This window comes from Pseudoalteromonas neustonica (assembly GCF_001653135.1).
GTDB lineage: Bacteria > Pseudomonadota > Gammaproteobacteria > Enterobacterales > Alteromonadaceae > Pseudoalteromonas > Pseudoalteromonas neustonica.
This window is the reverse complement of record NZ_BDDS01000003.1, coordinates 57,672-115,342: the sequence shown is the minus strand read 5'-3', so window position 1 is coordinate 115,342 and position 57,671 is coordinate 57,672. Positions and strand designations below refer to the sequence as shown.

The 57,671-nt window shown below is 39.9% G+C and carries 51 protein-coding genes (2 of these 51 cut by a window edge); 32 read left to right on the top strand and 19 right to left on the bottom strand.

All coding sequences use genetic code 11. The features are described 5' to 3' along the window. A protein-coding gene (locus tag A7967_RS06340; RefSeq protein ID WP_064435538.1) for a substrate-binding periplasmic protein crosses the window boundary here: on the bottom strand, positions 1 to 801 show its 5' portion. The gene continues 18 nt to the left of window position 1, outside the view; 801 of the gene's 819 nt are visible here — the first part of the coding sequence; it begins with the start codon at positions 799 to 801; its stop codon lies off the left edge, out of view. A gap of 190 nt (positions 802 to 991) precedes the next feature. Between A7967_RS06340 and A7967_RS06335 the strand changes: the two genes are divergently transcribed. Further along, the gene (locus A7967_RS06335; protein ID WP_064435537.1) at positions 992 to 2,125 is read left to right on the top strand and encodes a DUF1570 domain-containing protein; all 1,134 of its coding nucleotides are present in this window, start codon (positions 992 to 994) and stop codon (positions 2,123 to 2,125) included. 35 nt (positions 2,126 to 2,160) lie between these two features. Here the strand turns inward: A7967_RS06335 and A7967_RS06330 are convergent, their stop codons facing one another. From A7967_RS06330 to A7967_RS06320, 3 genes are all read right to left on the bottom strand, one after another. Further along, positions 2,161 to 2,529 (bottom strand): response regulator, encoded by a 369-nt coding sequence (locus A7967_RS06330; RefSeq protein WP_064435536.1) that lies wholly within the window; start codon positions 2,527 to 2,529, stop codon positions 2,161 to 2,163. 150 nt (positions 2,530 to 2,679) lie between these two features. Next, positions 2,680 to 3,216 (bottom strand): DUF6942 family protein, encoded by a 537-nt coding sequence (locus A7967_RS06325; protein WP_064435535.1) that lies wholly within the window; start codon positions 3,214 to 3,216, stop codon positions 2,680 to 2,682. Then, positions 3,216 to 3,665 carry a YaiI/YqxD family protein gene (locus tag A7967_RS06320; protein ID WP_054204026.1) on the bottom strand — a complete coding sequence of 150 codons (450 nt, stop codon included), beginning with the start codon at positions 3,663 to 3,665 and terminating at the stop codon, positions 3,216 to 3,218. Before A7967_RS06320 ends, A7967_RS06325 begins: the two co-directional genes overlap by 1 nt. A 120-nt stretch (positions 3,666 to 3,785) precedes the next feature. On the opposite strand from A7967_RS06320, the gene A7967_RS06315 reads away from it, so the two are divergent. Continuing rightward, positions 3,786 to 4,319 (top strand): lipocalin family protein, encoded by a 534-nt coding sequence (locus tag A7967_RS06315; protein WP_064435534.1) that lies wholly within the window; start codon positions 3,786 to 3,788, stop codon positions 4,317 to 4,319. Between the two features lie 64 nt (positions 4,320 to 4,383). On the opposite strand, the gene A7967_RS06310 is transcribed toward A7967_RS06315, so the two are convergent. Continuing rightward, positions 4,384 to 5,082 carry an NUDIX hydrolase gene (locus tag A7967_RS06310; protein ID WP_064435533.1) on the bottom strand — a complete coding sequence of 233 codons (699 nt, stop codon included), beginning with the start codon at positions 5,080 to 5,082 and terminating at the stop codon, positions 4,384 to 4,386. 250 nt (positions 5,083 to 5,332) lie between these two features. Between A7967_RS06310 and prs the strand changes: the two genes are divergently transcribed. From prs to A7967_RS06290, 4 genes are all read left to right on the top strand, one after another. Next, positions 5,333 to 6,187, top strand: a complete 855-nt coding sequence (prs, locus tag A7967_RS06305) for a ribose-phosphate diphosphokinase (RefSeq protein ID WP_064435532.1) — start codon at positions 5,333 to 5,335, stop codon at positions 6,185 to 6,187. 10 nt (positions 6,188 to 6,197) lie between these two features. Further along, entirely contained in the window at positions 6,198 to 7,793 is a 1,596-nt protein-coding gene (locus tag A7967_RS06300) for a nicotinate phosphoribosyltransferase (RefSeq protein ID WP_064435531.1), read from the top strand. A gap of 202 nt (positions 7,794 to 7,995) precedes the next feature. Further along, on the top strand, positions 7,996 to 9,870 hold the full coding sequence (locus A7967_RS06295; protein WP_064435530.1) for an alkaline phosphatase PhoX: 1,875 nt from the start codon (positions 7,996 to 7,998) through the stop codon (positions 9,868 to 9,870). A 59-nt stretch (positions 9,871 to 9,929) separates the two neighbouring features. Further along, the gene (locus A7967_RS06290; protein WP_064435529.1) at positions 9,930 to 11,582 is read left to right on the top strand and encodes an Aq_1262 family (lipo)protein; all 1,653 of its coding nucleotides are present in this window, start codon (positions 9,930 to 9,932) and stop codon (positions 11,580 to 11,582) included. A gap of 74 nt (positions 11,583 to 11,656) precedes the next feature. Here A7967_RS06290 and A7967_RS06285 read toward each other — a convergent pair whose 3' ends face one another. Genes A7967_RS06285 through A7967_RS06275 form a run of 3 tightly spaced genes read right to left on the bottom strand, consistent with a single transcriptional unit; the run spans position 11,657 to position 13,940 of the window. Then, complete coding sequence (locus A7967_RS06285; RefSeq protein WP_064435528.1) at positions 11,657 to 11,992, bottom strand: DUF3325 domain-containing protein; 336 nt, start codon at positions 11,990 to 11,992, stop codon at positions 11,657 to 11,659. After that, the gene (locus tag A7967_RS06280) at positions 11,989 to 13,599 is read right to left on the bottom strand and encodes a PepSY-associated TM helix domain-containing protein (RefSeq protein WP_054204034.1); all 1,611 of its coding nucleotides are present in this window, start codon (positions 13,597 to 13,599) and stop codon (positions 11,989 to 11,991) included. The genes A7967_RS06285 and A7967_RS06280 overlap by 4 nt, the downstream gene beginning before the upstream one ends. Continuing rightward, on the bottom strand, positions 13,596 to 13,940 hold the full coding sequence (locus A7967_RS06275; RefSeq protein WP_054204035.1) for a hypothetical protein: 345 nt from the start codon (positions 13,938 to 13,940) through the stop codon (positions 13,596 to 13,598). The genes A7967_RS06280 and A7967_RS06275 overlap by 4 nt, the downstream gene beginning before the upstream one ends. Before the next feature lie 377 nt (positions 13,941 to 14,317). On the opposite strand from A7967_RS06275, the gene A7967_RS06270 reads away from it, so the two are divergent. The 4 genes from A7967_RS06270 to A7967_RS06255 all read left to right on the top strand — a co-directional run bounded on the left by A7967_RS06270 (position 14,318) and on the right by A7967_RS06255 (position 16,589). Next, the gene (locus A7967_RS06270) at positions 14,318 to 14,674 is read left to right on the top strand and encodes a VOC family protein (RefSeq protein WP_054204036.1); all 357 of its coding nucleotides are present in this window, start codon (positions 14,318 to 14,320) and stop codon (positions 14,672 to 14,674) included. 201 nt (positions 14,675 to 14,875) lie between these two features. Continuing rightward, positions 14,876 to 15,250, top strand: coding sequence for a VOC family protein (locus A7967_RS06265; RefSeq protein WP_064435584.1), 375 nt, complete (start codon positions 14,876 to 14,878; stop codon positions 15,248 to 15,250). Further along, the gene (locus tag A7967_RS06260; RefSeq protein WP_054204038.1) at positions 15,240 to 15,830 is read left to right on the top strand and encodes a uracil-DNA glycosylase family protein; all 591 of its coding nucleotides are present in this window, start codon (positions 15,240 to 15,242) and stop codon (positions 15,828 to 15,830) included. The genes A7967_RS06265 and A7967_RS06260 overlap by 11 nt, the downstream gene beginning before the upstream one ends. Positions 15,831 to 15,833: 3 nt before the next feature. Next, entirely contained in the window at positions 15,834 to 16,589 is a 756-nt protein-coding gene (locus A7967_RS06255) for a phytanoyl-CoA dioxygenase family protein (RefSeq protein WP_082355577.1), read from the top strand. An 8-nt stretch (positions 16,590 to 16,597) separates the two neighbouring features. On the opposite strand, the gene A7967_RS06250 is transcribed toward A7967_RS06255, so the two are convergent. After that, positions 16,598 to 20,659, bottom strand: coding sequence for a DEAD/DEAH box helicase (locus A7967_RS06250; RefSeq protein ID WP_064435527.1), 4,062 nt, complete (start codon positions 20,657 to 20,659; stop codon positions 16,598 to 16,600). 105 nt (positions 20,660 to 20,764) lie between these two features. After that, the gene (locus A7967_RS06245; protein WP_054452387.1) at positions 20,765 to 21,331 is read right to left on the bottom strand and encodes a hypothetical protein; all 567 of its coding nucleotides are present in this window, start codon (positions 21,329 to 21,331) and stop codon (positions 20,765 to 20,767) included. Between the two features lie 113 nt (positions 21,332 to 21,444). On the opposite strand from A7967_RS06245, the gene arfB reads away from it, so the two are divergent. Then, the gene (gene arfB / locus A7967_RS06240) at positions 21,445 to 21,858 is read left to right on the top strand and encodes an alternative ribosome rescue aminoacyl-tRNA hydrolase ArfB (RefSeq protein ID WP_054204042.1); all 414 of its coding nucleotides are present in this window, start codon (positions 21,445 to 21,447) and stop codon (positions 21,856 to 21,858) included. On the opposite strand, the gene hemH is transcribed toward arfB, so the two are convergent. Together hemH and nosR are read right to left on the bottom strand one after the other, a co-directional pair. Continuing rightward, positions 21,853 to 22,872 carry a ferrochelatase gene (hemH, locus tag A7967_RS06235; protein ID WP_054452385.1) on the bottom strand — a complete coding sequence of 340 codons (1,020 nt, stop codon included), beginning with the start codon at positions 22,870 to 22,872 and terminating at the stop codon, positions 21,853 to 21,855. The genes arfB and hemH overlap by 6 nt on opposite strands. Positions 22,873 to 22,959: 87 nt before the next feature. Then, positions 22,960 to 24,282 carry a response regulator c-di-GMP phosphodiesterase, NosR family gene (nosR, locus tag A7967_RS06230; protein WP_054452383.1) on the bottom strand — a complete coding sequence of 441 codons (1,323 nt, stop codon included), beginning with the start codon at positions 24,280 to 24,282 and terminating at the stop codon, positions 22,960 to 22,962. A 99-nt stretch (positions 24,283 to 24,381) separates the two neighbouring features. Here nosR and A7967_RS06225 point away from each other — a divergent pair, with 99 nt between their 5' ends. The 11 genes from A7967_RS06225 (at position 24,382) to A7967_RS06175 (ending at position 40,692) form a co-directional block, all read left to right on the top strand. After that, the gene (locus A7967_RS06225) at positions 24,382 to 25,515 is read left to right on the top strand and encodes an HDOD domain-containing protein (protein WP_054452381.1); all 1,134 of its coding nucleotides are present in this window, start codon (positions 24,382 to 24,384) and stop codon (positions 25,513 to 25,515) included. After that, positions 25,512 to 26,060: a heme NO-binding domain-containing protein gene (locus A7967_RS06220; RefSeq protein ID WP_054204046.1), complete on the top strand. Its 549-nt coding sequence runs from the start codon at positions 25,512 to 25,514 to the stop codon at positions 26,058 to 26,060. Before A7967_RS06225 ends, A7967_RS06220 begins: the two co-directional genes overlap by 4 nt. Beyond that, positions 26,061 to 27,017, top strand: a complete 957-nt coding sequence (locus tag A7967_RS06215; RefSeq protein WP_054204047.1) for a sensor histidine kinase — start codon at positions 26,061 to 26,063, stop codon at positions 27,015 to 27,017. It abuts the gene before it with no gap. 58 nt (positions 27,018 to 27,075) lie between these two features. Beyond that, the gene (locus tag A7967_RS06210) at positions 27,076 to 27,726 is read left to right on the top strand and encodes a UPF0149 family protein (protein WP_054452379.1); all 651 of its coding nucleotides are present in this window, start codon (positions 27,076 to 27,078) and stop codon (positions 27,724 to 27,726) included. Between the two features lie 302 nt (positions 27,727 to 28,028). Further along, positions 28,029 to 30,566 (top strand): TonB-dependent receptor plug domain-containing protein, encoded by a 2,538-nt coding sequence (locus A7967_RS06205; protein WP_064435583.1) that lies wholly within the window; start codon positions 28,029 to 28,031, stop codon positions 30,564 to 30,566. 165 nt (positions 30,567 to 30,731) lie between these two features. Continuing rightward, the gene (gene azu, locus A7967_RS06200; protein WP_054452374.1) at positions 30,732 to 31,172 is read left to right on the top strand and encodes an azurin; all 441 of its coding nucleotides are present in this window, start codon (positions 30,732 to 30,734) and stop codon (positions 31,170 to 31,172) included. Between the two features lie 390 nt (positions 31,173 to 31,562). After that, complete coding sequence (gene arfA, locus A7967_RS06195) at positions 31,563 to 31,763, top strand: alternative ribosome rescue factor ArfA (protein ID WP_054204051.1); 201 nt, start codon at positions 31,563 to 31,565, stop codon at positions 31,761 to 31,763. 448 nt (positions 31,764 to 32,211) lie between these two features. After that, entirely contained in the window at positions 32,212 to 35,391 is a 3,180-nt protein-coding gene (locus A7967_RS06190) for a glycosyl hydrolase family 18 protein (RefSeq protein WP_064435582.1), read from the top strand. 68 nt (positions 35,392 to 35,459) lie between these two features. Then, positions 35,460 to 37,073, top strand: a complete 1,614-nt coding sequence (locus A7967_RS06185) for a lytic polysaccharide monooxygenase (protein ID WP_054204052.1) — start codon at positions 35,460 to 35,462, stop codon at positions 37,071 to 37,073. A 66-nt stretch (positions 37,074 to 37,139) separates the two neighbouring features. Then, positions 37,140 to 39,779, top strand: a complete 2,640-nt coding sequence (locus tag A7967_RS06180; protein WP_054204053.1) for a glycosyl hydrolase family 18 protein — start codon at positions 37,140 to 37,142, stop codon at positions 39,777 to 39,779. Between the two features lie 130 nt (positions 39,780 to 39,909). Further along, positions 39,910 to 40,692: a substrate-binding periplasmic protein gene (locus tag A7967_RS06175; RefSeq protein ID WP_082916319.1), complete on the top strand. Its 783-nt coding sequence runs from the start codon at positions 39,910 to 39,912 to the stop codon at positions 40,690 to 40,692. On the opposite strand, the gene A7967_RS06170 is transcribed toward A7967_RS06175, so the two are convergent. Continuing rightward, positions 40,684 to 42,189 (bottom strand): phospholipase effector Tle1 domain-containing protein, encoded by a 1,506-nt coding sequence (locus tag A7967_RS06170; protein ID WP_064435526.1) that lies wholly within the window; start codon positions 42,187 to 42,189, stop codon positions 40,684 to 40,686. The genes A7967_RS06175 and A7967_RS06170 overlap by 9 nt on opposite strands. 279 nt (positions 42,190 to 42,468) lie before the next feature. Continuing rightward, positions 42,469 to 43,773, bottom strand: a complete 1,305-nt coding sequence (locus tag A7967_RS06165; protein ID WP_054204056.1) for an NAD(P)/FAD-dependent oxidoreductase — start codon at positions 43,771 to 43,773, stop codon at positions 42,469 to 42,471. 210 nt (positions 43,774 to 43,983) lie between these two features. Between A7967_RS06165 and A7967_RS06160 the strand changes: the two genes are divergently transcribed. The 3 genes from A7967_RS06160 (at position 43,984) to A7967_RS06150 (ending at position 46,789) form a co-directional block, all read left to right on the top strand. Continuing rightward, the gene (locus A7967_RS06160; protein ID WP_054204057.1) at positions 43,984 to 45,921 is read left to right on the top strand and encodes a RecQ family ATP-dependent DNA helicase; all 1,938 of its coding nucleotides are present in this window, start codon (positions 43,984 to 43,986) and stop codon (positions 45,919 to 45,921) included. A gap of 47 nt (positions 45,922 to 45,968) precedes the next feature. Beyond that, on the top strand, positions 45,969 to 46,286 hold the full coding sequence (locus A7967_RS06155) for a YkgJ family cysteine cluster protein (RefSeq protein ID WP_054204058.1): 318 nt from the start codon (positions 45,969 to 45,971) through the stop codon (positions 46,284 to 46,286). A 110-nt stretch (positions 46,287 to 46,396) separates the two neighbouring features. Then, positions 46,397 to 46,789 (top strand): VanZ family protein, encoded by a 393-nt coding sequence (locus A7967_RS06150; RefSeq protein WP_064435525.1) that lies wholly within the window; start codon positions 46,397 to 46,399, stop codon positions 46,787 to 46,789. 56 nt (positions 46,790 to 46,845) lie between these two features. On the opposite strand, the gene A7967_RS06145 is transcribed toward A7967_RS06150, so the two are convergent. Both A7967_RS06145 and curA read right to left on the bottom strand, forming a co-directional pair. Further along, on the bottom strand, positions 46,846 to 47,463 hold the full coding sequence (locus tag A7967_RS06145; protein WP_064435524.1) for a glutathione S-transferase family protein: 618 nt from the start codon (positions 47,461 to 47,463) through the stop codon (positions 46,846 to 46,848). A gap of 44 nt (positions 47,464 to 47,507) precedes the next feature. Further along, positions 47,508 to 48,539 carry an NADPH-dependent curcumin/dihydrocurcumin reductase gene (gene curA / locus A7967_RS06140; protein ID WP_064435523.1) on the bottom strand — a complete coding sequence of 344 codons (1,032 nt, stop codon included), beginning with the start codon at positions 48,537 to 48,539 and terminating at the stop codon, positions 47,508 to 47,510. A gap of 100 nt (positions 48,540 to 48,639) precedes the next feature. Here curA and A7967_RS22970 point away from each other — a divergent pair, with 100 nt between their 5' ends. From A7967_RS22970 to A7967_RS06130, 3 genes are read left to right on the top strand one after another with little or no spacing between them, the layout of a single operon-like run. Next, on the top strand, positions 48,640 to 48,786 hold the full coding sequence (locus A7967_RS22970) for a hypothetical protein (protein WP_157756404.1): 147 nt from the start codon (positions 48,640 to 48,642) through the stop codon (positions 48,784 to 48,786). A gap of 22 nt (positions 48,787 to 48,808) precedes the next feature. Further along, positions 48,809 to 49,222, top strand: coding sequence for a hypothetical protein (locus tag A7967_RS06135; protein ID WP_064435522.1), 414 nt, complete (start codon positions 48,809 to 48,811; stop codon positions 49,220 to 49,222). Between the two features lie 7 nt (positions 49,223 to 49,229). Then, complete coding sequence (locus A7967_RS06130; RefSeq protein ID WP_054452360.1) at positions 49,230 to 50,069, top strand: SMP-30/gluconolactonase/LRE family protein; 840 nt, start codon at positions 49,230 to 49,232, stop codon at positions 50,067 to 50,069. A 346-nt stretch (positions 50,070 to 50,415) separates the two neighbouring features. On the opposite strand, the gene A7967_RS06125 is transcribed toward A7967_RS06130, so the two are convergent. Beyond that, positions 50,416 to 53,133, bottom strand: a complete 2,718-nt coding sequence (locus A7967_RS06125) for a TonB-dependent receptor domain-containing protein (protein WP_439951179.1) — start codon at positions 53,131 to 53,133, stop codon at positions 50,416 to 50,418. Between the two features lie 315 nt (positions 53,134 to 53,448). Between A7967_RS06125 and A7967_RS06120 the strand changes: the two genes are divergently transcribed. Beyond that, positions 53,449 to 54,654: an anhydro-N-acetylmuramic acid kinase gene (locus tag A7967_RS06120; protein WP_054204064.1), complete on the top strand. Its 1,206-nt coding sequence runs from the start codon at positions 53,449 to 53,451 to the stop codon at positions 54,652 to 54,654. On the opposite strand, the gene A7967_RS06115 is transcribed toward A7967_RS06120, so the two are convergent. Together A7967_RS06115 and A7967_RS06110 are read right to left on the bottom strand one after the other, a co-directional pair. Then, complete coding sequence (locus A7967_RS06115) at positions 54,651 to 55,139, bottom strand: hypothetical protein (protein WP_054452354.1); 489 nt, start codon at positions 55,137 to 55,139, stop codon at positions 54,651 to 54,653. The genes A7967_RS06120 and A7967_RS06115 overlap by 4 nt on opposite strands. 288 nt (positions 55,140 to 55,427) lie before the next feature. Beyond that, complete coding sequence (locus A7967_RS06110) at positions 55,428 to 56,117, bottom strand: hypothetical protein (RefSeq protein WP_054204066.1); 690 nt, start codon at positions 56,115 to 56,117, stop codon at positions 55,428 to 55,430. Between the two features lie 239 nt (positions 56,118 to 56,356). Between A7967_RS06110 and A7967_RS06105 the strand changes: the two genes are divergently transcribed. The 3 genes from A7967_RS06105 to A7967_RS06095 all read left to right on the top strand — a co-directional run. Next, complete coding sequence (locus tag A7967_RS06105; RefSeq protein WP_064435520.1) at positions 56,357 to 56,827, top strand: TlpA family protein disulfide reductase; 471 nt, start codon at positions 56,357 to 56,359, stop codon at positions 56,825 to 56,827. 8 nt (positions 56,828 to 56,835) lie between these two features. Further along, positions 56,836 to 57,300: a mechanosensitive ion channel family protein gene (locus A7967_RS06100; protein WP_054204068.1), complete on the top strand. Its 465-nt coding sequence runs from the start codon at positions 56,836 to 56,838 to the stop codon at positions 57,298 to 57,300. A 109-nt stretch (positions 57,301 to 57,409) separates the two neighbouring features. Next, a protein-coding gene (locus tag A7967_RS06095; protein WP_082379007.1) for a DUF4202 domain-containing protein crosses the window boundary here: on the top strand, positions 57,410 to 57,671 show its beginning. 332 nt of this gene lie beyond the right edge of the window; the window shows 262 of its 594 coding nt (coding positions 1–262); the start codon lies at positions 57,410 to 57,412; the stop codon falls past the right edge of the window.

Here is a 57,671-nt window from a genome sequence, read left to right as displayed (position 1 = left end):
GCCTTTGCCTAAGCCTTCAAAATAAGCTTGATAACGCCCCGTTTGTTTAAACTGTAATAAATGATGATTAAATATGGCTAATAGCTCTTTGCTATAAACGGAGTTCTTTGGGAATAATAAAAAGCTTTTATTTATTAATAATGGTTTAGGGTGATGACTAATAACATTAGCAAGCTCAGGTAGTTGGTTGTTGAGTGCATAGTAGCCAACACTTTGTTCTTCAGCAAAGGCATCGATTCGGCCCATGGCTAAACGGCGAAAGTTTTGCTCTGTACTGCCAACGCGTGACATTTCAAAAAGCTCTTTTTCTAGTGCGTTATCAAACTCAGTGCCGTAGCTATAGCCAAGCCCGCCACCAAGTAAAAGGCCTTTTAAATCAGCTATATTTTTCCAGTCAAAATGGTGTTGTTTTTGGTAAAAAAACACAAATTTTTCACTGAGTACAGGCTCGCTATATAAATAAATTTTCGTTCTTGCTTCACTTAACATCCATACCGCGGTTGCCGCATACTTACCATTTACAGTATCGTGATACGCCCGTGACCAAGGTAAAAATGTAAAACTAACTTTAATGCCTGCTTGGGCAAAAATATCACTGATCAAATGAGCAACAACACCTTGATGAGGAAGTGATTCGCTCATAAAGGGCGGCCACTCACCAGCGCTTAGCTCTAATGTGGTTAGATCTGAATTCAAATTAGGGTTTAATACGGCCGGATCAGCGTTAGCGTTGTAGCTTATAAACAGCAGTAGCAACAGGGAAGTTGAGTATATATTGCGTATAAATTTAGTTGTAAACATACTGCCTTCCTTGTTGATTATTTACCCGCTTAAGATACTACCGCAGTGATTAAACAAAAGCGAATAGTAATCAAATGGGAGTGTGATAAGTTTGAAAGCGTCTGTTGTTATTTGAGTGTCAATCTCCTATATTTACTTTTAATTTAAAATATCAGTTAGTTACGCAGAGTAATTAGCTCAAGGATTGAGTGTGTTTAAAACCAAGCTACGGAATGTTTTGCTGTTTATTGTCATGTTAATTGCATCGGCTTTACTGGCCCAGTATTTATCAGGTCGGCAATTGAGTTATAAAGGGTTGGTAGGCAGTGCAAATGAATTATACGTTGATTTAGTGACGTACATTTATCATGACGATACAGTTAAAAACGCTCAGACGAACGAAGTTGTTGTTAATCCCATCTCTCTTCAAATACTTAAACAACATCATAGGCCGCAAATTGATACAACCCGCTGTGTTGATGTATCACTCGGTGAGGTTAAATATACCCAACAAGGCGATATTTATAGCTGGACAGATAGTGAGGGTATTGCACATTTTAGTGATAAAAAACCAAGTCTTAACGCAACGCCTTACAATACAGGTTTTGTAGATACCCTCGATTACTTTGAGCTGACTTTAAGTACACCTAATTTACCAGCGTCATTTAAGCAAGCATTACGGGTTAAGCTCAATGCTGTGTTTAAAGTATATGGCCAAATTATCGGTGTTGATTCGCTGAGGAAAGTAAAATTAGATCTTAGGGTTTTAGCCACACAAACTGACTATGAAAATGCGGTAAGGCGACGTGGTGGAGATCCAACCAATACGCAGGGTATTTATTTTAATTCCAGTAACACGGCTTTTATAAATTATAACAACGAGCAAAGTGCAATGCGCACGGCAGTGCATGAAGCGGTGCATGCGATTAATAAAGCCGTATTAGGAAGTACGCCCCGCTGGTTAGATGAAGGGTTGGCTGAGTATTTTGAGCATACAAACAATACCATGCAAACTGTCAGCGTAGAGCCAAGCACTACATGGCTAAAAAACCACACATTATCGACAAGCATATTGACGTTAAATGAGTTATTAAACCAACAGGATAATTGGCAGCGAGGTGAGAGTACAAAACTTTATGCCAGTAGTTGGGCTGGCGTTTACTTTTTAATGGATTCTAAACAAGGTAAAGGTTTTTTAAAGAGTATTATGCTAGAACAGCAAAAATCACCCTGTGTGCAATTAACGCCGTTGCAGTTGCAAAGTGCATTGGCTGCGCATTTTCCTGATCTTAATAATGATTATATGCAATGGTTAAAAATCCCTTTTAGGGCGCATCATTTTTAGGGCTGTCAGTGATATAAGCTATAAAAATTAAAGAGCTAAACAAGCTCAGCAATTTTTTTTAATTGTTTGGCTAAAATATTTAAACTAAAGGGCTTAATAATAAAGCCAGATACTTTGGCTGCAATAATTTCTTTTATTTCGCTGGCATTGTCTTCGCAGGTGACCATTAGCACAGGGGTGTTTTGTAGTTGCTGATCATCACGAATGCGATTTAGTAAGCTTTTGCCATCCATTTTTGGCATGTGCAAATCGGTTATTACTAAATCAAAATCGTGTTGATGCAATAATTGTAAAGCCTGTACGCCATCCGTTGCTTCAATTAAATCTTTAAACTCCAGTTTTCGCAGCATGTTGATTAAAACATGGCGCATTAGTGGCATATCATCTACTACAAGTATTTTCATAACCGTTAAAGCCTCCGTGGCAAGTACTATACCCAAGCTGCCTCAAAACTAATTTAACAATAGAGCCGCTATTATTTGCAATCAATGCTTTGTTTTTAATTTCAACTGAAATAGGCTGCTTGAGGTGACTTGACTATAAAAGCTTTAAGGTTAGTTAATAAATTGAATACTCGCTACTAATTCACTTAGTCGGGCTATTTTTATATTGCTTAATTGGCGGTAATCAAAGTAGGGGCAAACAATAACCTTGTTTGTTTTGTCTATGGCAAATTCGTCATCAAGCCAATCGAGTTGCGCAGTTAATTGCCCTTGATTGATCAGTGTTTTAGCATACGTGCGCCCGGCAATAATATGCAAAGTATTATTGCTCGTTAATATAGGTGGGCTAAATAGTAGCGCTGTATGGCTATTTTTTTGCAGCAGCTGTGTATCACGGTAGTGTTGCCAAGTGGGGGCTAATTTAGCAAAGTGATAATATTCACTAGGCAATGCAAACAGTACTTTAGCGTAAACATTAAATACCTTGCGCCAACCGTTGCCACAGGCTTGATTTATTGTATCTATTTGCCCATCTATCATTGCTTGTAACGAGTTAATTTCACTGTACTGCGGCATGTTAGGAATATTGGCAATATACACTGCGACGTTAAAGGATTGAGCGCCAAAACCAATAGGTTGCTGATGCATTATTTATTTTGCGCGAGTATGCGGTCAAGGTTATTGGCAAAGTTTTGTCTATCACTTTGGCTCAATGGAGGCGGGCCACCATTCATTTCAACACCACTTGAGCGCATGGTATCCATAAAGTCACGTACATTTAACAACGAGCGAATATTTTCAGTGGTATACAACTCACCGCGAGGGTTAAGAGCTTGGCCGCCGTTATCAATTACTTCTGAGGCCAGCGGAATATCACCGGTGATCACTAAATCGTTTGCTTCAATACGTTTTACAATTTCGTCATCGGCTACGTCAAAACCAGACGATACTTGCACACGGCTAATATATTTTGAAGGCGGAATGCGCATTGCATGATTGGCGACTAGAATTGTCTGTGTGTGTGTACGTTCAGCGGCGCGAAATAAAATCTCTTTGATCACCACAGGGCAAGCATCTGCATCAACCCATATCTTCATTATTAGCTCGAATAGTTAGTAAAAAAATGATCCTAACCTAAGCTTTTTATAACAACCAGTGTTTAGTGAACTTTTTTGATGTTTGTTGCGTATTAAGAAAAAATTATAGAAGGATTTGATATGAAAAATGCAATTTTTGTTGTGCTTATACTCATTTTTACCAGTGCGTTGATTGGTTGCACAGGTATGCCAGATAAAGTTAACCCCGTAAGCCCATTTTCAGTTGAGCGATATCAAGGAAAGTGGTACGAAATTGCCCGATTAGATCATTCGTTCGAGCGTGGCTTGCAAAATGTCACCGCTGATTACTCTTTGAACAATGACGGGAGCATAAAAGTTTTAAACCGTGGGTTTGATCAAGGAGAACAAGCATGGAGTGATGCTGAGGGCAAAGCTAAATTTGTAGACGATAAAAATACAGGGCATTTAAAAGTGTCGTTTTTTGGCCCTTTTTATAGCTCTTATGTGGTGTTTGGGCTTGATCAAAAAAATTATAATTACGCTTATGTGTCTGGTTACAATAATGAATATTTATGGTTACTGTCGCGTACACCAATAATTACGAATGAACGCAAAGTAGATTTTATTAATGCTGCAAAAACACGTGGCTTTGATACTGATTCGTTAATTTGGGTAACACAAACACCTTTGTAGCTGCTGTAAAGGAGCTTTACAGCTTAATATGTCAGGCCATCGCTAGATGGCCTGACATATTAAGCTATGCGCTCAGGTTTCGTTCAAAATTAACAATATCAACCCCTGACTTTAGCGTGTACAAATGTGCTAAACGACCACCAGAACTTACTTTTTCATCACTCTTTTCTACAATATTTGTTGATTCAAGTCGTCTTATTAAACTTTTACGCTGAATTGTTTTTCCTAGGATTATTTCGATAACAGACTTTAACTGCCCTACGGTAAAATATTCTGGCAAACAATATATTGGCACCATTGAATACAGCGTTTTTTGTTGCAGCCGCTGTTTGGCATGTTCAATAAGGTGTTTATGATCAAAGGCAATAGATAAATCTTGAATAGTGTTGATGTCTACCCACTGTACATCATCAATAGATTTTATGTGAGTACTGACATTTTGTGCAGCAATAAGTGCAAAATATACCAATGTAACACTGAAACCTCTTGGATCACGGTGCGCGCCAGAGAAGGTTTGCAATTGTTCTAAGTAAGGTGGCTCTACATTGGTTTTCTCTTTTAATTTGCGCAGCGCGGTGATGTCTGTCGTGCTATCTGAGTCAATATCCACGAACCCGCCAGGCAGTCCCCAACTTCCTTCAAAAGGTGAATTTGCGCGTTTGACTAAAAGTACTTTTAAAGCACCATCGGTGATCGTAAAAAGCACACTGTCTACGGTAAAAAGTGGATGTTTGTATTCATTAATATTGTAAAAGTCAGTCATTTAATTAGTGTCAGATAAACTTAATGTCTTAACGACACGTTAAAGCAGTTTTACATTTATATCAATATTTAAGCAAATCAAGGTTACTTATATTCGTTGGGTAACGTTATTATAAACGGCTAAGAATGGTTCGTTTTGCTCAGGTATACAATATAGTGTCCTTTTGACACAAAGTGCTTGAGTTATTGATTAACCTTTGCTAAATTGAATTGTGTCCTAGGGACATTAATTGTAAATAAGGAAGAATGAAATGGAAATATTTAGTCATACCAGTACGGGCCATAAAACGTTACTCAATTTTGATTACTTTACATTTTCTGGTGGTGAAGAACATATTCGATTTAATGCCAGTGATTTTGCAGAGACTACAAAAATCGAAGTATTTGAACGCCTGACTGATTCATCAAAATTAATACGATTAATGCTCGCTGTTGATGCATTAAAGCGATTAACGTACGGTGCTATACCTATTGAATTAACGATTCCATATTTTCCATACGCACGACAAGATCGTGTATGCGTTGAGGGAGAAGCACTTGGCGCTGCGGTAATGGCTCAGTTTATTAACAATATGGGTTTATTAAAAGTGACCATATGGGATGCGCACAGTGATGTTTCACCCGCGCTAATTAACAATGTTGTCAATGTACCGCAAATAGCATTACTTGCCCGTTGTGAGGAGTTGAGTACGCGTTTAGCGAAAGGTGAGTTAACGTTGATTTCACCCGATGCTGGCGCGAGTAAAAAAACCTTAAAAATAGCTGAAACATTTAACAGTGAGCTGGACGTTATTCAAGCGCAAAAGGTCAGAGATTTAAAAACAGGCAACATCATCGAAACGCAAATCTTGGGTGATGTGAAAGGTAAAAGTGTGCTGATAGCGGATGATATTTGCGATGGGGGCCGTACGTTTATTGAACTTGCAAAAGTATTAAAAAGCCAAGGGGCCGCAGAAATATCATTATTTATAACGCATGGTATTTTTTCTAAGGGGTTGGCGGTGTTTGAAGGGCTGATAGATGCTATTTACACTACGGATTCATTTAGGCCTGTTAACGAGTTTAAGCCAAGTACCGCTATAAAATTACAAATAATTGAAATGTAAGGAAACGATAATGACTATTACCGCAGCAAGTATGCAAAAAGACGTTTATAAAGAGTTTCATAGCCGCGCTTATCACCCTGATGTATCTCAGGTGTACGCTAATTTTACATCACGAAGTGGCAAGTTAAGCAATGTCGAAAATAACAATAAAGTAGCGTTTGTAGGTCTACAATATTTTATAAAAAGTTATTTAGAACAAGAATGGGGCGCATTTTTTAGTGCAGATAAAGCCTCGGCTGTTGGCGAGCATAAGCGTATTTTAAGCGCGATGCTTGGGTACGTGGTCGATGTTAAATACCTCGAAGATTTGCATGATTTAGGCTACTTACCGCTAAGAATAAAGGCATTGCCAGAGGGAACACTCGTGCCTTATTTAGTCCCTTCGATCACCATTGTGAATACAAAAGAAGGCTTTCAGTGGTTAACCAATATGATTGAAACAGTATTAAGCTGCGAAAATTGGCCTATCCAAACGAGCGCCACAACATCCGTTGCATATTTGAAGGTCTTTAAAGAATTTGCACTTAAAACAGGGTTGCCTTTAGAGTTTGTGCCTTTTCAAGGTCATGATTTTAGTTTTAGAGGGATGTTTGGTAAACATGCGGCTGCAATGAGTGGTTTTGGTCATTTGGCATCTGGCTTGGTTGGTACAGATACAATTACGGCAGTCCTTTTTGCTGAAAAATATTATGGCGCTAATGTAGATAAGGAATTGGTTGGTTGCTCTGTGGATGCAACTGAGCACTCAGTAACATGTTCTTGGATTATGGAAGGTGAGATTGAGCTTTTTAAGTATTTAATGAAAGAACAATCGCCAACGGGTGTGTTAAGTGTTGTATCTGATACATGGGATTTTTGGACTTTAGTAACGGATTATTTACCCCAGTTAAAAAATGAGATAATGGCGCGAGATGGTACGTTAGTTATTCGTCCGGACTCTGGGGATCCTGTTAAAATTTTAACGGGTTATAAAGTGTCTCCTGTTGCTGATCATGCTGCACTTTTTGAAACTCAGCAAGAAGCAGAGCAACAGGTACTTCAACAAGGCTACGAAGCGTACTGCTTTAATGGTCAGTACTTTGGTTTTGAAGGCGAGCGCACAATCACGCTGATGGCTTGCGAAATCAAAGGGTTAATTGAATGCTTGTGGGATATTTTTGGCGGCACAATGACAGATAAAGGCTTTAAGTTGCTTGATGAACATATTGGCGCGATTTATGGTGATGCAATTACCTTAGTTCGCCAACGCGAAATTTTACAACGTTTGCTTAATAAAGGGTTTGCCTCAAAGGTGGTATTGGGGATTGGCTCTTACAGTTATCAATATGTGACACGTGATACACACGGATCAGCTGTCAAAGCAACGAGTGTGGTTAAAAATGGCGAGCGAGTAGCGATTTTTAAAGATCCTAAAACGGATAGTAAGAAAAAATCAGCAAAAGGCTTATTAAAGGTTGAGCGTGTTGACGGAGAGTTAGTGCTCTTTGATGATGTAACACAAGCTGAAGAAGCAACGGGCTTATTGGAAGTGGTTTTTGAGGACGGTAAACTTATTAAAGAAGTAAGCTTGGCGACAATCAGAGCCACGATAGATAATCAAATTTAATCCCCTTCATGTTAAAGCTCAGAAGCATATTATAATGCTTCTGGGTGACACCGCCTCTTATTTTATATGATCTTATCGCTTTAATACCCTCCTAAATCATTGACTCTAAATAATAATATATCTGTAAGGCAATTGTCATAGTTACACCTCAGACTATGCTGCGCGTTAACCTAACAATAAAATATTTTTACTGGAGTTTATAATGAAGCGTGTAGCATTTTCTTTAATCGCTGGAGCCGTCACTTTAGCATTAACAGCCTGTAATGGTGATGATGGTAAGCAAGGCGTAGCCGGAGCACAAGGTTCAGTTGGTCAAAATGGCGTTGATGGAACGAATGGTCAAAATGGCGTTGATGGTAGTAACGGCCAAAATGGCGCTGATGGTGCATCAGGTCAAAATGGTGGCAGTGGCTTAACACGCTTGGCAACTGTGCCTGCCGGTGCTGAGGTAACGGGTATATTTTTAAGTGATGGTGGTGATTTGTTCTTCAACGTTCAGCATCCATCAGATACCAATACAGCGCAAGATTCAATTAATGGTAAAGTAATTAATCGCGGTACTGTTGGTGTGTTGCGCGGTGTTAATTTTAATAACTTACCTCGTAATGTTGTGAACTCGCCGGTTCCTGAAAGTGAGTTTGAACGCCAAACGGTTGTTGCAGCTTTGGGCGAATACCAAATACTGGGTCAAACAGGCGATACATTTGCTGATTTAGGCGAGAAAGGTTTAGCGGGTGGTTTAGGTGTTCATTATAGTATTAGCACAAATGAACATATTCTAGATAATGATAACCCTGACTTTAATGGCTTTATTGCTTCAGGTGATAACGAAGGTTATTTATTTACTAACTGGGAGTCCTACCCAGGTGGTGTAAGTCGTTTAAAAATGACTAAAAATACCGAAGGCGCATGGTCAGTGACAGATGCGATGATGATTAATTTTGATGGTGTAAAAGGCACGGCGGCTAACTGCTTTGGCTCGGTATCACCTTGGGGCACACCGTTAACATCTGAAGAGTGGATAGTGCGTTCAACGGTTGATTCAACAACAGATGCATCATGGAATGATCCGGCAAATACCAGCACAGACAACCTTGAAGCGCTAGTAGCCCCCGATTTCCCTAATCCTTACCGCTATGGCTACATTGCTGAAATTCAAAACCCAATGACAGATACACCAGATGTTGTTAAACATTACACGATTGGTCGTTATGAGCATGAAAACTCAGTCGTTATGCCAGACAAGCGCACTGTGTATTCATCACAAGATGATACCGGTGGTGTGTTGTTTAAGTTTATTGCTGATCAACCAGAAGATTTATCGTCGGGTACTTTATACGGTGCCAAACTAACTCAAGATGCAGGCTTAAGCGAACCAACGGTTACTGGCTTTGATGTTGATTGGGTTGAAATTGCAAGTGGTACAAATGCAAACATCGAAACGTGGATCAGTGAGTACGATGGTATTGATACCAGCGATTATGTTGCAGGTAAAACCAGTTACATGACACTGGCTGACGTACAAGCATGGGCAGATGGTAAAGCAACATACCCTACAGAAGCCGAAGGCGGTAGCCCGGTTACAGCGGGTAAAGCTATGGATGATCGCGCTGCATTTTTAGAGTCACGTCAAGCGGCCAAAATGAAAGGTGCAACAGCTGAATGGCGCAAGCTTGAAGGTATTAGCATCAATCACGACCGTGTTCTTGAAGCAATTACTGGCCAAGATATGATTGCAGATGAAGTGGTTACTAATGCGTATATGTACATAGGTATTGCAGATTTAGATAACACGATGATTGATGACGAAGGTGATATTCAGTTATCACGTAGAGTTAAAGATTGTGGCGGTGTTTACCGTGCTCATATCGATACAAGCTACAGCTTAACGCGTATTGAACCTGTTGTGATGGGCGGTACTTACCGTTCAAGCTTAAACGGTGCAGAGCGCTGTGATGTTGAGCAATTATCGCAGCCAGATAACGTTATTGTTATGCGCGATGGCCGTATCATTATCGGTGAAGATGGTTTCCAAGAGAACAATACTTTATGGATGTATGATCCTAAAACTAAGTAATATTTAGGGCAAGCAATACGCTTGCCCATTTTTTTGCAAAAAAAATCAGAGTCATAAAAATGAAGTATTTTATTCCCTTATTCCTGTTAGTTAACTTTGCACTAATAGGTGGCTGCTTTGATTCGGCCACAAAAAGTCTAGTAAGCGAAGATATTGAGCTGTTAGTAGAGTCTCCCCCTTACAAGGTTGGGGATGATATTCCTGCACTTGCCTATATGCAACATGATGAAGAATACAATCCTGAATCAGTTATTCCGCCGCAATGTTATACAAAAACAGAGGGCACAAATAACCCGTGTTATGCGTGTCATCAAACCGATAAGAAAAACAAAAATAGACCTAATGCCATGAACGATGGCCACTTACAGGGAGTGTATGAATTCTCTGATTTAGGGCTTAAAAATCATTGGAAAAATTTATTTATCGATCGCACTGCGCTGATTGACCAAATTTCAGATGATCAAATTAGCAGCTGGGTAAACCAAGATAATTACAGCCACTTTATTAAAAAGCTCAAAGCGAATCCAGATTGGCAAGGCGAAGTTGCTGAAGTGAAGAATCTAGCTTACCCGGCACAGGCATTTGATGCACAGGGTTTTGCAAAAGATGGCAGCCATTGGGTCGCGTTCAATTATAAGCCTTTTCCAAGTACGTTTTGGCCAACAAATGGTTCTACGGGGGATGTGATGATCCGCTTAGGTGATAATTTCCGTCAGCTTGAAGGGCAGTACAATCAAGATGTTTACATTGCTAACTTAAGCTTGGTTGAAATGGCCGTAAAAGATTTAGATAAAATTACAACGCCCGATATATCGGAACAAAAAATCGGCCAAGATTTAGATGGTGATGGCAAACTCAGTGCTGTTATTAGCCAAATAACTAAGCAAGCAAATTATGTGGGTGATGCGAAAAACACCCAGTTAAGCTATCAGTTATACCCGCAAGATACTGAGTTTTTGCACACTGTGCGCTACATTGGCGTAGATGAGAATGGAGAAATCTATAATGCACCTCGTATGAAAGAAGTGCGTTATATGAAAAAGCATGCGTTTAAATCTAAGCAGCTTTTAGCATCATCTTATTACAGTGAGGCAAAAGAAAAACACTTTGAAAACTTACCGCAAACACGATACCTCGGTGATGAAGGGATCAACAACATGTTTGGTTGGACTATCAATGGTTACATTGAAGATAGTGAGGGTGATCTTAGGCCGCAACATAAACAAGAATTGGCTTTTTGTAATGGGTGTCATAAAACGGTGGGCTCAACATATGACCAAAGTTTTTCATTCCCACGTAAGGTAGAAGGCCGGGAAGGCTGGGGTTACATTGACTTACGAGCAATGCAAGATGTGCCAAATAAAGGCGAACAACAAGGTGAGTTTTTAACGTATTTTGAACGTGTTGGCGGGGGAGATGAGTTTCGTCAAAATCAAGAAATGCTAATGCGTTGGTTTAATCAAGATGGTACGGTTAATAAACAAAAAGTGCGCAGTGCTAAGAACTTGTATGAATTAATTACGCCATCTAAAGCGCGTGCTCAGCAATTAAATAAAGCGTATTTAACCATTGTAAAAGAGCAAAGTTATTTATTTGGTCGAGATGCAACGTTGATCAAAGCTAAAAATGTGCTTGAGGTTGTTGATGAGTCACAAGCTCCGCTGCAAGAAGAAAAGCGGTATGTATGGGATATGCAGTTAGAGTGGAATTAACCTTAAAAGGCAAGCTTCATGAGCTTGCCTTTTTTATTACATTTTATTTGAGATCACATTTTTACTAACTTGGACTAAAAAACACTTAAAAATAGCCCGCTAAGCATTAATACCGTGATATTTACTGCACTCATTATTTTTACCCATGATGCCTTGAAACTATAAAAAATCATTAAAATTAAAAGGCTTAGCGCCATATACCCACAAAAAAGCAAAGCACCATAGCCGTTATTTTGAGCGACACTGAGCACTAAACTTAGTAAAATACTGATCCAAGCGGCGATGATAAAGCGCTGACTTTGCTTTTTTGTTGGGCGATTTTTAAACACATCGCGGTAATGGTTAAATTTTGCTAATGCAAAACAGTTAAATGCCAGTAAACAGAGGCTAAATTGCAGTAATTCGTTCATGCTTTTTGCTCCTCAAGCTGTTTTTTAGGTGAACGGCTTGAACGTTTTACTGGTGCTGTTTTACTTGTTGCAGTACGTAATTTTTTGACCTGAACAATAAATAAAGCTGCGCATACTAAACAGATCAAATCAAAGCTAAACAATGCCCATTGGCCGTTGATTAGATAGCTAATTAGGTTACCTTCGGTTGTTATAGCGTTAATGAGTGGCACACTAAAGCAGGCTGCGCAGTTGAGCCATGCTAATTGAATCCATTGGCGCTTACCACGTTTAAACAATGCAAATAATGCCACAGCTAACCAGGCTAGAAAAAAGGCCAAAATCTCTTTGTCTGCACGCTCAGCTGTTGTAATAGGAAGTAATCTATTAGCGATAAAAAAAGCGCATGTCGCCAGTGGTAAGCCCATTAAGGTGGCTAGGTTTAGCCCTTCTACCAACTTTAAGCCAAATGAGGCTGTTTGTTGTTTTTTCATTCGTTCACGAATACGTTTAGCCCACATAATACAGCCGCTGGCAATCATGACGCAGCCAGCAATACCACATAAAAAGTATAGCCAGCGCAGTAATGGGTTTGCTAAGCGACCCGTATGTAGGGCAGTCATTGAGTCGAAGACTGTTTCACTGGCGCTGAACTCTTGATTAGTTTTCGCTATTAAGCTGCCATCAACACCATTAAAAAGCATCGTGGGGCTTTGATCTTGAACCAGTGAACCAGTGTTTGCTCTTACAGTGATAGTTGCAGACGCTTTATTTGGGTCACGAATTGTTACTTGTGTTAAATCAGCATCTGGCCAGTTGGTATAAACTTGATCTAATACATGTTCAATAGGGGCTAACGATGCTTTTTCAGGGTTGCTTTTAGTGCGAACATTGGTTGGCTGTACATCATCAAATAAGCCACGAACACCATTATCATACGCTGTCATCGCAGGGTAGGGAAATAACATAAATATCAGCGTGATCAGACCTGTATAAGTTATCATAATATGAAATGGCAAGGCTAAAACCGACGATACATTATGCCCGTCAAGCCAGCTTCGGCTGCCTTTATTACTACGAAAACTAAACATATCTTTAAATATGCGCTTATGAATAACGACACCAGATATTAATGCAACCAGCATAAATAAACTGGCTAAGCATACAATCCAGCGTGCGGTACGTGTATCGAGGTAATGCAAGTCAAAATGTAGGCGGTAAAAGAAATTTCCTCCTTGAGTTTCTCTTGGTTGATCAACATCTTGGCCTGTTACTGGGTTTATATAATGGTCTTGCCAGCCACCAAAGCGTTTACCTTCTGGGCGTGGTTTTTCGTAAGCATAATTAAGCTGCGGCTCTCGTTCTGAAGGTAAATAAACCCCCCAACGGTTAGAGTCAGGCGCCGTGTTTTTAAGATAATCGTAGCCGGCAACGATTTGTTCTCGTTGTATTTGTATGCGATTTGACGGCGTGGCTATTTGGTGTAATGCAGGTTGGTTCCAAAGCGTTACTTCATCACGGAAGAAGCTAATAGTGCCTGCAAAAAAGATTAAATAAAGCAGCCAACAGACCAATAATCCGACCCAAGTATGCATCCAGGTCATTGAACGGAAAAAACTCTCTTTCATAGCCAGTCCTTAAGTATTGCAATACACAATGCACACGCAGTAGTTGTTAGTAAAATAGTGATCCAAATTCTTTTGAGAGACTTAATAGCAAATACCCAAATAAATACACAGCTGTATACCAAAATAGTTAACGAGATACTCAGCAACACGGCATCAGATTTTTTTAGCGGTAAAATGATACTCAATAATGAAGTAAATACAGCCGTAAAAACGTAGCCACCTAAAATGGCAGCCAAAAAGCGAGAGAAAACAGCAAAACGGTATTTATGCGTTTGATAAAATTGACTTAACTTAGCCCGTTCCATGAGTGGTTGGCTATTTTCTATAGGTTGAGTATGCATAGATAGTCCCTTAAAACCCCTGCAAAGGGAGTGAATAAAAGGCTATTATATATTTTAGGTTCTGAAAAGATAGTGATTCGTATTTAAATATTCAAATACGAATGTTTTATGATTGATTTATAGGCGGTCGTTCGAAAGGAGGGTTACCTGATTATAGCTGGGTTTTATTATAATCTTAAAAGCTAACCCGTTATACTTAGTAAAATAGTGATCCATACCCAAACCACCTAAAGATGCAGACTTCATCTTGAGGTGGTTTGGGTATGCAAGCTGGTGATGACTGTTTTTAATAGAAAAGTTCGCAAATTTTTCAACTGCTTGTATGCTTAATTAAGCAAGATGAATGATTGTTATAGGCATTATTAAAAGGAGACGTTATGGCAGTACATGAACAACTTAATTATGTTGAATTTGCAGCAAATGATTTACAGGCAACAAAAGCATTTTTTAGTCAGGTATTTGACTGGCAATTTACTGATTATGGCCCTGAATATACGGCTTTTAGCGCAGATAAAGCAGGCCTTGATGGTGGTTTTTATAAAGCACCGCTTAACGCATTAACAGCAAATGGTTCAGCTCTGCTGGTATTTTATAGCGCTGATATCCAGCAAACACTGGCAAAGGTAGAGCAACACGGTGGATTAGTGATTAAGCCGCTATTTGATTTTCCAGGTGGCTGTCGGTTTCATTTTACAGAGCCTAGCGGTAATGAATTTGCGGTGTGGTCAGAGTAAAGTGCATATACCTAAGTCACCTCAAAATGTCAGCGTCGTTGGAATTAAAAGCGATTTAGGCAAGGATTAATTGCAAACACTGTTTACTCCTTTATAAAAATTAATAACGCAGTATAAATTGCTTTAAAATCAGCTAAATTCTGCACCTAGAGGTGACTTGGATATAGATCATTATTTTACTAACTAAAGGAAATGATTATAGTGGCAAATTTAGCCTGCGAAGAGATTAAAGCATTCGTCCCAGCAAAGGATTTTATAGTTAGCAACCATTTTTATAAAGACATGGGGTTTGAAATTGCATGGGAAAGCCCTGAAATGACTTACTTTTATCATGGTGATTGCAGTTTTTTATTACAAAATTTTTATAATGCGGAGCATGCTAATAATTTTATGATGCATCTATTGGTACAGGATGTATATGCATGGCATGCACAGCTTAAAAGCGCTGGTTTGATAGAAAAATATGACGTTAAGATGAGCGAACCACGCTTACAGGTATGGAATATGATTGATTTTGTGCTCTACGATCCAAGTGGTGTGTTATGGCGAATTAGTCAAAATAATAATGAAAGCTGATTTGTTACTGAACCAAGTTAGTAAATGTGTGATCTGTGAACCTGAGCTCCCTTTAGGTGCGCGTCCTGTGGTGCAGTTTAATCCGCTAGCGCGAATATTAATTGCAGGGCAAGCGCCGGGAATTAAAGTACACCAAAGTGGTGTGCCGTTTGATGATGCCAGCGGCCAGCGATTACGTCAATGGCTAGGCTTATCTGAAGCGGTATTTTATGACGCGTCTAAAATTGCGATTTTACCCATGGGGTTTTGTTACCCAGGTAAAGGTAAGTCGGGCGATTTACCGCCACGTAAAGAGTGCGCGCCAGCTTGGCGTGAACAACTTTTAAGGGCGCTGCCAAATATTAAGCTTACAATTGTACTGGGAAAGCATGCGCAAACGTATCACTTACCAGAGACTAAGTATTTACCGCTTACTGAGTTGGTAAAATCGTGGCGTGACTATTGGCCATCTACTTTACCGTTACCACATCCCAGCCCGCGTAATAATATTTGGTTGAGTAAAAACCCATGGTTTGAACAAGACGTTCTGCCGCATTTAGCACAACGAGTAGCCACTATATTAGAGTGTCAGGGTGATTAAGTGATGATAAATACGCAATTTGAGCAACATGGCTTTTTTCATGTGAAAAAGTTTTATACAGAAGGTGAACTTGCACAAGTGCGGGAAGTAATCCATTGTTTTCATGAACAATGGATTAAAGATAATCATAATTTTTATCACACCAAAGCTGTTAATAGCGCTTACTTAACTGCCAATACGTACTTAAATGATGCGCAGCGTTTGGTGTTATTTAAGTTTATAGCAAGGCATAAACTGATGGCACAAGTTGACTCCGTGCTTAATACTTCGGCATTTATGAATACTCAGCTATTTTTTAATCCTGTTAACCCTGAGCAGGAAAATTATTGGCATCGGGATATGCAGTACCATTTAGACTTAGAAGAGCAACAAGCAGCACTAGGCGGGCCTGAAGTTATACATTGTCGTGTGGCACTAGAAGATGAGCCTGGTATTGAACTTGTGCCAGGGACTCATAGGCGCTGGGATACGCCGACTGAGTTAGCTAAACGTTTGGCTACTGAGCATAATAACCCAAGCGATGATTTAGACAGTGGGCACGTAATAGAAATGCGGGCTGGCGACTTATTAATTTTTTCGGCGAATATGATTCACCGCGGCCTATACGGAAAAGATAGGCTCGCATTAGATATTTTATTTGGTGAACCACAGCCCGATGTGCTGCATTTTGTGCAAGATATTTGCCTGCCGACACCGCCAATGCTTGAGGCATTAGAAGACGGCAGTGCATTTTTGGTTACTTTAGCGCACCAAGAGTAACCATCACATCACAGCTCAGTATTACTTAATAACGCCAGTAGTTGATCTTTAGACATTTGCCCAGCATCACCGGTGCCAGAAAGTACTTTATCGGCAAGGGCTTGTTTATGTTCATGCAATTTCAAGATTTTCTCTTCAATGGTGTTTTGCGCAATTAATCTGTAGACCGTCACTGGGCGCGTTTGCCCCAAGCGGTGTGCTCTATCTGAGGCTTGTTGTTCAACCGCGGGGTTCCACCAAGGGTCTAAATGCAACACATAATCTGCGGCTGTTAAATTCAGTCCTGTGCCACCGGCTTTAAGGCTAATTAAAAACAGCGGTGCGTCGCCGGCTTGAAATTTATCAACTTGTTGTTTGCGTTTATTGCTGCTCATACTGCCATCGAGGTAGCAATAGTTTATGCCTCTTTTTTGCAATCGCTGCTCTACCAGTTTTAAAACATCCACAAATTGACTAAAGATAAGCGCTTGGTGATTGTTCTGTAGTAGTTCCTCAATAATCGCTTCTGCGGTGTCGAGTTTACTCGAAGGCAGCTTACTGTTTGCAAGTAATAATTGCGGTGCAATACACGCGCGGCGTAGTTTAGTAAGTGATGCCAAAATTGTAATATATTGGCTGTCTTCCTGGTTTGCTTGCTCTAATGCATTTAAGCGGGTTGCTTCGTATAAGGCTTGTTCTTTCTCACTCAGCGCAAATGTAAGGTTGATCTCGGTTTTTTCAGGTAATTCAGTGAGCACCGTTTGTTTTGTTCTGCGCAGAATAAAGGGTGATACCAAGGTTTTGAGAGTATCAGCTTGTTGTTGGTTTTTATCTGCGTTGCCAAAGCGTTTTTTAAATACTGGTAGTGTGTGTAAAAAGCCGGGCATTAAAAAGTTAAATAAGCTCCACAGTTCGCCTAAATGATTTTCGATAGGCGTGCCAGACAACGCGATTTTAAAATGGCCATTTAATGCAAACGCGGCTTTGGCTCGCAAGCTGAGTGGATTTTTAATTGCTTGTGCTTCATCAAACACTATATTTGCAAATTCATGTGTTGCCAGTTGTTCACCAATTAGCGGTAATAGCCCGTAACTTACCACCACGATATCACCTGCTGCGGCGTTTGCGAGTACCTGCTCACATGTGCTGGCATTATCTATGGTTTTTATATTGAGTGCTGGTGCAAAACGTTCTGCTTCAACACGCCAGTTATGACACACTGATTTAGGTGCTACAACTAAGCTTGCGCCAAGGCTGCTACGCATTTGTAATACGGTAAGCGTTTGTAAGGTCTTTCCTAGTCCCATGTCATCAGCTAAACACGCATTTAGGCCCCAATTAGCCAATTGCATTAGCCAGTTTACTCCCACTACTTGATAATCACGCAGAATGTTTACAAGGTGAACGGGGTGGATTGGTTCTATTGTGTGATTGAATTTAGCTAATCGTGTTTGCCAACTCTCACCAAAAGTAACATCACCTAAATCAGCGACGCTTTGATACAGTGGCAGAGCGCGTGCATTAGCGATACGAAGTTGGTCATCAGGGGCATTTTTATCGTCAATTTGCATGCCTTCAAGGCGGTTTAATAAGTTAGTTAAACGTTGATCCAATAAAAGTGAGTTATCTTCATCAAGCTTAATAATACTGCCTCTACGCGGGGCTTTGAGTAGTGTTTGCAATGCGTAAACATCGCCACTTGGTAATGAAACATTACCACTGAGGCTCAACCAATCATTATCATCATTTAAGTTAAGTGATAAATGCTGACTTTTAGCCACTTTCATGCCTTGCGTGTTTTCGTCCCAGCTTAATGTGAGGGCGTTGTCTTTTTGTGCATTTTCAAGTATTTCGATTGCTTGGCTTATATCGGGTGGCACAAAGAATTGATGATGATCGCTGTGCTGTTGATATTCTTTATTGATAAAAACACCGCTCAATGCTTTAAGTAGCTTTTTAAATGCGCGTTTTTCTGCTTTCAGGTCACGTTTAATTACAATGCTGTTGTTTTGCGTGTCGTCGTTGTGTGCCAAGGTTGTTGCGCCTTGTGCGGGGGCAAGCCAAGGGCCGTCGAGACCAAATGGCATGACATAAAAATTAACGTCAATTCCCATCATCGTTAGTTTTATCACTGCACTGAAATCACATAGCCCTTGGCGAACATTATTCACTTGTGCAAACTCTGTACGTTGGCTACTGATATGGTGATCTGCGGCTAATGCAGTAAGCGCTGCATTGAGTTGAGGGAGTTTTTCTTGTGTTAAATTATTTGGTTGCTCACAAAGTAGCGCATCAAGTTTACGTTGTTTTTCATCAAAAATAAAAACTTGATAGCAATTAGAGTGACTATGGATGAGTATAAAGTCATCATTTTCGTCGATGATCTCTGGTTGTAAAATTAACCGATAGCATTCGTTTTTATCTTGAGCAATCTCAATAATAAATTCACCTTTGATAAGCGAAAGCGGCTCGCCGTGGTGATCTTCTAAACCTACAAATCCAACTAATGCCTGTAAAACGGCGCCAGTGGCTTGTATTTCTTTATAGCCAAATCCTGCATGGTTGTAGATAACTTGAATTAAACTGCGATCAGCTTCTGATAGCGCAGGCAGGTATTGCGCGTTATCAAGATCGTGAACATTAACTTTGCGCCCTTTAGTCCATTCGTCTTTATTATTAAGTTGTTGCACTTTGGGTTGAATAATCGGCAAATCTAAATGTGTTAAGTCGAGTTGCCAAACAACTCGCTGGTTTTGTTTTGGTGGCTCAATTTGACTCACTTCATCCAACCAGCGTTGCCACTGAGGCACACGTTTAAAGTGTTGAAGTAGGCCTTGATCAGGCAGTGGCGTGTCGTCACGTAACCAATTAGCGAGTGTTAAGCATTGCTCGCCTAGCCAGTGTGATTGCTGCTGGGCGTAACTGACAAGTTTTGTAAGTAGCGCAGTGTTGCCTCTTAGCTCGTTTATTTGTTCGTCTTTACTGTGTTTAACGAGCGCAAGTAATAAACTAAAAAGTGCCGGTAACGCGTTTGGGTTAGCTAATAAATACTCAAGTGTGCTGCTAATGCGATAATCTTTAAAGTGCACTATTGGGTCACTGTCGAGTAAGTAATCACTTGCTTGACTGATATAGCTAAGTTCGCCGAAGTGCTTGTGATACCACTTTTTAATTGTGAGTAACTGTTTAAGATCGGTTGCAGTACCGCTGGCAAATAAGCAGGTCATATACAGTAAACCGGTGATCTCCCCTGGATAGACACCTTTACCGTGTTGTTTTCTAAAAACAGTGAGTGCACTTTTATATTGAGCTATTGTTACATCTAATTGATTGCCATTAATTGCATTGATATTTGGCTCAATAAAGGTGGCTAAAAGTTGATCTGATTTATCAATGAGTAATTCATCATAATCGTTTTTTTGCAGTAAAACGGCCATGCTTTCATTCAGATAAACACGCTGCTTTCGCTCACACGCTAACGTAGGATTTGAAAGCAATGACGGCCAGCTCTGACTTTCATGTAAATTAAAAAATTGACCACGAATAAAATGCACTAAGCAAGCCTGTTGCCACTGCTCTGGAAGCACTTCCCACAACTGTTTACTAAATCGAGATTGGCCTAATAAGTTCACAAAGTGAGGGTCTAAGTCTCGCTCAATATTAATTAAAGCGGTTTTTCTGTTGTTATTTTTATCATCAAAATAATGCAGGAGTACCACTAAAAAATTTAATGCTTTGTCTTGTTGATAGTAATTTTGGCATGCTTCAACAAGAAAAGGACGTATCAGTGTTGGTTGCTGCTTGAGAATATTCACACAGATGTATGCGACCGCATTGATCGATATTTTATAATGCGGGCCGTAGGGGAGTTTCCATATAAGTTCTTGCTGTTCTAATTGCTTAGCGTATTTAGCGACTTGCGCGTTTGAAAAAGAATAGCCTTTTTTAACATGGCTAAAAAGGCGCTGCGAGAATTGTTGAATTGAGTTTTGGTAACCATATGATGATGCGGCTAATAATACAGCGAGCAAGACACATAATTGTTTTTGTTCATCTTCGGTTTGAACGCGAGGCAAGTTAGTCAAAGACATAAAATAACTAAAGTAATTAAAACAATACAATGAGTATAAAGATCACACTATAACAAGCAATAAAAAAGCGACTTAATGCCGCTTTTTTATTGTATTTTATAGTTTTTATTGCACCATAGAAAACAGCTTTTGTAGCTGTGGCATGTATTGCTTTACTAAGTTTAAATTGCTGTCACTTACTACAGGGGCTTCTGCTTGTGTTTGCGCTGCATTAGCAGAATGACCCATTGTACCCATCATTGCGCTTGCACCTTTATCTTTCGTGCTACTCATTGACTGTAAGCCACCCATTAGCTGGTTTACTTTAGCTTTATTCTCAGGAGATAAATCGCCTTTGATATTTTCTAAGTAGGCCATTGATACCTCTGAACCGACAGATACAAGTTGTTCAGGTGTAAAACCGTATTCGTTAGTAACGGCAGCAAAGTCTTTATAAAGATCGTTGTCTTTGATCATACCTAGTGCACTTAATGCCAGCGCACTCGTGCCGCCTTCGGAGCCACCGAGCATACTCCCAAAGTCCATGCTTTGCAGTGAGTCTTGGTTTTGTGACCAGTCCACTACAGCAGGGAGTGCTTTCATGTAGCTTTGTAATTCATTTTCAGTAATATCTTTAGCAAAACTTGAGAAGCTGATTGCTAATAAACTAAGTGAGATAAGTATGTTTTTCATAGGGTGGTCTCTTTTTTATATGGCTATTTGGATTAAAGTCTAAAAATCAGTATCGCGCTATTTAAAATTCTAATAATGATATACTGTATTTTTACCAAAACGAGCTGAACGTCATGTTAATTATTTCGAATACCGTAACAATCGATGAGTGGGAGCTTGAGTTGACAGCTATTCGCTCTCAAGGTGCGGGGGGTCAGAATGTTAATAAAGTGGCTAGCGCCATTCATCTACGTTTTGATATTAAGCGCTCGAAGTTACCTGAATTTTACAAAGAGCGTTTACTTGCTCTAAATGATAGTCGCGTTACAAAAGATGGCGTTATTGTGCTCAAGGCGCAAAGTCATCGCACACAAGAATTAAACAGGGAAGATGCATTAAAACGTTTAAAACAGTTAATAGTATCGGCTACCAAGGTAGAACGAGCAAGAAGAGCAACAAAACCAACACGAAATTCGCAGCGCAGGCGTATGGATAAAAAAACCAAACACGGCAACACCAAAGCGCTGCGCGGCAGTGTAAAATTATAAATTAGGTTTGAGTACTTCGAATAATGCTTCGATATGATCATCGCGGTCATTTAATGCGGCAATATAACGGTATTTTTCGCCGCCAGCATGCTCAAAAATCTCACGGTTTTCGCCTTCAATTTCTTCAAGAGTTTCTAGGCAATCTGCACTAAAAGCTGGGCTGATAATTGCTATATCTTTGATACCTTGTTCAGGAAAACCCTCAAGTGTGGCGTCGGTATAGGGTTTAAGCCATTCAGCTTTACCAAAGCGGCTTTGAAAAGTAGAAATAACATTATCTTTATCAAGCCCGAGTTTTTCGACCACTAAACGCGTGGTTTGTAGGCATAAGCAATGGTATGGGTCGCCATTATCTAAAAATTGTTTTGGCATGCCATGGTATGAAAATACGAGCTTTTGCGGCATACCATGAGCTTGTAAGTCTTCACTTATACTGTTAGCTAAAGATTCAATATACGTACTGTTTTTGTGATAGCCATTAATAAAGTGTAGCTCTGGCACCCAGCGCCACTTACGTAGTACATTTGAGACAGCATCAAATGTGGACCCTGTAGTAGGGCTTGAGTATTGTGGGTACAAAGGCAAAATAACAATACGCGTCAAGCCTTTCTCTCTTAGTTGTTCAAGGCCCGCTTCAATTGATGGGTTACCATAGCGCATTGCCATCACTACTTCAGTATTAGTATATCCTTGGGCTTTGATATAAGCGTCAAGTTTATCGCGTTGCAAGCGTGTAATGTGCGTTAAAGGTGAACCATTTTCAGTCCAAATACTTTCGTATAGTTTAGCTGAACGCTTTGGTCTAATACGTAAAATAATACCATGTAGTATTATCATCCACACGATACGTGGAATTTCTACTATCCGAGGGTCTGATAAAAACTCTCTTAAATATATCCGTAGTGCTTTAGCTGTCGGTGCATCAGGGCTGCCTAAGTTAGTAAGCAGAATACCTGTTTTTTGATTAAAACGACTATCATGGGGATTATCGGTTACGGCTGAAAATCGCGACACGCAAAGCTCCTTGTTGAGCAAATAAAATTGTGAATGGGTACTTTAATGGGTATTGTAACGAACCCACGGTGATTTGTGATCACTTTCTCACGTAGATTTGATCATGATCCTAAAAGGGCTCGGTTTTTTAGATTCGAGTTGCTGTAGTTTTTCGATTGATTTGATACTAAATACATGGCCTTTTGGTAATAACATAATACCTGCATGGCTATGTATAGCATGGCCGAGAATCATGTTTTGTTTTAGTGCTTGAGCATTAATTATTTGCATCGAGCCGACTTGCGACTGTTGTTTGAAATTAGCGATTCCTGATGCATCTAACGCTTTAACTAATTTGGGATGATAGAAATTACCGCTATACATTTTTACTGTATCTAATGCATGTTGATGACGCTGTTCTGCTGTCGCATTACTTTGCTCATAGGCTTCCCAATAATCACGCGCCAGTGCTAATATTAATGCACTTAATGGAATATCATTACCGCGTAATCCTTTTGGTAATCCGTTACCTTTAAAGCGTTCGTACTGATGATAGATTGCATCAGACACATCATGTAGATGTGTGGCAGGCATTAACATTAACTGTGCTGTACTTGGGTGAGTATAAAAAATTTTACGTTGTTGTTCGGTTAGTTGATGGACCGGTTTTTTATATAGCTCAGGATCCATAGCAAGTAAGCCAATTTGCGCTAAATATCCTGCCATAGAGGCCATTTCTACGTTTTTATCAGGAAGTTGTAGCTGTTTAGCAATCAAGGTACAGGTATTAGCAATATTTTGTGCTTTATTACTATCTAAATAGGGGTTGGCATTAATAAAATTATAAAGTAACTCAACAGTCGATCTGTGTTCATTTATTTCGTGGGCATTGGCGGTTTCTAACTGCTTTAATACTTGTTTGATTTGTTTTGTACGTTTTTCGACTCTTTGCTCTAAAGAGTTATTGAGTTCTTTAAGTGCGGTATTGTGTTTATTTACTTGCTCTTGTAGTAGCTTGTTTTGCTTTTTGAGTTGGTATTTTTCAATGCTTCCAACAATACTTCTAAGTAGCAGGTCATTTTGCCATGGCTTTTGTATATAGCCATGAATCTGCCCTTGATTAACGGCGGCTAGAGTGGTTTCTATATCGGCATAGCCAGTTAACAAGATGCGTTGAGTGTCAGGTGCAAGTTTTTGTGCTTGTTCTAAAAACTCCGCGCCAGTCATTTTTGGCATACGCATGTCGCAGATAATTACGTCAAACTCATATTGCGTTAATAGCTTTAATGCATTATCTGGTGAGTCACACGTGATGGCTGAAAGTTGATTATTCTTTGCCAGTCTTGATAATGAGCGTAAGACAATCTCATCATCATCAACACATAGCACTTGAACTGTTTGTAATTCATTTTTTTTTGATAGTTGATCCACTTAATGCCTCATTGCATTCTTTTCTGTAAGCATAGTTGGTTGATGTGGGTTTTTCTAATATAAACATACGATAGAAATTAATTGTGCTAATTTTAAGTAATGGCAAGATTATTTGAGATAGGTATGCAAATAGCTATTCATGTGCTGATTATTGACGATGAGCCTTTAATCTTGAGGGCCCTAACAAAAGCGCTTGTAAGAGCAGGATCGCACATTGTTGTGACTGCCTTAACTGATGCTGATAAATGTATCGAGATAATTAATACTCAAAGTATAGAAATTGTTTTATGTGGAGTAGGGATGAGTAGTCGTGTCACTCAAGAAACACTTATCTGTTTTCAGCAGCATAGTCCTGCAACAATTCGCTGCATATTAAAAGGTACTAGCTTTGATGACTTACCATGGCAAGCTGATGAAATGGCACATTTTTGTTTGGCAAAACCTTTCACTTATACGCAGCTGCGTCATGTTATGCAATGCACGCAACGTTTGCTTAATTTAGCAATAGCACCAGAGCTAAAAAATTTGTTAGGGAAAATGAAAGGGCTGCCAGTAATACGCCAACAAGTTATACAAATCACGAATGCACTTTTGCAAAAACCAGTTAATTTTGAAGTACTCATAGGGTTAATTTCACATGAACCACTTTTAAGTAGTAAGCTGATTCAAGCAGCTAATTCAGCTTTATTAGGCTTTGCAAGTGAAACAACCAATTTGCAGCAAGCTTTAATACGTGTGGGTACAAGTTTATGTAGGGCACTTGTGGTAAACAGTGAGGTACAGAGTCATTATCAAAAAATACTATCAAATAAGCTGCTAGCGACTATTTCAGATCATGCATTTGCACGAGCAACGCAAGCCAAAGTATTTGCAAAAAAAGCGCATCTTTCCTCTCAATCACAAGATATTGTTTTTCTTTTAGGTTTATTAAGCGGTGTTGGCTCTATGGCGCTTTATGTATTAGTAAAAGAATTGAATGAAGGTGAGCAGACGTTGCTCTCTGAAGAGCTTATATCTGTATACATATTAAATTTGTGGGGTTTTTCAGAGCAAATTACCCAGGCAATGTTGCTGCCAAAAACGTTATCCCAAATAACGGATCCCATAATAGCAATACATTTTTTAGCGCGAGAAGTGGTTCAAACACCTGAATTTGAATTAACAGAAGGTGATATTCAGGCGCTAGAAAATCTCGATTTAGTTGTTTTAATACAGGAGTTAGTAACTATATGAAAGGTGTTATTTTTCAGTCGCTTGAAGGGTTGGTGTTAACTCATAGAGACATGGCTTGTTGGAATCAATTACTCGCTAAAAATGCACCGAAAGATCGTGCCTATGTATCAGTTAATAATTACCCTGATCAAGAACTAAATGCTCTGGTCAGTGATATTTGTATTGAGTTACAACTTAGCAGGGCTAAGGTGTTGAATCAATTTGGTCGCTATTTGTTTAATTATTTTATGAAGCATTATAGTGTTGTTGTAGGTCATTATTCGCATTTTGAAGCACTAATATTAAATATTGATAGTGTTATTCATAAAGAGGTGAGCAAGCTTTATCAAAATACAAATTTACCTACTATGGATTGTATGATGGTCTGTCCTGGGCATATCGTGATGCATTACCAATCACCACGGCAATTATGTTTTTTGGCTGAAGGATTAATTTATGGCGCTGGTGAGTATTTTTTAATGGATGTAACGATTGAGCATGAGCAATGTTTACTTCGAGAGGATGAACGCTGCACTTTGAATATTTATTACCAGCCGGCTAAATAAATGACAATGGATATAGACTATAAACAAGCTTATCTACGTGAACAGTCAGCACGCTTGCAAGCGGAGCAACTGATTGAAGATAAAAGCCGTGTATTGTTTGCATTAAATGAAGAGTTAGAAAAGAAAGTAGCTGCTTTGGAGCATCAGCAAGCACTGCTTGTTCATGCGGAAAAAATGGCCACTTTAGGGACATTATCTGCGGGTGTTGCCCATGAAATCAATAACCCTTTAGCCTATGCGATGAGTAATTTAGAAAGCCTTCAGTACATTAACCAGTCAGTGTTTAAGTTACTTGAGCTAAGCCAAAAGTTGGCTCAGGGAGAGGTGAGTGAGCGAGAGTTTCGAGAATTCCTAGTAAAGATGAATGAAATACATGCTTTTGACGTTATTAATCAAGATATTGTCGAGCTGATTGATGATAGTGTTGAAGGTTTGCGAAGGATAAATCAAATTGTCCGCAATTTACTTAATTTTGCACGCCCGTCAGATAATGAAAAAATTCTAGTAGATATGACCGATGGTGTAAATAATGCGCTTAAATTATTAAAGAGTCAGCTCAAGGGGGTTGAGGTGATAACTAAATTTCAGCCAATCCCGTTAACGTATTGCAACTTATCAGCTATTAATCAAATAGTTGTTAATTTACTGATTAATGCGAAACATGCATGCGAAAATTTAATGCAGAAGAAAGGTCGAATCTATATTGAAGTTAAGTTTTCTGATCCGCACATTATCATAGGTGTTGAAGATAATGGTTGTGGGATGAGCGAGGAAGTTAAAGGGCGTATTTTTGATCCGTTTTTCACTACAAAATCGGTGGGAAAAGGAACTGGCATGGGGATGCCTTTAGTGTATTCAATGGTGAGCGATCACCAAGGCGCAATTGATATTAGTAGTCATGCAAATCAAGGGACGAATGTACGGTGTTTATTTCCAGTGATTAATAATTGCTTTTAAATTGCTCAATAGTTAGCTAGTGTAATTGTAAACTTAAATAATAATCTCAGGGTGACTTATGCTTAATGAAAAAAGTACCATCATATTTAGCGACTATCTTAGTCAACATGCTGAATTTAAAGTAACAGACATTGATAGTGTGCTTGGTTTTATTTGTGGATTACTTGCTTGCTCAGAATTTTATGGGGAGTCAGAAATAGTGGGTTATATCGCGGATAAAAATGATCCGGCTTATGCAATTATGATGACGGAGTCACAAGAACGAGATGCAATGATTACCTTGCTCGACAATATTACGCAGGCACAGGTTGAACAGAGACATTTTTTAGCTGAAACTTACCCACATTCAGACTCAGATACAATGCCAAGTCCGCGCTTGCAGCATTGGTGCAAGGGTTATCTGGCAGGTTATGAAGTAAATCAAGCTGTGTGGGAGCAAGATTTTAGCTTTTTGGTCAGTGCAGATAAGCAACAAGTTACGAATCAAGCTGATGGGCAATTATTCATTGATAATTTTGAAGCTACGTTGAATTTATTGGCAACGTTTTCTGCATGGGAAAATACATTAACGCAGCAGCCCGAACCAGACAAACTTAGTGCTAACTTCCCGTTGCTATATAAAAGCTTGGATGAAAGTTTAACGGCAATTGCATCAATGGCTTTGATGCTTGAAGATGAAAAGTTATCTCAGTTTGAAGAAGAAGGTTAGAACTTTTATACCCTAAAAAGAATGATTCGAGAAGCATGATTTGAATAATCATGCTTTTTTTTGTCCAAAATTCAATCAAAAATAGTTATGAAGATAAATAATAGCTAAATATTGCATATTTCGACCATAGTAGTAGCTAAATATGTTTCTTTTTGTTGATAGATGTTGCTAGGATGTTTGGGAGGACGTCATTATGTAAATGACGAGCTATTAAATTAATAATTCTAATAATCTTTATATGAACTCAACTGTTATTTAAGGCGAGCTTAAAAGCAGAAATGAGTCAACAGGGTCGAACACACATGACAACACTTCGTTTAAATACACTGGCTATTGCAGTGGGACTGGCTTTTAGTGCCTCTTCGGTTATTGCAGAAGAAGCACAAGTCCAAGCAGAAAAAAACATTGAACAAATTTCAGTTTTGGGATCTAGAGTATCAAACCGAACTGTAACGGAATCTTCTTCACCGATAGATTTAATTGATGCTGATACACTTAACAAAGGTGGCTTCACAGAACTTGGTCAAAGCTTACAAGCAACGGCACCTTCTTTTAATTTCTCGCGTACGCAAGTATCAGATGGTTCAGATTTATTTCGTCCGGCAACACTGCGTGGCTTACAGCCAGATCAGACGCTAGTGTTGGTAAATGGTAAGCGTCGTCATAATCAATCTATTTTCGGCTTAGTTGGCACCGTTGGTGCTGGTGCTGCCGGTACTGATATGAATGCGATTCCTTTATCTGCACTTAAAGGGGTTGAGGTGTTACGTGATGGCGCAGCTGCGCAATATGGCTCGGATGCAATCGCAGGTGTTATTAACTTATCATTGAATGATTCAACAGGTATTACAACAGGTTATTTTCAAGCTGGCAGTACGGGTGAGGGCGATGGTGATACCATATCGCTTGGTTTAAACCGTGGTTTTGATTTAGGCGATCAAGGCGGTTTTATAAACGTCTCTGCTGAGTATCGTGATGCTGACGGAACTAACCGTGCTGAACGTGATACCGGTGGCTCTGCAGCGGTATCTGCAGGTACATTATCTGATACCGTACGTTGGGGGCAAGGGAATTCAGAAAGTGAGTTTACGTCTTTATTTTATAATATGTCGTTACCACTTGATGATGCAGAATTATATTCGTTTGGTGGTTACTCTGAACGTACAGCGTTAGGCAATGGCTTTTATCGTAATTTTGATGCGGCCTCTAAAAATGTTACTCAAGTATACAGCGATGGCTTTTTACCACGTATTTATAATGAGGCGCAGGATATTTCGCTAGCGTTGGGCATCAAAGGCGACATTAATACCGACTGGGGGTACGATGTGTCAGCCGTGTACGGTGAAAATCAATATGATTTTACTTCACGTAACACACTAAATGCATCGTATGCAGCCGAGTATGTTTTAAATAATCCTAATGCGACTGATGCTGATATCGCAGCAAATTCAGGCCCAAATGGGGGATATTCGGGTGGTTTTCGTTTTGATCAAACAACCGTTAATGCCGATATAAATGGGATTATAGATATTGGTCGAAGTGAGCCTATATACCTATCCTTTGGTGCAGAATACCGTAAAGAAAACTATCAAATAGTGCCTGGTGATGAAGCATCATATGCATGTGGTTTAGCGAATCAGAATATTGTTTACCCTTCAGCAAATGATCCAAGTACCTCGGCTGAGTGTGGTTTCCAAGCTTACAATGGTTTACGCCCTGAGGCATCAAATAGCCAAAGTCGTAATAGCCATGCACTTTATATTAATGCAGAGACGATGATTACGGATGCGTGGAATATCAGTACCGCACTTCGTTATGAAGACTTCTCAGACGCGGGTGATGATATTATTGGTAAGCTTGCATCTCGTTACGAATTGAATGATGATTTTGCTGTGCGTGGTGCGATTTCTAGTGGTTTTAGAGCACCTTCATTACAACAAAGTGCATATACAGCTTTTACAACAAACTTAGGTGATGGTGGTGTACTGGAACAATCATTTATTGCTAAAGCAGGATCAGATCTTCCTGTCGCTTTAGGCGTTGAAAGTTTAGAACTAGAAAGCTCTAAAAATGTTAGTTTTGGTTTTGTTTATGATGTAAGTAGCGAGTTGTCATTAACCGTTGATTTTTACCATACAGCAATAAAAGATCGTATTACTTTGGGTAACTTTATGAAGGCCGAAGATCTTGCGTTTAGCCCTGCGGCTGTTGCTGCACTTAATGCTACGGGAGCAGATCAAGCCGCTTATTTCTCAAATTCAGTCGATTCAACAACCAAGGGTGTTGATGTCATTCTTTCTTATCGCACAGATTTATACGATGGTGACTTTTCTGCAACATTTGCGGGTAATATTAATCGCACATACATTGATAAAGTAAACGCCCCCACAGGCGTCCCTAAAGAGATAGCTTTAGATGATACTCAACGCAGCTTTTTAACAAATGGACAGCCAGGTGAGCGTGGTACGTTAACGTTTGATTATGAGCGTGATGCAATGAGTGCAATGGTACGTTTTAATTATTTTGGAGAAACCGACGTTAAGTACTTTGGTAATGATCATATCGGTTTACCTGACTTTTTATCGCCAACAGGTGAATTTAAAGACACCAGTGTTGTTGAATCTGCGGTATTAGTTGATATTAATTTTGGGTATGAACTGAGTGAATCACTGACTTTTAACTTAGGTATTGATAATGTGTTTGATGTAACACCTGATGAATTAGGGAAAGATGAGGCCCTTGATTTTATTACTAATGGTGCATTTAAATATCCAGTTAGAGCATTGCCATATGGGTTTGATGGTATGACGTATTATGCAAAAGTAAGCTTTAGCTTCTGATGCACACCGAAGTGCCTTAAAAAGCGAATTTTGCTTCTTTAGGTACTTCGGATATAAGTACTTAGAATATATGCGAAGTACTCACTGCGCACATAAAAATATTTATTGAATGAGAATTAATATCAATATATAGTATTGATAATTATTCTCATTATAGGTGTTGTTATGTTCAAGCCACTTTTTCTTTTAGCCTCCCTTGTTTTATCTACAGGTGTTTTTGCAAAATGCGAAGTCACTATTTCTGCTAATGATGCTATGGCATTTTCCACTAAACAGCTTGAAGTTGATAAAAGCTGTAAAACTGTAACATTAACACTTAATCATACCGGTAAATTACCCGCCAATGTTATGGGACATAATTGGGTGCTTAGTGTGGCTGCTGATGTTAAAGAGCTGGCGATGGCAGGTATGCAAGCAGGGCTTGAGAATCGTTACCTTCCAAAAGATGACCCTCGAGTGCTGGCCTCTACAGAGGTTATTGGTGGTGGGGAGACTACGTCTATCGAGTTTTCAACAGAGAATTTGAATGCAGGCACTGTTTATAAATTCTTTTGTTCCTTTCCAGGACATTTTGCAATTATGCAGGGGGATTTTAAGCTAATTTAAAGGCTAGGGCGTGTTGACCTTTCGAGATTGATTTTGCAACAGTATGTTTGGTATTTAGGCAAGGCAGAGCCTATGGTGTGTGGTTGCTCCCCATAAATAGGCGATAACACAGTATAAATGCCAAACATGCGCTGCCCAAAGGGTTCTCTAGGGGCGATTAACTCTTTGTAGTTCGGTTTTTACTTAGCCCGCTAGGTTACAAATCTCTCGCCGCGATTAAATCTCCCCTAGGTTGAACGAATTTCACTCTACAAAGAACAACACGCCCTAGAATATATCTTTAAAATAGTATTAAAAACACTTGCTAATTAGCTAGTAAGTCCTACAATCCGCAGCAAGTACCATGGTACTTGCTACTTAATTTATTCACTTTATGAACTGGAAATATTAATGAAAAAACATAAAAAAGGTCAAAAATCTCACAATAACAGTGTTGATACTGGTCGAGGGGTTATTCGTGATAATGCGTTGGCAGCTTTAGTCACATCTAAAATATTTAAACCACAAATTGTATCAGCTAAAAAAGGCAAAGGGTCTTTTAAGCGCAACAAAAAACATGCTGGACAAGAGTCCTATTTAATCGCTGCATAATATAGTTGTGATCAAATAGGGCTTTTGCTGTTTTCGTTTAACAACTTTCACCTACTGAATAAAAATATAAACCCCGCTTAGATAATTTTTTTCTAAGCGGGGTTTTGTGGTTATATAGCTGTAATTATATTTCTGACGTCTTCATTCCATCACTTTACGTGCCCGTAAAGGGCAATAAAAAGCTCTGTAAACACTGATTATGCTGGTTAACTTTAGATTAACCTTGCGTTCATGTTTAATGCGTAAAATTCCCCAAACTTTATACGGGTATACAATTTTCAATTATAACCTATATAAAAACTAGACTTTATCATTACTTTTTGTTACTAATTTACCTATTATATGTACGTTTCTTTTTTAAATTAAGTTGACGTGCGTGTAAACTATGATAGCTTTAATGACGATTTGTAAATTAAATGTTATTTTTAACCCCTGGGCGGAGGAGCATATGAGCTCATCAATGATAATAAAAAATGCTTTTAAGCTAAGTGCTTTGTCACTTAGTTTTATTGGCTTAAGTGCGCAAGCTGCAGTTGATTGCAGTGCGTTAACACAATGGCAAGCTGGTCAAACACATACTGGTGGAAGCCAAGTTCAAGCGCAAAATAATGCGTATGAAGCGAAGTGGTGGACGCAATCTAATCCAGCAGAGAATTCTGGCCAATGGCAAGAATGGAAAAAATTGGGTTTGTGTGACAGCGCTGTCACAGAGAACTTAATACCAACTGTGACAGCTTTAGTACCGGCAAATAATTCTCAATTTAACGAAAAAGACAGCGTTGTCATAAGTGCGCAAGCATCTGATGCTGATGGCACAGTTACTAAAGTTGAGTTTTTTGTAGATGGTGCTCTTGTCGCAACTGATAGCAGTGCACCATTTAGTACAAATTGGCAAGCCGTCGTTGGTTCACATCAAGTTAGTGCTGTTGCTACAGATGATAAAGGTGCACAGTCGAGCGAAGTCATTAGTATGATTAGCGTGCAAGGCAGCGTAGTTGACCCAGTTAACCAGGCACCTGTAGCATCTATTTCATTCAGTACATTACCTGAGCAGCTTATCGTTGGTTCACAAGTTGTATTTGCACTTTCTGGCACAGATAGCGATGGTCAAGTAACGTCGTTGAGTTTTGCTGCTAATGGCGCAGATGTTCATCAAGCAAATTCAGCCGCAAGTAGCTATGCATGGCAAGCGACTGCACTTGGACAAGTCACATTTACCTTGACCGCAACAGATAATGAAGGCGCTACGTCACAAACAACAAAAGTACTTAATGTTGTTGAAGCGGGCACTCCTCCTGGTACAGGCACTGATTGTCGTCCTCAGGGTTTATACCAAACACCTGGTGTAAATACGCCTTATTGTACCGTATATGATGCCGATGGTCGTGAGATCATGGGTGCAGATCATCCTCGTCGTGTAATTGGTTACTTTACTAGCTGGAGAAATGGCGCAAATGGTCAGCCTAGTTATTTAGTAAACGATATTCCGTGGGACAAAATCACTCATATTAACTATGCGTTCGCACATGTTGATGCAAACAATAAGGTATCAATTGGCGATCCAAATTCAGCAGGTAACCCTGCAACGAATATGGAATGGCCTGGTGTGAGTGGCGCTGAGATGGACCCTAGCTTTGCTTATAAAGGTCATTTTAACCTTCTAAATAAATACAAAAAACAGCACCCACATGTAAAAACATTAGTGTCTGTTGGTGGTTGGGCTGAAACAGGCGGTTACTTCGATGAAACTGGTCGTGTTGCAAGTGGTGGTTTTTACACCATGACAACAAATGCAGATGGATCAGTTAACCATGCAGGTATTGATGCATTTGCACAAAGCTCAGTTGAGTTTATTGAGAAATATGGTTTTGACGGGGTTGATATCGATTACGAATACCCTTCATCAATGAAAGACTCTGGTCATCCAGATGATTTCCCTATTTCAAATGCACGTCGTGGTGGTTTAAACGCGTCTTATAAAGTACTGATGAAAAAAGTACGTGAAGCATTAGATCGCGCGGGTGAAAAAGCAGGTAAACATTATCTGTTAACTATCGCATCTCCATCTTCAGGTTATTTACTACGTGGTATGGAAACATTCCAAACTGTTAAGTACCTAGATTATGTAAATATTATGTCTTATGACTTGCACGGTGCATGGAATTCACACGTTGGTCATAACGCTGCATTATTCGATACAGGGCTAGACTCTGAACTTGCACAGTGGAATGTATACGGTACTAAAGAGTTTGAAGGTATTGGTTATTTAAACACTGATTGGGCTGTGCGTTACTTCCGTGGTGCTATGTCAGCTGGTCGTATTAATATCGGTATTCCATATTACACGCGTGGTTTTAAAGATGTAAGTGGCGGTACAAATGGTCTTTGGGGTCAAGCTGCACTTCCTAATCAAGCTGATTGTGCTAAAGGTACAGGCGTTGGTGAGAAGAATAAATGTGGTAACGGTGCATTAGGTATTGATAACCTTTGGCATGACAAGAACGACGCAGGTCAAGAAATGCCTGCAGGGTCTAATCCACTTTGGCATGTTAAAAACTTAGAAAACGGTATTGTTGGTTCGTATTTAGGTGTTTATGGTTTAACGCCAGAGACAGATCCTAACGATCAACTAACAGGTACTTATACTCGCCATTATGACAACGTTGCCGTAGCACCTTGGTTATGGAACGCAGAGAAAAAAGTATTCCTTTCAATTGAAGATGAAGAGTCTATGGCGACTAAAGTTGATTATGTAATCAACAATGGCCTAGGCGGTATCATGTTCTGGGAACTTGCTGGTGACTTTGATTACGATGCAGCTAAAGGCGAGTACTTCATGGGTTCAACACTTACTTCATTAGCGTATGACAAGTTTAATCAAAGTGGTGTTGCGTATGATGTACATGGCGGTAACCCAAGTTTCACAGTACCAACTGAAGCTGTTGATGTAACGTTTGAAGCAAAAGACTTCCCAATTGGTGATGATAACTACCCAATTAGCCCAACATTTGCGTTTACTAATAATTCAAATATTGATCTAAGCGGTGCGAAAATCTCATTTGATGTACCTGTATCAACATCGGCTATTTTTAAATCTAACTGGAATGCACAAGAAAAACTGGGCATGGCAGTAGAAGTAAATGGTTCTAATGCAGCAGGTAATAATATTGGTGGTTATGAAAATGAATTCCACCGTTTTTCAATCACGCTTAATAACGAATGGGGCGGTCAGCCTAAGGACTTCAGTGCAGGTAAAACTGTAAATGCACAAGTGATGTACTACATGCCAATCACAGGTCCAAGTAACTTTACTATTGAAAAAGATGGCAAAGTATACGCATTCAAATTTGAGTATCCAAAACTTCCAGATGGAACAACAGGCGGTAATCCTGGCGAGCCAGGTAATCCAGGTAACGGCGGTGGTGACACATCTGGTACATGTGAAGGTGTCGCTATTACAGCAATCCCTGTTTATCCAAATTTTGCTCAAAAAGACTGGGCAGGCAATCCAAGTCACGCTACAGGCGGTGATCTAATGGTTCACAATAACGCAGTTTATAAAGCGAAGTGGTGGACAAGTTCAGCACCTGGTTCGACGGCTGATTGGACTAAGAGCTGTAGCCTGTAAGTAATAATAAAACAATAAGGGGTAGGTAATTACTTGCCCCAACATTGAGTCTTTTAAAGGACAGAGCAATGACATCAATTAAATTTAAAACATTATCACTAAGTGCAATAGCAAGTGGTTTATTACTTACATTAATGCCAGCACAGGTGAGTGCGCATGGGTATATGGATACCCCTAAAGCTCGCCAAGCATTTTGTCAGGCAGATGCAGGTTATTGGTGGCCAACAGATGGTAGCAATATTCCAAATCTAGCGTGTCGTGCTGCCTTTTTAGAATCAGGTACAGTGCAGTTCGTTCAAGATATTGAATTTTCTGTAAATACGCCTGATTACCTAAATCAAGCAGCCGTAGAAGCTAAGGTACCAAATGGGTTGCTATGTGCCGGTGGTGATAATGCAAAACGCGGTATGGATTTACCATCGCCTCATTGGCAGCGCAGTGATGTGGTGCCAAATGCTAATGGTGAAATCCAAATTCGTTACCTTGCTGCAACGCCCCACAATCCGAGTTTTTGGCAATTTTATTTAACTAAACCAAGCTTTAATGCAGCAACTGATGTATTGACATGGGCTGATTTAGAGCTAGTGCAAGAGCACGCTAATATTGATTTTGTTAAAGATCCAGATGGTAAGCGTTATTACGAAATGAACGTTGCGATCCCGCAAGATCGTAGCGGTGATGCGATTTTGTATAGCCGTTGGCAGCGTAATGATGTAGTTGGCGAAGGTTTTTATAACTGTAGCGATATCAATATAGTAAATGACGCAACTCCAACAGATCCAAGTGTATGGACCAGCGTTGGTTACTTTGTTCGTCAAGGGCAAAACGCAATCGCGGGTGATACCGTATGGGCACGTTTGTTTGATGAAAATGGCCAAGAGGTTATTAATCAACAACTAAAAGTGACTACGCAAAACCAATCAAATTGGCAACAAGCACTTGCAACACAGCTAAATCTTGATTATGCACATTTAGTACAAATCGGTGTGCAAAACCAAGCTGGCGATGTTGTATTTAATGACGCCGACACTTTGATTAACCAAGTTTATAGCAGCAATGCTAATTATACCTACGCGCTAAGTGTGCAAGGTGCACCAGCTAATACAGCGCCTATTGTTCATACACCTGCTGATTTAGTCGTTGACGAAAACACCACAACAAAAGTGCACTTACACGCATTTGATGATGAGCAAAGTGTGTTGACTTATAACTGGTCAGTACCTGCACCGCTGAGCTTTACAGGTGGCGATGCAAATATTGAACTTAGTGCACCAGAAGTAACAGCTAATACCGATTATACGGTATCAGTGTCTGTATCGGATGGTGAACTTACTACACAAACTCGGTTTAAAGTGACAGTTAACGACATAACAGTTGTTGATCCTGTCGACCCAGTTGATCCAACAGTACCTGCTTGGGATAGCTCAGCGACATATCAAGCTGGCGATAAGGCGTCCTTCCAAGGCGTTGTGTATACAGCTAAATGGTGGAATCAAGGGCAACAGCCAGATAGTTCAAATGCGTGGAAGGCAGCATCTAATCCGGGCACAAGTACAGATTGGAATGCAGGAAAAGCCTATCAAGGTGGCGCAGAAGTAACGTATCAAGGACAGCGCTATAGCGCTAAATGGTGGACTCGAGGTGATACTCCTGGACAAGCCAGTGTATGGAAAAAACTATAACTTTATTACTAAGTTTTGTAGTTCAAACTTATTACCCAATAATTAAAACATGGATAAGAGAGAAATATGAATATTAAACATTTAACAGCAGCCATTGGTGTTGCATTATTCGCAGGTACGGCTACAGCTGCGCCATCAACACCTAGCTTAAATTGGGAACCTCAACAGTATTCTTTTGTTGAAGTAGACCTTGAAAGTAATGGCTCTTATAAGCAACTGGTCAAGCGTGTTGACACTGTTAACATCAACTTACAGTGGAATGCATGGAGTGGTACTGGTGGCGATAGCTATAAAGTGTACTTTGATGACATGCTTGTAAATGAGGGCGCTTTACCTGCAGGCACAAAAAGCGGCACAATTAGCTTCCCGTATGATAAATCTGGTCGTCATACGCTTTATATTGAATTATGTGAAGCTGGCGCAACATGTGCACGCAGCGCAGGTAAACCAATTGTAATTGCTGATACAGACGGTGGCCATTTAGCACCACTACCTATGGATGTTAACCCTAACAACCGTAACATCGGTACTAAACAAGGTTTAGTGACGGGTGCTTACTTTGTTGAGTGGGGTATTTATGGTCGTGATTACGATGTATCAAATATTCCAGCGCAAAATTTATCGCATTTATTGTACGGTTTCATTCCAATTTGTGGCCCTAATGAATCATTAAAAGAAATCGAAAACGGTAACAGCTGGCGTGCACTAGAAAAAGCATGTGCGGGTTCTAGCGACTTTGAAGTCGTTATCCATGATCCATGGGCAGCAGTACAAAAAGCACTTCCAGGTGTTGATGCAAAAGATCCAATTCGTGGTACTTATTCACAGTTAATGGCACTTAAGCAACGTTACCCTGATCTTAAAATCTTACCATCAGTAGGCGGCTGGACATTATCTGACCCGTTTTTCTCGTTTACTGAAAAAGCAAACCGTGACACGTTTGTAGCATCAATGGAGGAGTTTTTAAGAACATGGAAATTCTATGATGGTATTGATATTGACTGGGAATTCCCAGGTGGTGATGGCCCTAATCCAAATCTAGGTGACCCTGTAAAAGATGGTCCTGCTTATGTTGCGTTAATGAAAGAATTACGTGAGATGCTAGATAGGCTAGAAGCTGAAACAGGTCGTACTTATGAGCTAAGCTCTGCAATTGGTACCGGCTATGACAAAATACAAGACGTTGATTACCAAGCAGCAAGTCAGTATATGGATTACATCTTTGCGATGACTTATGACTTCTTTGGTGGTTGGAATAATGTAACAGGTCATCAAACAGGTATTTACTGTGGTGAGCACATCAGTGCTGGCGAATGTAATGGCACAGGTGTTGATGAAAATGGCGAACCACGTAAAGGCCCTGCTTATACAATTGATAACGCAGTGCAGCTATTACTTGCGCAAAATGTACCATCTAAGAAAATCGTTGTAGGTACTGCAATGTATGGCCGTGGTTGGGAAGGTGTAACACCGGGTAACGCTACAATTGCAAATAACCCAATGACAGCGCCAGGTAATGGCAAGCTTACCGGCACTAAAGCGCAAGGTGTGTGGGAAGCAGGCGTTATTGATTATAAAGGCATTCAAGCATATATGGTTGGCGCATCAGGTAATGGTGTAAATGGCTTTGAAGTTGGTTATGACGAACAAGCTGAGGCGGCATATGTATGGAACCGCTCAACGGGTAAACTAATCACTTATGATAGCCCTCGTTCAGTGATTGCTAAAGGTCAATATGTAAATCAATATAACCTAGGTGGCCTATTTGCATGGGAAATTGATGCAGATAACGGCGATATTCTTAATGCAATGCATGATGGCTTAGGTGGTGTTGTTGCACCAATTAATAAAAAACCTGTGCTATCTGTAACAAACGCTGTAACAGTCAATGCGGGTGAGTCAGTATCTGTTAGCGCAACAGCAACCGATGCAGATAACGATACACTTACATACTCTTGGGTTGCTTCTGCTGAACTTACTGTAACAGGTACTTCAACAAGCACACTTGCAATCACTGCACCAAACGTAACGCAAGATAGCCAGTTTACTGCAACTGTAAGCGTATCAGATGGTAAAGCTACAGTAAGTAAAGATGTAGTTGTTAACGTTATAGCACCAGTAACGGGTGGCGACAACACCGCTCCTGTTGTAGATGCAATTGCCAACATTACAGTTGAAGAAGGTGCTTCTGCAGCAGTAGCTGTTGTAGCAACGGATGCACAAAATGATGCACTTACTTATGACTGGAATGTACCTGCTGGTTTAACACTTGTAGGTAATGGCGCAAATGTAAGCCTTACAGCTGGTGCAGTTGACGCCGACACAAACTTAACTGTTTCAGTTTCAGTAAGTGATGGCCAAGTTGCAACAACACGCAGCTTTACCGTAACAGTGACTAACAAAGACACCACAACTCCTCCAGGTGACACGTGGGATGCGAGTAAAGTATACACAGGTGGTGATACTGTTGTATTTAACGGCGTAACATACAAAGCTAAATGGTGGACTCAAGGTAACCGTCCTGATTTAGGTGGCGTTTGGGAAGCAACTACAAAACCAGTTGATGGTGGCGGTAATGTAATTTGGCAATCATCAGCTGTTTATAACAGTGGTGACCAAGTTTCTCACAATGGTGGTAAATACCAAGCTAAGTGGTGGACTCAAGGACAAGAGCCAGGCAAAGCAAACGTATGGAAATCACTTTAATTAATACTTCACCCAAGCCTACTCTTGGGTGATTAATTAATGTGAAAAATACCTTTTAAAGCAGCTTCTGAGCTGCTTTTTTTTGTGTTTTCATTCTAATACTCCATACTAATAGTTAACGAGTTTTAAAATGAGTATGCCACCTATCAAATATATTTTTATTCTGTTCGCTTTGATTGCGCAAGTCAGTATTGCATGTGAAAGAACTATGAAAATAGGGTTAGGGCAACCTTGGCCGCCATTTTACTTTGAAGGAGAGCAAACGTTATCAGGAATAGATATTGAAGTAACTCGTCTTATATTAAATAAAGCGGGGTTTTGCAGTGAATTTGTAGTTCTACCCTCTTCAATTCGAGGGTTGGTAGAATTGAAAAAGGGGCATGTCGATTTAGTACCTGCAGCAAGCTTTAGTCATCAAAGGGCGCAATATAGTTATTTTTCTATTCCTTATAGGCGTGAAAGGATGCGTCTTTTTTGGTATGAAGACGCTAAGTTATTTAATCACAACCTACAGAGCTTAATGAATTTACGACAAACCTTCGTGGTAAACAACGGAGGGTATTACGGGAAAGAGTTTGAATCACTCAGCAGTCAGGAGCAGTTTAAAGAGTTGATAGTGCGCGTGCCAATGATTAAACAACGCCTTTATATGCTCAAAGCAAAAAGAGTTGATTTTATGATTGATGATGAGACCTCTGGTCTGTATTTAATTAAACAAGAGAAAATAGCGGGTGTGACACTTCACCCTCATGTTGTGCATGATAATCCCATACATTTTATGTTAAGTCGTAAAAGCCTGTCTCATCTTGAGCTAAAAAAAATAAATATTGCTATCAGCAATAACCAAGCAGCAATAAAGCAAATTATCGAGAGTTATACCCAATCAAGACCATTTTTGGGTAACTCAACCTAAGCGCGTCACATTAAGCCTAATATGCCCCGCATTAGCACCATAAAAGCGCATTAAATCATTTGCAAATGGCGTGAACTCGCCTGATTTAGTCATTTTAAATTCGCCGCCTGCGGATATTTCAAACACATCATCATCTGTATAATTAATCGCGCCAATTAATGCAAACCATTGTGCACTCGCTAAGCGACGAAATGGTTCTAATATCGCCATCGATACTTCTTTTACACCTAATCTAACACCATCTCGATGCCAGCCTTGAGGGCCACACTTAATGCCGTCGTCATACCATTGTTGCTCAGGGTAGGCTTGAAAACGATAGGTTGCACCTTGTTCGAGCATTAGCCCTGTGGCGTTATATTGCTCTGCGGCATAAATCATCACATCAAGGTGTTGACCAATTTGTAGTACCGTCATATTTTGATTAACCAGTGCAATATGATCCCTGAAACCAATAAAGTTAAGTGTACGTTGATCTGCATATAGCAATTGATACGGTAAGCTTTTGAGTGACTCAGGGCGATAGCTAGTTAAATGATGAATACGTTTAGCAACACTATGATGAACATGAGGTAATAATTCACTTTTTTCATCATTTACCAGCACTATGCATTCACGATCAACTAATTTAAAGAAGGGGTTAAACCAAAAGTAATTTTGCTGGTGGCTTAATGCAAAAGGGTCTGGGGTAACAGTCATGTCATCTTGTGCAATTAAAGCATGTTGACCTTGGGCAAATAATGATTGGTAGTCAATAGCTTGGCTGGTTAAAAAATGCAATGAAAGGGGTTGTTCTAAGAGCCACTCTATCGCAAAGCGCAAACAAATATCAGCCAATCCATCACGATAATAGCCGCCGCCAATATCAGAATGCGCACCTGCAAACCACACTTCTTGTACGTTTTGCTGATAATTGATTAAAGTGGGCTCAAAAGCACGACGTTTCTCGTCCAGCGCAACACAATGCAGTGCTTGCGTAATATTATTTGCTAAGGTGTGGTTTTCAAAAATAACGTGTTCAGCACCTCGTGTTGCTTTGGTGACTTTAGATAACCCAATGGAAGCAACAGTATCAAATACACATAAATAAACATGATGTGTGATCAAAGCTTCTAAGCATTTAGCAAAGCGCCGAGCTAAGGCAGCGCCACGACTAAAACCAGTTAATAAAACGGTGTCACCGCCAACATAATATTTTTTAAAATCGCTTATCGCATGATTTAAAATACTGGCTACATCGTCATCTCGCGGGGCAAATGTTTGGTTTAGAACGCGCTTTAGCCTGCTGCCTTTAGTGCCAATGCCTTGATAATAAAAACTATGTTGTGATTCGAATTTCACCGCTTTTTCAGTGTTTAGCGTACCGCCTAACAATAAATGCAGTTTGAGGATATTAGAGATGCTGGCATCTTCTTTAAAGTGATCAGAGCTAAATTGCTCTGCATCACGAGGCTCACTTCCCGTGCCATCAAAATTGAAAATCAGCGTTTTGGGCGCCATAGCATCATTCCTTTATGTGGTTTATCTTACTTTACACAGCAAATATTAAAAATTGAAGACAGTTATTGCTAAATTATTTTGTCTAACAACTTTAGCTAAAGACACCGCTTGTAATAACAAGGCGCTTTCGCAGATATGCAAAATAAAAAATCACGATCGAAAGTATACAGTGATACCAATCCGCGTAGATATGGGGTCAATTTAATTCGTTAAATTGTTCAAATATTTATGCAGATTAGTATGATAACCCGGTGAACATTAAAGTTCACCGGGTTAACTTTAGTGCAACTTCATTTTTGGACGAACAACTCTCAGCACTTTTTCGCTTATCCACAGTGCAAATGTTTTCGCGCTGCCATGAATCGCGCGTTGGTGCATTCGGTACAGTGAAATATACATAAAACGGGCTATTTTACCTTCGATAAAAAAGCTGTTACTGGTGAGATTACCCATTAAACTGCCTACTGTGCTGTAGCGAGATAGGTTAACCAGCGAGCCATGATCGCTGTATTTAAAACTATTTAATGGCTGCTGGCGCAAAGTTGCAATAAGGTTTTTTTCAATACATTGCGCCATTTGATGAGCAGATTGCGCACGTGGTGGGACTAAGCTGCCATCAGGTTGTGTAAATGCACAACAGTCACCTAACACATAGATAAATTCATCATTGTTACTTTGTAGATAATCGTTCACTTTAATTTGATTATTGCGGGTTAGCTCAAAAATGTCGATCTCTTTAACAAAGTCAGGTGCTTTTACACCTGCGGCCCAGAGCATGATATCAGCATTAATCTGTTCATCATCTTGGGTAATAAAACCATGCTCAATTGCTTGCTTAACTTGCGTATTTTCGCGCACAGTTACACCGAGCTTTAATAGCTCTCGCTTAGCCGCGCTGGCAATACGCTCGGATAATGCGGGTAGAATACGTGGTCCCGCTTCAATTAAATGAATATGCAAACGTTTAGCCGACATATTCGTCAAGCCATAGATTTTTAATAAATCAGAGACATGGTAAAGCTCAGCACTTAACTCAACCCCCGTAGCACCACCACCAACAATGGCAATATTTAAAGCATGTTGTGGGTCGTCGTCTTGGTGTAAGCGAGTAAAGTTATCCAGTAATGCATGTTGAAAGCGTTCAGCTTGTTGGTTTGAATCAAGATAAAAGCAGTGCTCTTTAATACCTGGCGTGTTGAAGTCGTTACTTACGCTGCCAATGGCGATCACTAGGTAGTCATAATGCACTATGCGCTGGGGAAGTATTTGATGACCAAGCTCATCATTTAATGGGCTCAGAGTAATAGTTTTTTGCGTATTATCGAGGTTGCAAAAGGTGCCAAGTTGAAAATTGTAGTGGTGTTTAGCTGCATGCGCTGAGTAAACAACGCCGTCTAAATCGGCATCAATAGAGCCTGTTGCTACTTCGTGAAGTAACGGCTTCCAAATATGAGTGCGGTTTTTATCAATGAGTAAAATATCTGCGTGTTTTCTCTTTCCTAATTTATGCCCTAATTGTGTTGCCAGTTCTAAGCCACCTGCGCCGCCACCGATGATCACTATTTTAGGATGTGTGGTTATCATTACGTTGCCCTCAAAAGAATTATACTTAAATAGTCTGGGTAAACTACTTAGGTATGGCTATACCTTGGCAACAGGCTAATTGTGCGCCTTTTAAATATATTTGTCAGTAAAAAAGGCAAAGAAATCAAGCCACAAAAAAGGTAACATGGCAGTTTGTTAAATTTACGGCTATTATTTCCTTTATTAGGGAATTTACTACAAAGGAATAACATGACGGCTTCGCTAATTACTTCGCTTGAGCAACATTTTGGTTTTAATCAGTTTCGCTCAGGACAGCAGCAAACGATTGAGCAACTCCTCAATCAGCAATCTTCACTGGCTATTTTTCCAACAGGTTCTGGTAAGTCGTTGTGCTATCAATTAACCGCATTACATTTACCCAATCTCACTTTGGTTGTGTCGCCATTATTGGCCTTGATGAAAGATCAAATTAGTTTTTTAAACAGTAAAGGTATTTATGCAGCAAGCTTAGATTCCAGCCAAACCAGTGAGCAAAGCCACACCGTGATGAGTGATGTACGCGCGGGTAAAGTTAAAATACTGATGGTGTCGGTAGAGCGTTTTAAGAATGAGCGTTTTAGGGAATTTATTAATCAAGTTGCTATTTCAATGTTAGTGGTTGATGAGGCTCACTGCATCTCTGAATGGGGCCATAACTTCAGGCCTGATTATTTAAAACTACCACGTTACCGTGAAGAGCTGAATATTCCTTTAGTGCTATTGTTAACAGCAACGGCCACTAAAAAAGTAAAACGCGATATGAGCGAACGTTTTGCAATAGCCCCAGAATGCATTGTGCAAACGGGGTTTTATCGCGCTAATTTAGATTTATCGGTACTGAGTGTTAAAACGGCTGATAAAGCCAGTACACTTGCTAATATTGTCCGCGATCAACAAGGCCCAGGTATTGTTTATGTGACGCTACAACACAGCGCTGAGCAAGTTGCTGCAGAGCTTAGCCGCCAAGGCTTACACGCTGTCGCTTATCATGCAGGGCTTGAAGATACGCTACGTTATGGTATTCAAGATGATTTTATGGCCGGTAAAATCAATGTCGTTGTTGCCACTATTGCTTTTGGTATGGGCATTGATAAATCAGACATTCGTTTTGTTATTCACTATGATTTACCAAAGTCGATAGAAAACTACAGCCAAGAAATAGGCCGGGCAGGGCGTGATGGACAACCATCGCAGTGCTTTACGCTGGCTAATTTAGATGGTTTAAACACGGTTGAAAACTTTGTTTATGGCGATACGCCAGAGCTTAGTGGTATAGAGCATGTTATTAATGATATTCGCCAACATTTAGATCAGCAACAGCGTTGGGAAATGCAAGAATATAGCCTATCTAGCGACAGTAATATTCGTCAACTTGCACTTAAAACACTGCTCGTTCAACTTGAAATGCAAGGTGCTATTACGCCACTTTACGCATATTACGCCGATTTTAAATATAAATTTTTGGTTGATAAAGCGCAGCTACTTGGTCACTTTGATGCGACACGACAAGCATTTTTAAACTTAATATTCAGCCACACCCAGTTTAAGAAAGTCTGGGGCGCACTTAATTTTGATACGCTCACTCAAGCCGCTCAAGTTGATAGAAAACGGGTGGTTGCGGCGCTTGATTATTTAGCAGAGAAAAACTTAATCGCGCTTGAAACCAAACGCATTACTCAGGTGTATCAAGTGCATACAGAGGTAATTAATAATCCTGAGCTTGCTCAGCAATTGCATAATTACTTTGTTGATAAGGAGCAAGCAGAGATCAAGCGTATAGCGGCACTTATTCGCTTTTTTGAGCTAAAAAGCTGCTTAAGTTATAACTTGGCTCGCTATTTTGATGACAACAAAGCGCCCGAGCAATGCGGGCATTGCTCGGTGTGTCGTGGGCAAGCAGTCACGCTTGAATACTCTATTACGCCTACCAATGTTGCAGATGATGTGATTTATCAAAGAACGGATGAATTATTGAGCCACTTGGCCGCAAAAGGTTTTAACAATATCGGTATAGAAACCCAATGTCGTTTTTTAGCGGGTATGAGCGTGCCATTATTTGCCCGTAATAAAGTACGGCAACTGAGTGGTTTTGGATTGTGCGAGCAGCAACGCTACAGTGAAATAAAAGCGAAACTACTGGCACGTTAGTTTTGCTCGTGTATCCTAAGCGGCTAACGTTATTTTAGTAAGCCGCTATGCCTCAAACCGTCATCCCTATTACCCCAATCAAAACAGTTACTAACACACCAGAGCCTGTTACATGCGCTAATTGCCAAGCATGTTGTTGTCAGTTAGAGGTACGTATAGTGACCGATACCGGTGTGCCATTTCATTATATTGAATATGATAAATGGGGCAGCGAAGTGATGAAACGTGCCGATGATGGCTGGTGCCAAGCTCTCGATCGCAACACCTTAATGTGCTCAATCTATGAAAACCGACCACTGGTGTGTCGTGAGTTTGAAATGGCCTCTGGCGAATGTATTACCGAACGCGAGTTAGCGGGTATATAATAAGCTAACGTGTTAATAAAAATAGTCACTCGATTTATGCTAGGTTATTGAATTTAAAATATTACTCCGTTATTGTTTGTTGAACGATAACGATATATTAAAAACGATTTATGCATAAGTTAATCTCTAGTTTGTCAGTTGCCTTTCTCGGGTTTATTGCGTGGGTAATATATTTAGCCAACACAGGACAAAATAGCATTTTTTTTGAACTTGTCAGAAGCATTCCCTACGGCGATAAAGTCGGACATTTTTGTCTATTTGGTCTGCTCACCTTAGGCATTAACTTTGTCTTTAAACTAAAGTCATATTCACTCATTTCATGCAATATATATGTTGGCTCTACGGTGGTATTTTTACTTGCTCTTGTGGAGGAGTTAAGTCAGTACTACATACCTAATAGAACATTAGATGCGTTTGATTTACTTGCGGATATTTTAGGTATTATAACTTTTAGTCTGTTCACCAAGCTTATAAGTAAAAGCTCACATAACGTTAATGACTAAATAAAACGTAAAGGGGCTTTACACCCCTTTACTGGCAAATAATTAGCTATTACGCTTTAATCGTATTTAGCTTCGAGTTCTTGTGATGTGTGCCATTTTTCATGGCTTTGTAGTTGCTCATCATAACGTACAAGATTTTGGAAATGTGCTAATTGACCTGTATTTTTAACAATCTCGACAATAAACGACATCATAATATCTGCACCGGTGAGAGTGTCGCCTACTAAGTAGCGTTTACCTTCAAGGCGGTCGTTAAAGTAGCTGATCACTTTTGCTGATTCAGCGTCTGCGTAGCCTTCTAAAAATTGCGTTTTAGCGCCATCTTTTTGTACAAACATTTTTAAGAGCAGCGGTAAGATTGCAGAGCTTTCAGCAAAATGCAGCCACTGTTGGTAATCTACATATTCATTTGTGCCCGCTTTTGGTGCTAATGCACCGTTACCGTATTTTGTGATCAAGTAATCGGTTATTGCACCTGACTCAGTAACAATTAAACCCTCGTCTTCGATTACAGGTGATTTACCAAGTTGATGAATGTTTTTAAGCTCATCAGGGGCTAAAAAAGTGTCACTGTTACGTTGATATGCAACAATCTCGTAATCCAGATTTAGCTCTTCTAGTAACCAAATAATACGTTTTGAACGTGATTTATTTAAGTGATGTAATTTAATCATGTGTGTCCTTAAACATGCAGCAATTAATTGCTGCGCAAATAATATTAAAGCGGTTGATTTACTTGAACTACAGTTTTACCAAAGTTCTTACCTGAGATCATATCGTTAAATGCATTGAGGGTATTTTCAAACCCATCAACGAGGTGCTCGCGATAGTGAATTTTTCCTTCACTGAGCCACGTTTGCATATCAGCTGCAAACTCATCATAACGGTGGCCATAATCATCAAAAATAATAAAACCCTGCATTTTTATACGTTTAGTGAGTAATTGCCCCATCAACATGCCTAAGCGATCGGGGCCTTGTGGTAGCTCGGTGGCGTTATATTGTGAAACTAGTCCGCATAAAGGAATGCGGGCCGCGGTATTAAGTAAAGGTAGTACGGCGTCAAATACTTTTCCGCCCACATTTTCATAATAAACATCAATACCTTTGTCGCACGCCTTGTTTAACTGCTCTGCAAAATCATCAGCTCGGTGGTCTATGCAGGTATCAAAGCCAAGTTTATCAACAGCGTATTGGCACTTATCACTGCCACCTGCTACACCGACTACTTTACAGCCTTTAAGTTTCGCTATTTGGCCTACCGTTGCGCCAACAGGTCCTGTTGCAGCTGCAACAACAACGGTTTCACCTTCTTGAGGGGCACCGATATCCAATAATCCCATGTAAGCTGTAAAGCCAGGCATACCCATAATACCTAACGCATAAGATGGTTTGCTAGGGGCATGGCCCAACGACATTAAACCGTCACCTTTTACTATCGCGTATTCTTGCCAGCCGGTGTAGGCCAATACCCATTCGCCTTGCGTAAATTGATCATTTTTTGATTGTTCAACTTGGCAGACAGTCGCACCGACCATTACTTCACCAATCGCAACAGGCTCAGCATATGACTTAGCATCACTCATACGGCCGCGCATGTAAGGGTCTAGCGATAAATAAATAGTGCGTAGCAACACGTCACCTTGTTCAAGTGCAGGTAATTGTACTGTTTTTAACGTGAAATTTTCATCGGTAGGCGCGCCGTATGGGCGAGATGCGAGTGTGAATTGTCTATTTTCAATTGATTGCATAAAAAGGCTCCATGTTCTATAAAGAAATGCTATTCGTAAAAACTGTAAATCTAAATGCTCAGTCATTCACGGTGTTAGCAGTAAATCAGCAGGTTTAGATATGAAGTTAGGGCGCGGTGTACAAATTCAATGGTATGTTTATCTCTGTACAGGTAATGATTTTTGCATATCTGCAATAGTGGGCTTTACTACAGATTTAGCTCGAAAAAAGGGACTAGGTATGTTAAAAACGGTGGTTAAAGAATAAACGTAAAGAACAAAGGATTGAAATGAAAAACATGCATTTATTGTTTTTGTGTAGTCTATTACCACCTATCTCCGCGGCGGCGAACGATGTTTTATCTGTCGATCAAGTTGGGCTACAAGGAATGCAGTTTGCCTTTGAGAACGATGCTCGCATTAAGCCAAAAAATAGTGACTTTAGTGTAGTTAACTCTGTTTTTATGAGTAGCGAAGCGGGGAAACGCTTGGCTGTTATTACTGTGCGCAATGATGCGTCGGGTTCGCGTATTCTAGAAGGATCGCACTTAATGGCATTATTTGCTGATGGCTCACGTAAAGGACCCTCGTCGTTAACTGACGGGATTAAACTCGATGATGGCGAACTACGCTCTGTGACAGTCTCATTCGGTGAAGCCGACTATCCAATTTTAGCCATTTACACTAGCAAAAACTTTAATTAGGAAAGACATGAAATATAGTTTCCCTGTACTTTTATGTGCATTAAGTTGTACTTACGTTTTGGCCGAGCAAAGCACCGATCTTGTGACCGACAACACCTTCACTCAAGGTGTTGAAGGACCAGCCTTTTATAAAAACCATTTATACGCTGTAAATTTTGCGCAGCAAGGGACTATAGGCAAAGTAGATAACGCAGGCAACACACAGTTATTTGTTAAGCTACCTAATGACAGCGTTGGTAATGGTTTACAATTTGATGCACAAGGTAATTTATATGTTGCTGATTACGTAAATCATAATGTGCTAAAAGTAGCTGCAGACACGAAACAAATTAGTGTATTTGCGCACAACAGCGCTATGAACCAGCCTAATGATATAGCCATAACAAAACGCGGTGCACTGTTTGCCAGCGACCCTAATTGGGCAAATAGTTCAGGGCAATTATGGCGAATAAATGCCGACGGCCAAACAGTATTGCTTGAAAATAAAATGGGCACTACCAACGGCGTAGCGGTCAATAACGACAATACTAAACTTTATGTGAACGAAAGTGTACAGCGCAATATTTGGCAATATGACCTTGATAGTGATTTAAATATCAGCAATAAACAGTTACTGATCAGTTTTGACGAGCATGGTATGGATGGTATGCGGGTTGATAATCAAGGGAATATATTTGTAGCACGTTATGGTGCAGGAGTTATATTAAAAATAAGCCCAGCTGGCAAGGTGCTCCACACATACACATTAAAAGGCCAGCACCCAACGAACGTTGCGTTTAATGAAGAGCAAACAAAGCTTTATGTAACAATGCAAAAACGCGGCGCGATAGAAGTGCTAGCTTTATAGCAAAGCTGGGTGACATTTATTGATCTTAGCTGCGATTACTATTTTCTCAGTCAGCTCTGTGGTGAGGTATTTTGGGCTGAACCCAAACTATAAAACCTATTTGCACAAAGAGAAGTGAATGAGAGTAAATGAGAAACCAAAAATGCTGCGTGTTTCGCGCGACGTACTGCGGAACAATTCTAGAACCTAGCGTATTTACCTCTTCAGCGCAGCGTTTCATAACCTCTTTGTGAATAATTCACTTAAAACCCACTTTACTATGAGTAGCTTAATAGAAATAAAAGCGCACCGGGCAGGGTGCGCTTTTGGGGTTTAATCCTGTGTTGCTGTCGCAATTTTGGATTAACTAAAAATGTGGTGAGTAACGAACTGCAATACCCACTGTACGGCCAATTACACTGTAATCGCTGACAGTATTAAAATGGTTTGCGCCCACCTCCGGTGTTGGTGGTGCTTTGTCAAACAAGTTATCTATACCAAAGTTAACGGCAATATCGTCAGTTGCTTGCCACGACGCAGCAAAATCCATGTAATTTTGTGCTGAAATTGTTTCTGATCTATCTACAGCGTAGTCTACTTCTCCAATTCTGCGCCAGCCTAACTGAAAATTCATAGTATCAAGTTGCCAGTCAAATGTTGCTCTGTGCTTATAGTCAGCTTGTAAAATACTGGCAAAGTCGCCTGAGCAGGCACTCCCATACGTACCTTTACAGTCAACTTCAGCTACTGTGCTGTTATTTTGGCGAGTCTGCTCGGTAATAAAATTACCTTGATAAGAAAATCGAAAACGCCCACCTAAGTCCATCGGTGCATCAAACACGTAGTTAGCCGCAAGATCAAAGCCCGTTTGTTCAATAGCGGCAAGGTTAAAGTCATTCACGATCGCAGTGCTAATAAACCCGGTATTAGGGTCGCGAAGCACGGCATTACACAGTGGGTTATTTGGGTTTGGATTATCAATATAGCAGCTTTGTAGCGCAGCACCTGGCTGAATTTGGCTTACTGCATCGGTTACTCTTATGCTGTAATAATCTAATGACAGATCAAAGCCCTCAATATAACTCGGGGTGAATACAACGCCTAAGGTATCTGATTCGGCTTGTTCAGGTTTTATATCGGGGTTACCACCGTAAGTATAAGCGGCTTGGCTGGTATCAAACACAGAGCCTGCTGCTGGCGCGCCAAAAGCGGCGCATTGCGTAGCGTCACCGGTGCCTAGTAAGCAAGGATCGCCATCGTAGCGGCCAGCCAAACGCGGAACAAATTGATCACTATTTTGATCAAATAAGGCCAGTGAAAGCGCAGTGATTGGGCTGGCAAACTCACCTAAATTTGGTGCCCTAAAGGCTGTGAGTTTGTTTGCTCTAATACGAATGTCGTCGTTGATTGCCCAATTAATACCGAGTTTGTAGGTGTCTTCTGCTTCGGTATTTGAGTAATCAGAAATACGATAAGCACCTTCAAAACTTAATTCTTTTACAAAGGGCATATCAGCTAAAATAGGCACTAAAATTTCAGCATAAAATTCTTCACTGCTAAAACTGGCATCCATATCGAAGGCGCTTACAGCGGCAAAGCTAGTACGGTTTCTAAACGCATCCCCTGGGGTTTGTTTACCGGTTTCTTTACGGTATTCGTAGCCAATTGCAAAATCAACATAGCCTGCTGGTAGTTCAAATAAAGGGCTTGAATCCCCTGATAGTGTTGCAGCAAATACACTTTGTGTGCGCTCACGAGTAGTGTATATAAGTGGGTCGCTAAAACTGCTCAAATCAAGGTTAGGATCAAAAATGTCCTTAGTATTAGCAAGACTGGCAAAGCGACTATTGCCGTTACTATCCGTTTTATAGCCATTATTATAAAGCGTAGCTACTTCATCAGTTTGACCATACTGGCCGTAAATGTCGTAACGTAAATAATCAGTAATATCGCCTTTTAAGCCTAATTGAAATTGTAAAGAGTCGCGTACGGCTTTAGTGTGCTGTACACCGAGCCCTAAGTTTCGCTCTACATTGACGAGTGCATTACCTTCGGTATCAAATGTTAATTGTTGGCGTAATGCAGCAGGAATATATTGATTATCTTGGCTGAGCGTAACCTGTTCATTAACAAATATAGGCGTCTGGCCGCTGGCACCAGCCCCATTCACTGTGACTTTAGAATACATCGCACGGCCATAAGCAATGGCGCTATCAGCAACATCTACATCGAATAGCAACCCAGCTGAAAGTCTTTCCATTGGTTGGGTTAAGTAACGTTGACGGGTGAAATCACTGGTTTGACGTTCAGCGACTGTTTGCCCTGCATCATTAATAGCGATACTATTTCCTGAGGCTACATCGGTATAAAAACCACCACTATTGATCATCGTTGCGCTATTTTTTAGTGCGAAATCGCGCTCACCGGCAAGTAACTCTTTACGTTCTGAATAGCCTAAGTAACCAGTAACGTGACCGTTGCCATCCGCGATATCGCCACCAAAAATGGCTTCAAAATTGAGTTTTTCATTCCCCCCATCCGCCGTTTCATAACTGCTTGAAAACTCAGCGCCATTAAAGTCATCATTAAGTACAAAGTTAACTACGCCAGCAACTGCATCGGCGCCATATACAGCCGCGGCACCACCGGTTAGTACATCAACACGTTTGATAAGCCCAGCAGGAATAATATTTACATCAACCGAATTACGAAAACTAAAAGGAACTGCACGGGTACCATCAATTAACACTAATGTTCGGTTTTGCCCAAGGCCACGAAGATCGATTGTTGATGAACCAAATGAATCACCGACTGTTGCCCCAGTGCTATTTGCACCCGCTGCGGCTTGCGGAAGTTTTGCAGTTATATCTTCAACATTAACAGCGCGGTCGAGTTGAATTTGTACTTCGTCAACACTCATAACAGGGCTACTTGATACCAGCTCTGTGCGCTGAATACGCGAACCAGTAACAGTAATAACCTCAGGCTGCTTTTTTGCAGTGGTTTGTTCTGCAGCGAATAATGCTGGGCTAGTGGTTGTGACTATAGCAAGCGCAATAGGTGAAAGTAACATGAGAGGGCGCATTGAGCGGTTATTGCAGTGTTTCATTGTCGTTCCCGTTATTATGTAATGTTGTTACCATGGGTTGTTGTCAGTACATGCATTGGCTAAGCATGTAAAATATCTTTGCATTAAAATACGATTCAATGTTGCACGCTGTTAATTCGCAGCTCTCACTGGTTACTTATTTAATACAATTGATAGAATGCCTAGTTTTAAAGCATTTCATAGTTGTTTGCAATAATTATTCTTTCATTCTTAACTTGTAAGGTATAAAGTATTCCTTGGGTTGGTTTGTATTTATTCTAATTTATATATTGATATTCAAGGGCATATAAAATGCATCAGCACATATTAGCGCTTTATAACAGCGCAAAAAAACAACAAAAACTAATAATAGGTTTGATGAGCGGAACATCATTAGATGGGCTTGATGTCGCATTATGTAAAATGTCAGGCAATGGAATGAATACTCAGATTGAGTTGCTTGCTTTTGAAACAGTTGATTATGATGATGATTACAAACAAAAAATAAAAACCGTATTCGCAAAGCGCGACTGCGACCTTGAACTCGTTACTTTATTAAATCCGTGGATTGGCGTTTTACATGGAAAAATAGTTAACCAATGCCTAGCTAAGTGGCAGCTAGGCGCAAAGGATATAGACGTTATAGCAAGTCATGGGCAAACAATATACCACTGCCCTAAAAGTCAGCATCAACATGCTGATTTTAAGCATGGTACTTTGCAAATTGGAGATAGCGACCATCTAGCAGTCACAACAGGCATCACTACAATCGGTGATTTTCGCCAAAAGCATATTGCAGCAGGAGGCGAAGGCGCACCACTGGCGGTATATGGTGATTATTTGTTTTTTACTAGCCCCGCAGAAAATCGCATTTTACTTAATATGGGAGGAATTGCGAACTTAACATACTTGCCTAAAAGTGCAGATCCAGAGGCGGTTTTTAGTTCAGATATCGGTCCAGGTAATACCATCATGGATGCGTATATTCAGCGTTTCTTTGCACCACTGCATTACGACCGTGATTCGTTAGTCGCAAATCAAGGCTCAATTAATCAACGATTACTTGATGCATTATGTGAAAACACATTTTTTGCATTGGGTTTTCCCAAAACTACCGGGCCCGAAGTCTTTAATTTACAGTATTTAGCGACAGCACAGGCAGCAAGTGAGACAACGCATTTAAGCCATTTTGATGTGATGGCAACTTTAAATCGTTTTTCAGCGCAGGTTATCGCTAATGCCATTAATCAATGTAGCGTTAACCTAAGTAATGTCCAGGTATACGCAAGTGGCGGTGGAATTCATAACCCATTACTCATGAAACATATTTTGGCATTATGCCCACAACTTGACGAGATCAAGAATACTCAGGCACTAGGTATTAACCCTGATGCAAAAGAAGCGGTATTATTTGCGATTTTAGCGAATGAGTGTCTTGCGGGGGAAAAACAGCGTTTTGGCAATCAAACACAAGGGATCCCCAATATTACAATGGGTAAAATTAGTTTTGCAGATTAAAAAAAAGATAAAAATGAGCTACTAAAGCTGCTTAGATACTGGCGAAACGAAAGGCTTTTAGTGAGTGCCAGTGGTGTAGGATCGTCAGATACGTAACCACACTTAAATGCATTCACTGAGACGTCAAATTGAGCGCTGTCTTTGAGCGTTGCATGTAAGCCATGTAACATCATTTGTAATACGTAATCATCGCTACAGGTTACTTTATCAAACGCTAAAATGATTGTGCCTTGTTCTAAATCAGCTTGTTTTAACGTATACGTCACAAAATAGCGTGCATTTCTAGCCGCTAAATGTGTTGCACTTAACGAAATTATGTCACCTTCATGGGCATCATCAGGTAATACACATAAAAAACTAATTTTATGATCTGAATTTGCATGCAATATTAACGGATCATACTCAGTGGTATGTGCCATAGCTGCTGATAATGGATCTTCATAAGATTGCAGTGCAAATGCAAGTTGCACCATGGGAGCTGTCATTTGTGTGTGTCGTCTGTACGTGATTAATTATATCGGATAGAAAGTATCCACTATTTAAATTACAGAATTATGACTATTGATTAAAACAGTATTATTTAAACGTACATTTATGAAAATTAGTTACTTCTAGCTTCAAATAGGGATAGTTACTGTCACTATAAGCTCAGATCTTTAAAATCTTACCTTTCTTAATCAGGGTATATGAGAATAGGCTCCTATCTATCGTCCAGTTGTTTGGTTTAAAAGTGACGCTCCATTTTGAGGTTGCTTGAGTGCTTAACTTAAAAGCTATAGTGACTTATTGTAGGCCCTGCGAAACTCAGCTAGTGGACTAATGCGAACCCATCTGAATAAATACATGATAATTATTTTAGTTATACCGCTCACTAAAGCAAGTACAATTAAAGGCCAACCTTGACTGATGCCCATTGATATCGCGAATGCTATAGTGGAAACGTCCATCATTAAAATAAATTGACTCATTCGGATATCGATTGCGCCAGTGTTTCCTGTATTCATAATTAACTTTATTTGGTGGATATAGCCTTGGGCTAATAAAAAGGTTATTACCAAAATCAAGATTGTAGACAAATTTTCACTTTGACCAGAAAAGTTGTCTTTGAAAATAAACCCTGTAATGCCAAAGATAAAACTACATCCGATGAATAAAATGCAAAAATATGAAGTTTTTGATTTTCGGTCGAGCCACATTTCAAATAATATTAAAGTAACCAATATTGAAGCAATAAGCCTTGGCCACACGATGTAATGATTTAATGGCTCTATGCTGTATCCGTATATAAAAAAAGAAAAATATGCTAGAAAGCTCATTGTGAACTGGTTTTGAGATAAAACATTAGTCGCACTAGGTTCTCCATCTTTTTTTCTTGCCCAAATTTTATTTAACTGCAAAAAAACGCCATATAGACTAACAAAAATAAAGAGTGTGTTGATTGTTCCAAATAAGTTATACCACATATTATCTCCCTGAAATTATTGTCGACAATGTATTGTTTTAATTTGTTCATTTCAAGTTAAATATTTTATTTTAGCTGTTATTGTCGACATTGCTGTGATTTACCCGCAGTTATGGATGGCATGAAGGGTTAATTGATATTGAAGGTTTTGATTATAAATGATGCCTATCTATTTTAGACACTCGCATTATTTTACTGTTTGGGTATAGTCACCGCATTAACTCATAAAAGAATTTAATTATGCTTAAAAATTTACTTATGTTATGTACTTTGGTGTGTTTGTCTTGGAGCGCCAGCGCCAGTGATGAAGCGCCATTTAGTGGTGATATTTCAGCGTCTACTTTATTGGCAGATTACAATAAGTTTAGCCAAGAGTATGAGCGCTTTACAGCAACGTCAGATGAACTCGAATTAATCCAAAAATTAGCAGGAAAAGACATTTTGGTGCTATTTGGTACTTGGTGTCATGATAGCCAGCGTGAAGTGCCTCGTTTACTCAAATTATTAGAAAAATCAAAAGTGGCCGTGAATAGTTTGCAGCTAATTGCAGTGGGGTATAACAAGAAAGACCCTGCAGGTGTTGCACCGGCACATGAACTAAAATACACGGCAACAATGATCGTCATGCAAGAAGGTAAAGAGCTAAGCCGTGTTGTTGAAAAACCTAAAAACTCCCTTGTTATCGATTTAACAAATTTTGATGAAGAGTAACTGACTTAATGAGTGATAAAATTATTGCAGCGATAACGGTCTTCGCGGTTTTTTTATTTGTGAGTTTGATAATTCACTTTGCATTAAAAAAAATTGAACGCCGTTTTGATGGTAATACAGCGGAATCCTTCAGGTTGATTTCAAATTCACAAAAAGCGATTCTGATTTTTATTGGTACAGTTCTGGCTTTATCAAAACTCGACTTTGATGTGACGGGTTTAGTAGCAGGATTAGGATTAACGGGGTTTGCACTGGGATTTGCGCTTAAAGATGCAATATCTAACTTAGTCGCAGGTATTATGATTGTGCTTTATCGGCCTATTAAATTAGGTGATAGTATCGAAGTCGCTAGCTGCAAAGGCGTGGTTGTTGATTTAAACCTCAGATACATTACCTTAAAAACAGATGGTTGTCGTCACTTAGTACCCAACTCATTAATTCTTAGCAATAAAGTCACAATAAATAACCCGTAACAGTTTAATAATTTTTACACCGCATGGAAGATCTTCTGTTCTTTCAACTAGCTAATTACTAATGAGCTGATTAAAATAGTCTATAAATTTAACCGTAGTGACCACCCGAATGTTTGAACATGTGATAGCGTTAATTGATGAAGCGAACAGCGAAGATCCAAACTGTGAAGAGTTTGCAGGAAAAAACTGGCCTAAAGAGCGACTGTATTCAGAGCGTATGACGCAGATGTTGAACCGTTTTAACGTTGATGCTGATCCGTTAATGCATATTGCCGTTAGAGCTCAGCATATTAAACGTTGGTGTTCGCCGCGCAGTGATTTTCCTATGGATAAGCAGGGTTATCATCAGTGGCGCAGTGCATTGTATGTTT

What these genes read in the sequence shown, in the direction of transcription:
- A7967_RS06330 (WP_064435536.1), bottom strand. Translation starts at nt 2,529, where the DNA reads ATGAAAATACTTGTAGTAGATGATATGCCACTAATGCGCCATGTTTTA.
- A7967_RS06325 (WP_064435535.1), bottom strand. Translation starts at nt 3,216, where the DNA reads ATGCATCAGCAACCTATTGGTTTTGGCGCTCAATCCTTTAACGTCGCA.
- A7967_RS06320 (WP_054204026.1), bottom strand. Translation starts at nt 3,665, where the DNA reads ATGAAGATATGGGTTGATGCAGATGCTTGCCCTGTGGTGATCAAAGAG.
- A7967_RS06315 (WP_064435534.1), top strand. Translation starts at nt 3,786, where the DNA reads ATGAAAAATGCAATTTTTGTTGTGCTTATACTCATTTTTACCAGTGCG.
- A7967_RS06310 (WP_064435533.1), bottom strand. Translation starts at nt 5,082, where the DNA reads ATGACTGACTTTTACAATATTAATGAATACAAACATCCACTTTTTACC.
- prs (WP_064435532.1), top strand. Translation starts at nt 5,333, where the DNA reads ATGGAAATATTTAGTCATACCAGTACGGGCCATAAAACGTTACTCAAT.
- A7967_RS06300 (WP_064435531.1), top strand. Translation starts at nt 6,198, where the DNA reads ATGACTATTACCGCAGCAAGTATGCAAAAAGACGTTTATAAAGAGTTT.
- A7967_RS06295 (WP_064435530.1), top strand. Translation starts at nt 7,996, where the DNA reads ATGAAGCGTGTAGCATTTTCTTTAATCGCTGGAGCCGTCACTTTAGCA.
- A7967_RS06290 (WP_064435529.1), top strand. Translation starts at nt 9,930, where the DNA reads ATGAAGTATTTTATTCCCTTATTCCTGTTAGTTAACTTTGCACTAATA.
- A7967_RS06285 (WP_064435528.1), bottom strand. Translation starts at nt 11,992, where the DNA reads ATGAACGAATTACTGCAATTTAGCCTCTGTTTACTGGCATTTAACTGT.
- A7967_RS06280 (WP_054204034.1), bottom strand. Translation starts at nt 13,599, where the DNA reads ATGAAAGAGAGTTTTTTCCGTTCAATGACCTGGATGCATACTTGGGTC.
- A7967_RS06275 (WP_054204035.1), bottom strand. Translation starts at nt 13,940, where the DNA reads ATGCATACTCAACCTATAGAAAATAGCCAACCACTCATGGAACGGGCT.
- A7967_RS06270 (WP_054204036.1), top strand. Translation starts at nt 14,318, where the DNA reads ATGGCAGTACATGAACAACTTAATTATGTTGAATTTGCAGCAAATGAT.
- A7967_RS06260 (WP_054204038.1), top strand. Translation starts at nt 15,240, where the DNA reads ATGAAAGCTGATTTGTTACTGAACCAAGTTAGTAAATGTGTGATCTGT.
- A7967_RS06255 (WP_082355577.1), top strand. Translation starts at nt 15,834, where the DNA reads ATGATAAATACGCAATTTGAGCAACATGGCTTTTTTCATGTGAAAAAG.
- A7967_RS06250 (WP_064435527.1), bottom strand. Translation starts at nt 20,659, where the DNA reads ATGTCTTTGACTAACTTGCCTCGCGTTCAAACCGAAGATGAACAAAAA.
- A7967_RS06245 (WP_054452387.1), bottom strand. Translation starts at nt 21,331, where the DNA reads ATGAAAAACATACTTATCTCACTTAGTTTATTAGCAATCAGCTTCTCA.
- arfB (WP_054204042.1), top strand. Translation starts at nt 21,445, where the DNA reads ATGTTAATTATTTCGAATACCGTAACAATCGATGAGTGGGAGCTTGAG.
- A7967_RS06225 (WP_054452381.1), top strand. Translation starts at nt 24,382, where the DNA reads ATGGCAAGATTATTTGAGATAGGTATGCAAATAGCTATTCATGTGCTG.
- A7967_RS06220 (WP_054204046.1), top strand. Translation starts at nt 25,512, where the DNA reads ATGAAAGGTGTTATTTTTCAGTCGCTTGAAGGGTTGGTGTTAACTCAT.
- A7967_RS06215 (WP_054204047.1), top strand. Translation starts at nt 26,061, where the DNA reads ATGACAATGGATATAGACTATAAACAAGCTTATCTACGTGAACAGTCA.
- A7967_RS06210 (WP_054452379.1), top strand. Translation starts at nt 27,076, where the DNA reads ATGCTTAATGAAAAAAGTACCATCATATTTAGCGACTATCTTAGTCAA.
- A7967_RS06205 (WP_064435583.1), top strand. Translation starts at nt 28,029, where the DNA reads ATGACAACACTTCGTTTAAATACACTGGCTATTGCAGTGGGACTGGCT.
- azu (WP_054452374.1), top strand. Translation starts at nt 30,732, where the DNA reads ATGTTCAAGCCACTTTTTCTTTTAGCCTCCCTTGTTTTATCTACAGGT.
- arfA (WP_054204051.1), top strand. Translation starts at nt 31,563, where the DNA reads ATGAAAAAACATAAAAAAGGTCAAAAATCTCACAATAACAGTGTTGAT.
- A7967_RS06190 (WP_064435582.1), top strand. Translation starts at nt 32,212, where the DNA reads ATGAGCTCATCAATGATAATAAAAAATGCTTTTAAGCTAAGTGCTTTG.
- A7967_RS06185 (WP_054204052.1), top strand. Translation starts at nt 35,460, where the DNA reads ATGACATCAATTAAATTTAAAACATTATCACTAAGTGCAATAGCAAGT.
- A7967_RS06180 (WP_054204053.1), top strand. Translation starts at nt 37,140, where the DNA reads ATGAATATTAAACATTTAACAGCAGCCATTGGTGTTGCATTATTCGCA.
- A7967_RS06175 (WP_082916319.1), top strand. Translation starts at nt 39,910, where the DNA reads ATGAGTATGCCACCTATCAAATATATTTTTATTCTGTTCGCTTTGATT.
- A7967_RS06170 (WP_064435526.1), bottom strand. Translation starts at nt 42,189, where the DNA reads ATGGCGCCCAAAACGCTGATTTTCAATTTTGATGGCACGGGAAGTGAG.
- A7967_RS06165 (WP_054204056.1), bottom strand. Translation starts at nt 43,773, where the DNA reads ATGATAACCACACATCCTAAAATAGTGATCATCGGTGGCGGCGCAGGT.
- A7967_RS06160 (WP_054204057.1), top strand. Translation starts at nt 43,984, where the DNA reads ATGACGGCTTCGCTAATTACTTCGCTTGAGCAACATTTTGGTTTTAAT.
- A7967_RS06155 (WP_054204058.1), top strand. Translation starts at nt 45,969, where the DNA reads ATGCCTCAAACCGTCATCCCTATTACCCCAATCAAAACAGTTACTAAC.
- A7967_RS06150 (WP_064435525.1), top strand. Translation starts at nt 46,397, where the DNA reads ATGCATAAGTTAATCTCTAGTTTGTCAGTTGCCTTTCTCGGGTTTATT.
- A7967_RS06145 (WP_064435524.1), bottom strand. Translation starts at nt 47,463, where the DNA reads ATGATTAAATTACATCACTTAAATAAATCACGTTCAAAACGTATTATT.
- curA (WP_064435523.1), bottom strand. Translation starts at nt 48,539, where the DNA reads ATGCAATCAATTGAAAATAGACAATTCACACTCGCATCTCGCCCATAC.
- A7967_RS22970 (WP_157756404.1), top strand. Translation starts at nt 48,640, where the DNA reads ATGAAGTTAGGGCGCGGTGTACAAATTCAATGGTATGTTTATCTCTGT.
- A7967_RS06135 (WP_064435522.1), top strand. Translation starts at nt 48,809, where the DNA reads ATGAAAAACATGCATTTATTGTTTTTGTGTAGTCTATTACCACCTATC.
- A7967_RS06130 (WP_054452360.1), top strand. Translation starts at nt 49,230, where the DNA reads ATGAAATATAGTTTCCCTGTACTTTTATGTGCATTAAGTTGTACTTAC.
- A7967_RS06125 (WP_439951179.1), bottom strand. Translation starts at nt 53,133, where the DNA reads ATGCGCCCTCTCATGTTACTTTCACCTATTGCGCTTGCTATAGTCACA.
- A7967_RS06120 (WP_054204064.1), top strand. Translation starts at nt 53,449, where the DNA reads ATGCATCAGCACATATTAGCGCTTTATAACAGCGCAAAAAAACAACAA.
- A7967_RS06115 (WP_054452354.1), bottom strand. Translation starts at nt 55,139, where the DNA reads ATGACAGCTCCCATGGTGCAACTTGCATTTGCACTGCAATCTTATGAA.
- A7967_RS06110 (WP_054204066.1), bottom strand. Translation starts at nt 56,117, where the DNA reads ATGTGGTATAACTTATTTGGAACAATCAACACACTCTTTATTTTTGTT.
- A7967_RS06105 (WP_064435520.1), top strand. Translation starts at nt 56,357, where the DNA reads ATGCTTAAAAATTTACTTATGTTATGTACTTTGGTGTGTTTGTCTTGG.
- A7967_RS06100 (WP_054204068.1), top strand. Translation starts at nt 56,836, where the DNA reads ATGAGTGATAAAATTATTGCAGCGATAACGGTCTTCGCGGTTTTTTTA.